47 protein-coding genes, 1 rRNA gene and 1 pseudogene (1 of these 49 running past the window's edge) are annotated in these 57671 nt (G+C 58.8%); 33 read left to right on the forward strand and 16 right to left on the reverse strand.

Annotation, left to right across the window (positions count from 1 at the left end):
• The 7 genes from rrf to KGA96_RS16850 form a co-directional block, all read left to right on the forward strand.
• A 5S ribosomal RNA gene (rrf, locus tag KGA96_RS16820) occupies nt 1–110 on the forward strand; the annotation flags it as partial.
• A gap of 156 nt (nt 111–266) precedes the next feature.
• On the forward strand, nt 267–3716 hold the full coding sequence (gene recC, locus KGA96_RS16825; protein ID WP_223513739.1) for an exodeoxyribonuclease V subunit gamma: 3450 nt from the start codon (nt 267–269) through the stop codon (nt 3714–3716).
• A complete protein-coding gene (gene recB / locus KGA96_RS16830) occupies nt 3716–7405 on the forward strand; it encodes an exodeoxyribonuclease V subunit beta (protein WP_223513741.1) in 3690 nt (1229 codons plus the stop codon). The genes recC and recB overlap by 1 nt, the downstream gene beginning before the upstream one ends.
• The gene (gene recD, locus KGA96_RS16835) at nt 7402–9504 is read left to right on the forward strand and encodes an exodeoxyribonuclease V subunit alpha (RefSeq protein WP_223513744.1); all 2103 of its coding nucleotides are present in this window, start codon (nt 7402–7404) and stop codon (nt 9502–9504) included. Before recB ends, recD begins: the two co-directional genes overlap by 4 nt.
• 119 nt (nt 9505–9623) lie before the next feature.
• A complete protein-coding gene (locus KGA96_RS16840) occupies nt 9624–10199 on the forward strand; it encodes a YfiR family protein (RefSeq protein WP_223513747.1) in 576 nt (191 codons plus the stop codon).
• A complete protein-coding gene (locus tag KGA96_RS16845) occupies nt 10196–11464 on the forward strand; it encodes a diguanylate cyclase domain-containing protein (RefSeq protein WP_223513763.1) in 1269 nt (422 codons plus the stop codon). The genes KGA96_RS16840 and KGA96_RS16845 overlap by 4 nt, the downstream gene beginning before the upstream one ends.
• Nucleotides 11465–11469: 5 nt before the next feature.
• Nucleotides 11470–11970 (forward strand): OmpA family protein, encoded by a 501-nt coding sequence (locus KGA96_RS16850; RefSeq protein WP_046038612.1) that lies wholly within the window; start codon nt 11470–11472, stop codon nt 11968–11970.
• Here the strand turns inward: KGA96_RS16850 and KGA96_RS16860 are convergent.
• Nucleotides 11967–12914, reverse strand: a complete 948-nt coding sequence (locus tag KGA96_RS16860; protein WP_263287007.1) for a LysR family transcriptional regulator — start codon at nt 12912–12914, stop codon at nt 11967–11969. The genes KGA96_RS16850 and KGA96_RS16860 overlap by 4 nt on opposite strands.
• Before the next feature lie 150 nt (nt 12915–13064).
• Here KGA96_RS16860 and KGA96_RS16865 point away from each other — a divergent pair, with 150 nt between their 5' ends.
• Both KGA96_RS16865 and mmsB read left to right on the forward strand, forming a co-directional pair.
• Nucleotides 13065–14591, forward strand: coding sequence for a CoA-acylating methylmalonate-semialdehyde dehydrogenase (locus tag KGA96_RS16865; protein ID WP_046038615.1), 1527 nt, complete (start codon nt 13065–13067; stop codon nt 14589–14591).
• A 10-nt stretch (nt 14592–14601) separates the two neighbouring features.
• Nucleotides 14602–15489: a 3-hydroxyisobutyrate dehydrogenase gene (mmsB, locus tag KGA96_RS16870; RefSeq protein ID WP_046038616.1), complete on the forward strand. Its 888-nt coding sequence runs from the start codon at nt 14602–14604 to the stop codon at nt 15487–15489.
• Between the two features lie 123 nt (nt 15490–15612).
• Here mmsB and KGA96_RS16875 read toward each other — a convergent pair whose 3' ends face one another.
• Together KGA96_RS16875 and KGA96_RS16880 are read right to left on the reverse strand one after the other, a co-directional pair.
• The gene (locus KGA96_RS16875; protein WP_046038617.1) at nt 15613–15957 is read right to left on the reverse strand and encodes a cupin domain-containing protein; all 345 of its coding nucleotides are present in this window, start codon (nt 15955–15957) and stop codon (nt 15613–15615) included.
• A 120-nt stretch (nt 15958–16077) separates the two neighbouring features.
• Complete coding sequence (locus KGA96_RS16880) at nt 16078–16956, reverse strand: LysR family transcriptional regulator (protein ID WP_046038618.1); 879 nt, start codon at nt 16954–16956, stop codon at nt 16078–16080.
• A 128-nt stretch (nt 16957–17084) separates the two neighbouring features.
• On the opposite strand from KGA96_RS16880, the gene KGA96_RS16885 reads away from it, so the two are divergent.
• Nucleotides 17085–17849, forward strand: a complete 765-nt coding sequence (locus KGA96_RS16885; RefSeq protein WP_223465716.1) for a sulfite exporter TauE/SafE family protein — start codon at nt 17085–17087, stop codon at nt 17847–17849.
• Here the strand turns inward: KGA96_RS16885 and KGA96_RS16890 are convergent.
• Nucleotides 17839–18153, reverse strand: a complete 315-nt coding sequence (locus KGA96_RS16890; RefSeq protein ID WP_223465714.1) for a putative quinol monooxygenase — start codon at nt 18151–18153, stop codon at nt 17839–17841. The genes KGA96_RS16885 and KGA96_RS16890 overlap by 11 nt on opposite strands.
• 162 nt (nt 18154–18315) lie before the next feature.
• Between KGA96_RS16890 and KGA96_RS16895 the strand changes: the two genes are divergently transcribed.
• The 8 genes from KGA96_RS16895 (at nt 18316) to KGA96_RS16930 (ending at nt 27046) form a co-directional block, all read left to right on the forward strand.
• The gene (locus KGA96_RS16895; protein WP_223465712.1) at nt 18316–18906 is read left to right on the forward strand and encodes an NAD(P)H-dependent oxidoreductase; all 591 of its coding nucleotides are present in this window, start codon (nt 18316–18318) and stop codon (nt 18904–18906) included.
• A gap of 228 nt (nt 18907–19134) precedes the next feature.
• On the forward strand, nt 19135–20046 hold the full coding sequence (locus KGA96_RS16900) for a LysR family transcriptional regulator (protein WP_223513766.1): 912 nt from the start codon (nt 19135–19137) through the stop codon (nt 20044–20046).
• A 103-nt stretch (nt 20047–20149) separates the two neighbouring features.
• Entirely contained in the window at nt 20150–21043 is an 894-nt protein-coding gene (locus KGA96_RS16905; RefSeq protein WP_223465710.1) for an NAD-dependent epimerase/dehydratase family protein, read from the forward strand.
• A gap of 201 nt (nt 21044–21244) precedes the next feature.
• Nucleotides 21245–22690: a SulP family inorganic anion transporter gene (locus KGA96_RS16910; RefSeq protein WP_223465709.1), complete on the forward strand. Its 1446-nt coding sequence runs from the start codon at nt 21245–21247 to the stop codon at nt 22688–22690.
• 185 nt (nt 22691–22875) lie between these two features.
• Nucleotides 22876–24225: a GntP family permease gene (locus KGA96_RS16915; protein WP_046038629.1), complete on the forward strand. Its 1350-nt coding sequence runs from the start codon at nt 22876–22878 to the stop codon at nt 24223–24225.
• Between the two features lie 14 nt (nt 24226–24239).
• Complete coding sequence (locus tag KGA96_RS16920) at nt 24240–25100, forward strand: MurR/RpiR family transcriptional regulator (protein WP_046038631.1); 861 nt, start codon at nt 24240–24242, stop codon at nt 25098–25100.
• A gap of 1 nt (nt 25101) precedes the next feature.
• Nucleotides 25102–26559, forward strand: coding sequence for an N-acyl-D-amino-acid deacylase family protein (locus KGA96_RS16925; protein ID WP_223513768.1), 1458 nt, complete (start codon nt 25102–25104; stop codon nt 26557–26559).
• A gap of 118 nt (nt 26560–26677) precedes the next feature.
• Nucleotides 26678–27046: a glyoxalase superfamily protein gene (locus KGA96_RS16930; protein WP_007994548.1), complete on the forward strand. Its 369-nt coding sequence runs from the start codon at nt 26678–26680 to the stop codon at nt 27044–27046.
• 26 nt (nt 27047–27072) lie between these two features.
• On the opposite strand, the gene KGA96_RS16935 is transcribed toward KGA96_RS16930, so the two are convergent.
• The gene (locus KGA96_RS16935; RefSeq protein ID WP_046038637.1) at nt 27073–28101 is read right to left on the reverse strand and encodes an AraC family transcriptional regulator; all 1029 of its coding nucleotides are present in this window, start codon (nt 28099–28101) and stop codon (nt 27073–27075) included.
• 210 nt (nt 28102–28311) lie between these two features.
• Between KGA96_RS16935 and KGA96_RS16940 the strand changes: the two genes are divergently transcribed.
• From KGA96_RS16940 to KGA96_RS16975, 8 genes are all read left to right on the forward strand, one after another.
• Nucleotides 28312–29907, forward strand: coding sequence for an FAD-binding oxidoreductase (locus tag KGA96_RS16940; protein WP_046038639.1), 1596 nt, complete (start codon nt 28312–28314; stop codon nt 29905–29907).
• A gap of 5 nt (nt 29908–29912) precedes the next feature.
• Nucleotides 29913–31508, forward strand: a complete 1596-nt coding sequence (locus tag KGA96_RS16945; protein WP_046038640.1) for a glycerol-3-phosphate dehydrogenase/oxidase — start codon at nt 29913–29915, stop codon at nt 31506–31508.
• Nucleotides 31509–31528: 20 nt separating this feature from the next.
• Nucleotides 31529–33097 (forward strand): FGGY-family carbohydrate kinase, encoded by a 1569-nt coding sequence (locus KGA96_RS16950; RefSeq protein WP_223513771.1) that lies wholly within the window; start codon nt 31529–31531, stop codon nt 33095–33097.
• Between the two features lie 239 nt (nt 33098–33336).
• Nucleotides 33337–34626: a phospholipase gene (locus KGA96_RS16955; protein ID WP_046038641.1), complete on the forward strand. Its 1290-nt coding sequence runs from the start codon at nt 33337–33339 to the stop codon at nt 34624–34626.
• A 60-nt stretch (nt 34627–34686) separates the two neighbouring features.
• A complete protein-coding gene (locus KGA96_RS16960) occupies nt 34687–36642 on the forward strand; it encodes a DUF1302 domain-containing protein (protein ID WP_185754753.1) in 1956 nt (651 codons plus the stop codon).
• 132 nt (nt 36643–36774) lie between these two features.
• Complete coding sequence (locus KGA96_RS16965) at nt 36775–38148, forward strand: DUF1329 domain-containing protein (RefSeq protein WP_046038643.1); 1374 nt, start codon at nt 36775–36777, stop codon at nt 38146–38148.
• Nucleotides 38149–38235: 87 nt separating this feature from the next.
• Nucleotides 38236–38481 carry a FitA-like ribbon-helix-helix domain-containing protein gene (locus tag KGA96_RS16970; protein WP_046038645.1) on the forward strand — a complete coding sequence of 82 codons (246 nt, stop codon included), beginning with the start codon at nt 38236–38238 and terminating at the stop codon, nt 38479–38481.
• Nucleotides 38478–38897, forward strand: coding sequence for a type II toxin-antitoxin system VapC family toxin (locus KGA96_RS16975; RefSeq protein ID WP_223513774.1), 420 nt, complete (start codon nt 38478–38480; stop codon nt 38895–38897). The genes KGA96_RS16970 and KGA96_RS16975 overlap by 4 nt, the downstream gene beginning before the upstream one ends.
• A 29-nt stretch (nt 38898–38926) precedes the next feature.
• Here the strand turns inward: KGA96_RS16975 and KGA96_RS29910 are convergent, their stop codons facing one another.
• Both KGA96_RS29910 and KGA96_RS29915 read right to left on the reverse strand, forming a co-directional pair.
• A complete protein-coding gene (locus tag KGA96_RS29910; protein ID WP_371318451.1) occupies nt 38927–39790 on the reverse strand; it encodes a methyl-accepting chemotaxis protein in 864 nt (287 codons plus the stop codon).
• Nucleotides 39791–39832: 42 nt separating this feature from the next.
• Nucleotides 39833–40846 (reverse strand): annotated as a pseudogene (locus tag KGA96_RS29915) (methyl-accepting chemotaxis protein); the annotation flags it as partial.
• 260 nt (nt 40847–41106) lie between these two features.
• Between KGA96_RS29915 and KGA96_RS16985 the strand changes: the two are divergent.
• The 3 genes from KGA96_RS16985 (at nt 41107) to KGA96_RS16995 (ending at nt 44043) form a co-directional block, all read left to right on the forward strand.
• Nucleotides 41107–41778: a histidine phosphatase family protein gene (locus KGA96_RS16985; protein ID WP_223513776.1), complete on the forward strand. Its 672-nt coding sequence runs from the start codon at nt 41107–41109 to the stop codon at nt 41776–41778.
• Between the two features lie 36 nt (nt 41779–41814).
• Nucleotides 41815–42648, forward strand: coding sequence for a phosphatase PAP2 family protein (locus KGA96_RS16990; protein WP_223513779.1), 834 nt, complete (start codon nt 41815–41817; stop codon nt 42646–42648).
• 342 nt (nt 42649–42990) lie between these two features.
• Nucleotides 42991–44043, forward strand: a complete 1053-nt coding sequence (locus KGA96_RS16995) for a metallophosphoesterase (RefSeq protein WP_223513781.1) — start codon at nt 42991–42993, stop codon at nt 44041–44043.
• A gap of 154 nt (nt 44044–44197) precedes the next feature.
• On the opposite strand, the gene KGA96_RS17000 is transcribed toward KGA96_RS16995, so the two are convergent.
• Entirely contained in the window at nt 44198–45604 is a 1407-nt protein-coding gene (locus KGA96_RS17000; RefSeq protein WP_223513783.1) for a DUF2252 domain-containing protein, read from the reverse strand.
• Between the two features lie 142 nt (nt 45605–45746).
• Between KGA96_RS17000 and KGA96_RS17005 the strand changes: the two genes are divergently transcribed.
• From KGA96_RS17005 to KGA96_RS17015, 3 genes are read left to right on the forward strand one after another with little or no spacing between them, the layout of a single operon-like run.
• Nucleotides 45747–46667: a YeeE/YedE thiosulfate transporter family protein gene (locus KGA96_RS17005; protein ID WP_223513785.1), complete on the forward strand. Its 921-nt coding sequence runs from the start codon at nt 45747–45749 to the stop codon at nt 46665–46667.
• Nucleotides 46668–46714: 47 nt separating this feature from the next.
• The gene (locus tag KGA96_RS17010; RefSeq protein WP_223513787.1) at nt 46715–46966 is read left to right on the forward strand and encodes a helix-turn-helix domain-containing protein; all 252 of its coding nucleotides are present in this window, start codon (nt 46715–46717) and stop codon (nt 46964–46966) included.
• Nucleotides 46963–48162, forward strand: coding sequence for a type II toxin-antitoxin system HipA family toxin (locus KGA96_RS17015; protein ID WP_223513789.1), 1200 nt, complete (start codon nt 46963–46965; stop codon nt 48160–48162). The genes KGA96_RS17010 and KGA96_RS17015 overlap by 4 nt, the downstream gene beginning before the upstream one ends.
• A 59-nt stretch (nt 48163–48221) precedes the next feature.
• On the opposite strand, the gene KGA96_RS17020 is transcribed toward KGA96_RS17015, so the two are convergent.
• The 3 genes from KGA96_RS17020 to KGA96_RS17030 all read right to left on the reverse strand — a co-directional run bounded on the left by KGA96_RS17020 (nt 48222) and on the right by KGA96_RS17030 (nt 49628).
• Nucleotides 48222–48470 carry a hypothetical protein gene (locus tag KGA96_RS17020; protein WP_056728170.1) on the reverse strand — a complete coding sequence of 83 codons (249 nt, stop codon included), beginning with the start codon at nt 48468–48470 and terminating at the stop codon, nt 48222–48224.
• Nucleotide 48471: 1 nt separating this feature from the next.
• Nucleotides 48472–48834, reverse strand: a complete 363-nt coding sequence (locus KGA96_RS17025; RefSeq protein WP_223513791.1) for a DUF6124 family protein — start codon at nt 48832–48834, stop codon at nt 48472–48474.
• Nucleotides 48835–49166: 332 nt separating this feature from the next.
• Nucleotides 49167–49628: an isochorismatase family protein gene (locus tag KGA96_RS17030; RefSeq protein WP_223513793.1), complete on the reverse strand. Its 462-nt coding sequence runs from the start codon at nt 49626–49628 to the stop codon at nt 49167–49169.
• Between the two features lie 282 nt (nt 49629–49910).
• Here KGA96_RS17030 and KGA96_RS17035 point away from each other — a divergent pair, with 282 nt between their 5' ends.
• The gene (locus tag KGA96_RS17035) at nt 49911–50174 is read left to right on the forward strand and encodes a hypothetical protein (RefSeq protein ID WP_223513795.1); all 264 of its coding nucleotides are present in this window, start codon (nt 49911–49913) and stop codon (nt 50172–50174) included.
• 376 nt (nt 50175–50550) lie between these two features.
• Here the strand turns inward: KGA96_RS17035 and KGA96_RS17040 are convergent, their stop codons facing one another.
• The 5 genes from KGA96_RS17040 to KGA96_RS17060 form a co-directional block, all read right to left on the reverse strand.
• Nucleotides 50551–52419 (reverse strand): DNA/RNA helicase domain-containing protein, encoded by a 1869-nt coding sequence (locus KGA96_RS17040; RefSeq protein ID WP_223513798.1) that lies wholly within the window; start codon nt 52417–52419, stop codon nt 50551–50553.
• 24 nt (nt 52420–52443) lie between these two features.
• On the reverse strand, nt 52444–52827 hold the full coding sequence (locus KGA96_RS17045; RefSeq protein WP_090204797.1) for a nucleotide pyrophosphohydrolase: 384 nt from the start codon (nt 52825–52827) through the stop codon (nt 52444–52446).
• A gap of 754 nt (nt 52828–53581) precedes the next feature.
• On the reverse strand, nt 53582–56050 hold the full coding sequence (locus tag KGA96_RS17050) for a DEAD/DEAH box helicase (RefSeq protein WP_223513801.1): 2469 nt from the start codon (nt 56048–56050) through the stop codon (nt 53582–53584).
• Nucleotide 56051: 1 nt separating this feature from the next.
• A complete protein-coding gene (locus KGA96_RS17055; RefSeq protein ID WP_090210929.1) occupies nt 56052–56810 on the reverse strand; it encodes a hypothetical protein in 759 nt (252 codons plus the stop codon).
• A gap of 461 nt (nt 56811–57271) precedes the next feature.
• On the reverse strand, nt 57272–57671 hold the 3' end of the coding sequence (locus tag KGA96_RS17060; RefSeq protein WP_223513804.1) for a reverse transcriptase domain-containing protein. The gene runs 1262 nt beyond the window's last position; 400 of the gene's 1662 nt are visible here — the last part of the coding sequence; the start codon falls outside the window, past its right edge; the stop codon is at nt 57272–57274.

A 57671-nucleotide genomic window follows, 5' to 3' on the forward strand; every position in this document is an offset into this window, starting at 1 on the left:
GACCATAGAGCGTTGGAACCACCTGATCCCATCCCGAACTCAGCAGTGAAACGATGCATCGCCGATGGTAGTGTGGGGTTTCCCCATGTGAGAGTAGGTCATCGTCAAGATTAAATTCCGAAACCCCTATCTGCGTATGCAGGTAGGGGTTTTGTTTTTGTCCGCAAGAAAGTTCGCACAGCAACAATGAGCAGGTTCACGCTGTCACCGTCTCCCGACAATGCTAAGGTTCGCCCCTGGCGTTTGTATTTTCCAAGGAAGCCTTTATGCCGGACGCGACGTCCCTCAGTGCTGGTTTTATGGTGGTTCACGGCAACCGCCTGGACGAGTTGCGCAGCCTGGTGGTCAGCTGGATGCGGCGCTACCCGCTGGCTCCCCTGGAGAATGAGATCGCGTTGGTGCAAAGCAATGGCATTGCCCAATGGCTGAAGCTGGCACTGGCGGAAGATTCTGAAGAAGACGACATGGGAGGCTGCGGCATCGCTGCCGCCATCGACGTGCAGTTGCCCGGCAGCTTCATGTGGCAGCTCTATCGCATGGTCCTTGGCCGCGACGAAATTCCGGTCAAGTCCCTGCTCGATAAAGCCCCGCTGACCTGGCGTCTGATGCGCCTGCTGCCGCAGTTGATCAACCAACCGCACTTCGAGCCGCTGCAGCGTTTCCTGACCCATGACACCGACCTGCGCAAACGCTATCAACTGGCTGAGCGCCTGGCGGATCTGTTCGACCAATACCAGGTGTACCGAGCTGACTGGCTCGAAGACTGGGCGGAAGGTCGACATCAAACAAGAAACGCCAGAGGCGAAGCCAAACACCTGACCCCGGCCAATTGCTGGCAGGCAGAGTTATGGCGCGCACTCTTGCTGGATGTGGGAGCAGAAGGCATGGCGCAAAGCCGTGCCGGCGTCCATCAGCGGTTTGTCGAACGCATCAACAATCTCGAAACAGCCCCCAAGGGATTACCCTCGCGAGTGATCGTTTTCGGGATTTCTTCCCTGCCTGCTCAGGCCCTGGAAGCACTGGCGGGACTGGCACGATTCAGCCAGGTCCTGCTGTGCGTACACAACCCATGTCGTCATCATTGGGCAGACATCGTCGCCGATAAAGACCTGTTGCGGCATCAATACAAGCGTCAGGCCCGCAAGAGCGGCATGCCGGTAGTGATCGATCCGCAAACCCTCCACCAGCATGCTCACCCGCTACTGGCCGCGTGGGGCAAGCAGGGGCGGGACTACATCAACCTGCTCGACAGTTATGACGATCCCAACAGCTATCGTTCGGCATTCCGTGACGGGCGCATCGACCTGTTCAGTGATGGTCAGCCGCTGAATGTGCTCAACCAGTTGCAGGACGACATCCTCGAACTGCGCCCCCTCAACGAGACTCGGGAGCGTTGGCCGGCTATCGATCTGCAGAAGGACGAGTCGATCCGTTTTCACATCGCCCATAGCGCCCAGCGAGAAGTCGAGATCCTCCACGATCAACTGCTCGCGCGCTTCAGCGCCGACCCGACACTGCGGCCCAGGGACATCATCGTGATGGTCCCGGACATCGACAGCTACGCACCGCATATTCGTGCCGTGTTTGGTCAGCTTGACCGCCAGGATCCACGCTTCATTCCGTTTACCCTGGCTGACCAGGGCCAGCGTGGTCGCGATCCTTTGCTGATTGCTGTGGAGCACCTGCTCAAGCTGCCCGACAGCCGATTCCCCGTCAGTGAGATTCTCGATCTGCTGGACGTCCCCGCGCTGCGCGCTCGTTTTGGCGTCGAGGAGCGTGACCTGCCGACGCTGCACCGCTGGATCGAAGGTGCCGGCATTCGCTGGGGGATGAATGCCGAGCAACGTGCCGGGCTTGGGCTGCCGCATGAACTGGAGCAAAACAGCTGGCGTTTCGGCTTGCGACGGATGTTGCTCGGTTATGCCGTTGGCAGCGCCGATGCTTATGAGGGTATCGAACCCTACGACGAGATCGGTGGTCTGGACGCTGCGCTCATCGGTCCGCTGGTTGCATTGCTGGACGCGCTGGAAGTGGCTCACCACGAACTCTCTCAGCCTGCATCGCCGGGGCAATGGGGCTTGCGCTTGCAGGCTTTGGTGCAGTTGTTCTTCCTTGCCGGTAACGAACACGATGACTACTTGCTGGCCCAGCTCGAAGAACTGCGCGAGACCTGGCTCGAGACCTGTGAATCTGTAGGGTTGCAGGACGAGTTGCCGCTGACCGTTGTCCGTGAAGCCTGGCTTGCAGGTCTGGATCAGGGCCGTTTGTCCCAGCGTTTTCTGGCCGGAGCGGTCAACTTCTGCACCTTGATGCCCATGCGCGCCATCCCGTTCAAACTGGTGTGCCTGCTGGGCATGAATGACGGCGATTATCCGCGCGCGCAACCGCCGCTGGATTTCGATCTGATGGGCAGTGATTACCGTCCGGGTGACCGCTCCCGGCGTGAAGACGACCGCTACCTGCTACTGGAAGCCTTGCTGTCGGCAAGGGACCAGCTCTACATCAGTTGGGTGGGCCGCAGCATCCGCGATAACAGCGAGCGACCTGCCTCGGTGCTGATTGGCCAGTTGCGTGACCACTTGGCCAGCGGTTGGCGATTGCTGCAAGGCGACGAGGATCTGCTGGAAACCATGACTCGCGAACACCCATTGCAACCCTTCAGTGCTCGCTACTTTCACGACGGGGATGAGTCGTTCAGCTACGCCAGTGAATGGCAGGTGCTTCATCAGGCGGCAGAGCATCAGGCAGGCGCCGAAGTGCTCGGGCCCCACGTCCAGGACGAACCACTGAGCCTCGGTCAGGTGCAGGATTTCCTGCGCAATCCGGTACGGCACTTTTTCAGCCAGCGACTGAAGGTCTTCTTCGAGGCGGCCGAAGTGCCGTTGGCCGATGAAGAGCCCTTTGTCCTGGATGCGTTGCAGCGTTACAGCCTCAGCGACCGTTTGCTCGAAGCCGCGCTGGCAGATCCTGGAAATTCCGGGCAGGCATTGGAGGATCAGGCGAAACGCTTGCAGAACAGCGGACTGCTGCCCATGGCCGGATTCGGTGAGTGCCTGCAACGCGAGTTGATCGAGCCATTGCCTGACTTGCTGCAACGCCACCAACAGCTCCTGGCGCTGTGGCCAACACCCCTCAGCAGCGCGTTGCCGGTCAGTCTTGAACTGCAAGGCCTGCACATCGAGGGCTGGCTCAGCGGCCTGCATCAGCGCGCCGATGGTGGATTGCTGTCTATCACTACGATTCCCAACAGCATCGGCTCGATCAAGTCGCGCAAATGGCATCGATTGACACGCCCGTGGGTCAATCATCTGATGGCTTGTGCCAGTGGCATGTCACTGACCACCGCATTGGTGGCCAGCGACGACAGCCTGTTGCTCGGTCCACTGGACCAGTCCACGGCGCAGACAATTCTCGGTGACCTGTTGATGGCCTGGCAGTCGGGTATGCGCCAGCCTCTGCCGATCGCGGTCAAGACAGCCTTCGCGTGGCTGGGGCAAACCGACCCGGTCAAAGCCGAGGCCGCTGCGCGCAAGGCCTATGAAGGGGATGGACAAACGACGGACGGAGAGCGTCGCGAAAGCCCGGCACTCGCCCGTCAATTCGCCGATTACGATGCCTTGGTCGCTGACGAGACGTTCTCCCAGTGGTGTGACGCGCTCTATCGCCCGCTTCTTGAAGCACCCTGGCGTTCACTGTCCAGCGAGGAGTCGCGCTGATGAGCACAAAGACACCTCTGGCCCTGGCATTCCCGTTGCGCGGCAGTCAACTGATCGAAGCCAGCGCCGGGACCGGCAAGACCTTCACCATTTCCGCGTTGTACCTGCGTCTGGTGCTTGGCAATGGCGGGGAGGACAGTGGTTTCGGACGTGAGCTGTTGCCACCGCAGATCCTCGTCGTGACCTTCACCGACGCCGCGACCAAAGAACTGCGCGAACGCATCCGCACGCGGCTCGCCGAGGCCGCACGCTATTTCCGCGATGAAACACCGGCCCCCGACAGCCTGATTGCCGAGTTGCGCGACCAGTACTTACCCGAGCAGTGGCCCGGCTGCGCAAACCGCCTGGATATCGCCGCCCAGTGGATGGACGAGGCGGCGGTGTCGACCATCCACAGTTGGTGCCAGCGCATGTTGCGCGAGCACGCATTCGACAGCGGCAGCCTGTTTACCCAGACCCTGGAAACCGACCACAGCGACTTGCTGGGGGAAGTCCTGCGCGATTACTGGCGGCTGTTCTGTTACCCGATGCAAGGTGATGCCTTGAATTGGGTGCGCAGCAATTGGGGCGGGCCGGCGGCGCTGCTGCCGCGGATTCGTGCGCTGTTCGCCAGCGAGCGGGATACCCTTGAAGGGAAAGAACCCGCCGAAGTGATTTCGCAATGCTTGCAAGAGCGAAGGGCTGCCCTGATCGAACTCAAGAAGCCTTGGTTGGAGTGGGCGGACGAATTACTTGCGATCTGTCACCAAGGCGTTGCCGGCAAGGCGGTCGATGGTCGCAAGATGCAGGCACGCTATTTCGAGCCCTGGTTTGAAAAAATCAAAGCCTGGGCCGAGGACGAATCCCTCGAGCAACTGGATATCGGCACTGGCTTCACTCGTCTGACCCCGGATGGCATGGCTGAAGCCTGGAAGGGTGAGGCGCCTCGACATCCGGGGCTCGATGCGATGGCCGGCCTCAAGGCCTGCCTCGATGGGTTGCCGACACCTGATGCCGCCGTACTGCAACATGCGGCCCGCTGGGTCGGGGCGCGATTCGAGGAAGAGAAACGCCGCCGCGCGGAAATGGGTTTCGACGACATGTTGCTGCGCCTTGATGCGGCCTTGCAGTCTGATGGCGGCGAACGCCTGGCAACCCTGATTCGTGAACAGTTTCCGGTCGCCCTGATCGATGAGTTCCAGGACACCGACCCGGTGCAGTACCGGATCTTTGAGAGCATCTACCGGATTGAAGAGAACAGCCCCGAGTGCGGTCTGTTCCTGATCGGCGACCCGAAACAGGCGATCTACGCTTTTCGCGGCGCCGACATCCATACCTACCTGCGCGCCCGGCAGGCCACCACTGGCCGCCTGCACACCCTGGGCACCAACTTCCGCTCAAGCCATGGCATGGTCAACGCGGTGAACCATGTGTTCGAGCGCGCCGAAGCCCGGGCGTCAGGCCGCGGCGCTTTCCTCTTTCGGCAGAAGAATGGCGACAACCCGGTTCCGTTCACGCCGGTTGCCTCCCAAGGTCGCAAAGAAGTCTTGCGCATCAATGACCAGGCAATCCCGGCCTTGAACATCTGGCACTTGCCGGCCGAACAACCGTTGTCCGGTGCGGTGTACCGGCAACAACTGGCGGCTGCGTGCGCCAGTGAAATCACGGCATTGCTCAATGGCGGGCAGCAGGGGCATGCGGGGTTCACCCAGGATGGCAAAGCCTTCAGGGGCCTGTTGCCGGCGGACATCGCCATCCTGGTCCGCGACGGCAAGGAGGCGCAGGCGGTTCGTGCGCAACTGGCCGCCCGTGGCGTGCGCAGTGTTTACCTGTCGGACAAGGACTCGGTGTTCGCCGCCCAGGAGGCGCATGACGTGCTGACCTGGCTCAAGGCCTGTGCCGAGCCGGATGTCGAGCGACCGCTGCGGGCCGCGTTGGCCAGCATCACGTTGAACCTATCGCTGACGGAACTGGAGCGGCTGAATCAGGACGAGTTGGCCTGGGAAGCCCGGGTCATGCAGTTCCGTGGTTATCGCGAAGTCTGGCGCAAGCAGGGCGTACTGCCGATGCTGCGACGCTTGCTGCACGACTTCCGTTTGCCCCAGGCGCTGATCGCCCGCAGTGACGGCGAGCGCGTGTTGACCAACCTTCTGCACCTTTTCGAACTGCTGCAACAAGCCGCCGCCGAACTCGATGGCGAGCAAGCCCTGATCCGGCATTTGTCCGAGCATCTGGCGTTGTCCGGGCAGGCTGGCGAAGAGCAGATCCTGCGTCTGGAAAGTGATGAACAATTGGTCAAGGTCGTGACCATTCACAAATCCAAGGGCCTTGAGTACCCCTTGGTGTTCCTGCCGTTCATTTGCTCTGCGAAACCGGTGGATGGCAGCCGCCTGCCGTTGCACTACCACGATGAATCCGGCAATGCCCAGGTCACGTTGGAACCGACGGCAGAATTGATTGCCCTGGCTGACGATGAGCGTCTGGCCGAGGATCTGCGCTTGCTCTATGTCGCCCTGACCCGGGCGCAACACGCCTGCTGGCTGGGGGTGGCCGACCTCAAGCGCGGCAACAACAATGGCTCGGTGCTGCATCTGTCGGCATTGGGTTATCTGCTGGGCGGCGGTGCGCCGTTGGCCGAGTCCCCGGCGTTGCAGCTTTGGTTGCGGGATCTGCAACAGGACTGCCCGGCGCTGGCGTATGCCGAGATGCCTGAAGCGACAACGGTGCATTACCAGCCACCGCAAAACGACGCGGCACTGCTGGTTCCGCTGGTTCCGAAACGCAAGGCCAGTGAGAACTGGTGGATCGCTTCCTACAGCGCGCTGCGCATTGGCGACACCCTGAGTGTCGGCACCGACGAAGCGCCGGAGAGCCCGCAGGCGCAAAAACTGTTCGATGACGAACGCCTCGACCCACAGGCGCCCAGGGAAGTGGTGGCCGGTGGCGGCGATATCCATCGCTTCCCGCGCGGCCCGAACCCCGGCACCTTCCTCCATGGCTTGCTCGAATGGGCGGGAGGCGAGAGTTTTGATGCGGCACCGCAAGAGGTGATCGACGCCATTGCCCGTCGCTGCAACCGTCGAGGCTGGGAGGGCTGGATCAGCACCTTGAGTGACTGGCTGCAGCATCTGCTCAAGTCGCCGTTGCAACTGGGCAGCGGCCAGGCACCGGTGGTATTCGGCCAGTTGACGCAGTATCAGGTCGAGATGGAGTTCTGGTTCGCCAGCCATAAGGTCGATGTGCTCAAGCTCGATGCGCTGGTGTGCCAATACACCCATAACGGCGTGGCCCGGGTCGCCGCGGAACCGGTGTTGCTCAACGGCATGTTCAAGGGCTTCATCGACCTGACGTTCGAACATGACGGCCGCTATTACGTGGCCGACTACAAATCCAACTGGCTCGGCGTCGATGATGCGGCCTACACCGCGCAGGCAATGGAACAGTCGATTCTCGACAACCGTTATGACCTGCAATACGTGTTGTACCTGTTGGCCCTGCACCGCCAGCTCAAGGCGCGGCTCGCCGATTACGACTACGACCGGCATGTCGGCGGTGCGTTGTACCTGTTTTTGCGCGGTACGCGCGCGGCCAGCCAGGGTGTGTTTTTCGCCCGGCCGCCAAGAGAGCTGATCGAACGTCTGGACAGGCTGTTCCAGGGCAAGCCAGAGCCCAAGGCCGAGCCCGTCTGGGAACAGGGAGTACTGATATGAGTCGCACATTCGCCGATTTGTTGCCTACATCGCTGGCAGCCGAAAGCCTGGCCGATCTGGCTCCGCTGAGTCGTGCCGACGACTTGCTGTTGTTGCTCACGCGTTGGGTCGAGCGCGGCTGGTTGCGCGCGCTGGACAAAGCCTTTGTGGCATTTCTGCATGAACTGGCCCCTGAAGATGATCCACTGGTGTTGCTGGCAGCCGCGCTGACCAGCCACCAGTTGGGCCACGGGCATGTCTGCCTCGACCTGTTCGAAACGCTGAAAGAGCCGGACTTCGCCCTGTCGTTACCACCCGAAGGTGACGTGCAAAGCGGCGCGATGCTGTTGCCCTCGCAATTGCTGGGATCGCTGGACGGTGCTCATTGGTGCAAGGTGCTGGCCGCCAGCAACCTGGTCGCGCTGGCCGCTGACAGTCGTGACAACGTGCGCGACCGGCCTCTGGTGTTATCGGGCAAACGCTTGTACCTGCGCCGCTATTGGGCCTACGAGCGGCGGATCGACCTTTCGTTGCGTGAGCGTTTGACGGAACACGAATCTACGCCGAGCGACTTGCTCCAGCGCCTCACCGGTTTGTTTGGTCCTGCCCGGCCGGGTGAGGTGATCGACTGGCAGAAGCTGGCTTGCGCCCTGGCGACCCGCAGTGCTTTCAGCATTGTCACGGGGGGACCGGGAACCGGCAAGACCACCACCGTCGTGCGCTTGCTGGCATTGCTCCAGGCGCCGGCGGTCGAGGCCGGCATGCCCCTGCGCATTCGCCTCGCTGCACCGACCGGCAAGGCCGCGGCGCGTCTGACAGAATCCATCAGCCAGCAAGTCCGGACCTTGAAGGTCACGGAGGACGTTCGGGAAAAGATCCCCTCCGACGTCACCACCGTTCACCGCCTGCTCGGCAGCCGGCCCGGGACTCGTCATTTCCGCCATCACGCGGGCAATCGCCTGCCGCTGGATGTGTTGGTGGTGGATGAGGCCTCGATGATCGACCTGGAAATGATGGCCAATCTGCTCGACGCCTTGCCGGCCCATGCGCGCCTCGTGCTGTTGGGTGACAAGGATCAATTGGCTTCGGTAGAGGCCGGTGCGGTATTGGGGGATCTTTGTCGCGACGCGGAGGCTGGCTGGTACAGCCCGCAGACGCGCCAGTGGCTGGAAACCGTCAGTGGCGAAAGCCTGCAGGCCAGTGGCTTGCAGGAGGACGTGCAGGGCACTCATCCATTGGCCCAACAGGTCGTGATGTTGCGCCATTCCCGGCGATTCGGTGAAGGCAGCGGCATTGGCCAACTGGCTCGCTGGGTCAACCAGCAGCAACCCGAAGAGGCCCGCAAGTTGTTGTCGGCGCGCAGCCATGACGATGTGTATTGCCTGGCCCTGAAGGGAGAGCAGGATCGGGCCCTGGAGCGCTTGCTTCTAGACGGCCACGGTGAGGGCCCGCAGGGTTATCGACATTACCTGAGCGTGCTGCGCAATCAGCGGCCGTCACTGGACAGTCCGCTGGAAGACTCGTGCTGGATTGATTGGGCTCGAAAAGTGCTGCAGGCCTTCGACGCATTCCAGTTGTTATGTGCCGTGCGCAAGGGGCCGTGGGGTATCGAGGGCTTGAACCAGCGGGTGACGGACGCATTGCTCAGGGCGCGCCTGATCGACAGCGACCAGCAGTGGTACGAAGGTCGCCCTGTCCTGATGACCCGCAACGATTACGGGCTGGGTTTGATGAACGGCGATATCGGCATTGCCCTCAAGCTCCCTGAACAGGAAGGCCACGGAAAACAGGTTTTGCGCGTGGCATTCCCACGCAATGATGGCCAGGGCGGTGTGCGATTTGTCCTGCCCAGCCGTCTGAATGATGTCGAAACCGTGTACGCCATGACCGTGCATAAATCCCAGGGCTCGGAGTTCGCACATACCGCGTTGATTCTTCCCGATGCCTTGAATCCGGTACTCACCAAGGAGCTGATCTACACCGGCATTACCCGGGCCAAGGACTGGTTCACCTTGATCGAGTCCCGTGCGGGCGTGTTTGAAGAGGCGGTGAAACGCCGGGTCAAACGCTTGAGCGGGCTGATGCTGGAGCTCAAGGGCGGCAGCGAGCCGACAGTCTGAAAGGTCAGTAACAGGCTGTAGGAAAATGTCCGAGGCTGCTTAGTACGTGGCCTCGCTGGCATTTCGTTGCTGTGCTATCGTTGCGGCATCATTTCGCTACGGTCGAAGAGTATCCCTGCATGAAGGTGGCTGTCAGGACGACAGAGCGCGTCGTTGGCTGTAGAAAAGCGCTGCTTGCCATTCTTCTTTGTCTGCTGGCCAGCGTCGTTTTCGCTCAATCGCAAGCCCCGGTGGGCAAGGCGGACCAACGCGCCAAAGCGGTTACCCAGGTGATCCTCGGAATCCTCAGCTATGCCCGCTGGCCCGTCGAGCCTTTACTGCTGCGCCTGTGCCTGGTCGGCCCTACCGAATACACCGACGATCTGGTCAAGGGCACGACCCAGGCGACGGGGCGACCTGTCACGGTGCAACGCTTGTTGGCCGACAACCCTTCGATTGTCAGTGACTGCGATGCGGTTTATATCGGCAAGCTGACGGGCGTCGAACGCAGTCGATTGTTTGCCGCATTGATCGGGCATCCGGTGTTGAGCATCAGTGAGAGCGATGAGCAATGCACCGTCGGCAGCCTGTTTTGCTTGCGGGTCGGCGACGAGCAGGTGTCGTTCGAGGTTAATCTCGACTCTGTCGCCCGTAGCGGCGTACGCATTCATCCGAGTGTGTTGCAACTCTCCCGCCGCAAGCCGGCGGCGCCATGAAGTTAATGAGACCGGGCAGCCGCCCGACTTTGCATTCGGTCATCGGTCGCGGCAACCTGCTCGTTGCGCTGGTGGGCGTTGTCATGGCCAGTGTTTCACTGACGTTGCTTGGCGTGCTGGCCTTGCGCGTATACGCCGATCACAACCTGCACCTGATCGCCCGTTCGATCAGCTACACCGTGGAAGCCGCGGTGGTGTTCAACGACAAACCCGCCGCAACCGAAGCGCTGGCGTTGATTGCCTCCACCGAGGAAGTGGCCGACGCCGAGGTGTTCGATCAACAGGGCCAGTTGCTGGCCCGCTGGCAACGACCGGAAACCGGTTGGGTGTCCGATCTCGAAATGCACATCGCCAAAGCGTTTCTGGAAGAACCCATGAGCATGCCGATCCTCCATCAAGGGCGGGAAGTCGGCAGCATCAGGCTCACCGGTCATGGCGCCAGCCTGATGCGGTTTTTGCTCAGCGGTCTGATGGGCATCGTAGTGTGCACGGCCATCAGTGCCTGGGTTGCACTCTTCTTGGCGCGCCGACAACTGCGCGGGATCACCAAGCCGCTGCGCAACCTGGCCGCTGTTGCCCACGCCGCGCGCAGTAAACGGGCCTTCGACAAGCGCGTGCCGCCTGCCGACATTGTTGAACTCGATGATTTCGGCAACGACTTCAATGCCCTGCTCGATGAACTCGAGGCCTGGCAGTCGCACCTGCAAAGCGAAAACGAATCCCTGGCTCACCAGGCCAGCCACGACAGCCTTACCGGATTGCCCAATCGGGCGTTTTTCGAAGGTCGCCTGATGCGCGCGTTGCGCAGCGCCAACAAGCTCGGCGAGCGAGTGGCGGTGCTGTTTCTCGACAGCGATCGCTTCAAGGAGATCAACGACAGTTTCGGCCATGCGGCGGGTGATGCGGTGTTGGTGGCCGTGGCCAACCGGGTTCGGGCGCAACTGCGGGAAGGGGACCTGGTGGCGCGCTTGGGTGGCGATGAGTTTGCCGTGCTGCTGACGCCGCTGCACAAAACCGAAGACGCCGAACGGATTGCCGACAAGATTCTGGCCAGCATGGACATGCCGATTCCATTGCCGGGCAGCACCCAGGTATTGACCTCTCTCAGTATCGGCGTCGCGGTGTACCCGGATCATGGCGCAACGCCGGGTGCCCTGCTCAACGCCGCCGATGGCGCGATGTACCAGGCCAAGCGCCTCTCCCGAGGCGCACAGTACACGGCAGGGTCGGAGCACCCCGCCGCCGATGTTCAAAACAGGAGCTGATTTCCGTGTTCACATTCAACCCGCGTTCCCTGCGTTTTTTCACCCTGACACTGCTCGTGGCCTTATTGAGCCTGACCGGTTGCCAGACCACCCCCAAAGGCCTGACCCCGGCGCAAATCGCCGTGCTGAAACAGCAGGGGTTCGAGCTGACAGACGATGGCTGGGCTTTCGGCTTGTCCGGCAAGGTCCTGTTTGGCAGTGACGACGACAGCCTGAACAAGCAGAGCACCGACATTGTCGAGCGCATCGGCAAGGCGCTGCTGGGGGTAGGTATCGAGCGGGTACGGGTCGATGGTCACACAGACGCCTCGGGCAAAGAGGCCTACAACGAGCAACTGTCCGTGCGCCGGGCGAAAAGCGTGGCCAAGGTGCTCAACACCGTCGGCATGAAACAGGAAAACATCCAGCTGCGTGGCTTGGGCAGCAGCGTGCCGGTGGCCACCAACAACACCTCCAGTGGCCGCACCGAAAATCGCCGGGTGGCGATTGTGGTCAGCTCCGACTAATCGGCAAACAACATCTCCCGGCTTTCACCCATCAACAGGCCGTGATTCTGCTCGGTGACCTGGCGGATGTAATCCCACAACAGGGTGATCCGCTTGAGCTTCCTGAGATCCTCGCGGCAGTACATCCAGAACTGTCGGGTGATATTGATTTCCTGCGGCAACACCGGCAGCAGGCGCGGGTCCTGGGTGGCGAGGAAGCACGGCAGGATCGCCAGTGAGCGTCCTTGCTGCGCGGCCACGAACTGCGCGATCACGCTGGTGCTGCGCAGGTTGGCGCTGGCGCCGGGCAGTACGTTGGCCAGGTACAGCAGCTCCGAGCTGAACGCCAGGTCGTCGACGTAACTGATAAACGAATGTTTGGCCAAGTCTGCCGGGCGGCGGATAGGCGGGTGGTTGTCCAGATAATCCTGGGTCGCGTACAGCTGCAATCGGTAGTCGCACAGTTTGCAGCAGACGTACGGGCCATGCTCCGGACGCTCCAGGGCGATGACGATGTCGGCTTCGCGCTTGGACAGGCTGATGAAGTGCGGCAGCGGCAGGATATCCACAGAAATGGCCGGATAGGTGTCGACGAAGTGGCTCAGCTGCGGCGTGATGAAAAAACTGCCGAAGCCTTCGGTGCAGCCCATGCGCACATGACCGGACAGCGCCACGCCGGACCCGGAAACCTGCTCGCACGCCATGTGCAAGGTGCTTTCGATTGACTCGGCATACCCCATCAACCGCTGGCCTTCGGCGGTCAGGACAAAGCCGTTGGTCCGGGATTTTTCGAACAGCAAAGTGCCCAGCGCCGTTTCCAGGGAGCTGATGCGCCGCGACACCGTGGTGTAGTCCACCGCCAGGCGCTTGGCCGCAGTGCTGGCCTTGCGGGTGCGGGCGACTTCGAGGAAAAACTTGAGGTCATCCCAGTTCAACGAGCCGAGGGAGGTGATGTTTTTTTGCATGTTGGACCGGTTTTTATGTGCGTTCTTATTAGAAGTTTGCACATCTATACTCCAAAAACAGTCCGTTAACCAATTCGCGGCACACGCCTCATCTCAAGGCGACTTTCTCGCCTTGGCTCCCAAGATAAAAACAAAGATCTGGAGACCCACATGAACGCATCGCTCACGCCCAACGAAACCACCGTGCAAAAGGTCAAGCTGTTGATCGACGGCCAGTGGGTCGAATCCAAGACCACCGAATGGCACGACATCATCAACCCGGCGACCCAGCAGGTGCTGGCCAAGGTGCCGTTTGCCACCGCCGAAGAAGTCGATGCGGCCATCAGCGCCGCCCATCGCGCCTTCCAGACCTGGAAGCTGACCCCGATCGGCGCCCGCATGCGCATCATGCTCAAGCTCCAGGCGCTGATTCGCGAACACTCCAAGCGCATCGCCGCTGTCCTCAGCGCCGAGCAGGGCAAGACCATTGCCGACGCCGAAGGCGATATTTTCCGTGGCCTGGAAGTGGTCGAACACGCTTGCTCCATCGGCAGCCTGCAAATGGGCGAGTTCGCTGAGAACGTCGCCGGTGGCGTCGACACCTACACCCTGCGCCAGCCAATCGGCGTGTGCGCCGGCATTACCCCGTTCAACTTCCCTGCGATGATTCCGCTGTGGATGTTCCCGATGGCCATCGCCTGCGGCAACACCTTCGTGCTCAAGCCGTCCGAACAGGACCCGATGTCGACCATGCTGCTGGTGGAGCTGGCCATCGAGGCGGGCATTCCGGCCGGCGTGCTCAACGTCGTGCATGGCGGCAAGGACGTGGTGGACGGGCTCTGCACCCACAAGGACATCAAGGCGGTTTCCTTCGTCGGTTCAACCGCCGTCGGTACCCATGTCTACGATCTGGCGGGTAAACACGGCAAACGCGTGCAATCGATGATGGGCGCCAAGAACCACGCCGTGGTGCTGCCGGACGCCAATCGCGAACAAGCGCTGAATGCGCTGGTGGGTGCCGGTTTCGGTGCTGCCGGTCAACGCTGCATGGCCACCTCGGTGGTGGTGCTGGTGGGCGCGGCCAAGCAGTGGCTGCCTGATCTCAAGGCGCTGGCGCAGAAGCTCAAGGTCAATGCCGGCAGCGAGCCGGGCACCGATGTCGGCCCGGTGATCTCGAAAAAGGCCAAGGCGCGGATTCTCGACCTGATCGAGAGCGGCATCAAGGAAGGCGCGAAACTGGAGCTGGACGGTCGCGAGATCTCGGTCCCGGGTTACGAGAAGGGCAACTTTGTCGGCCCGACCCTGTTCTCCGGCGTGACCACCGACATGCAGATCTACACCCAGGAAATTTTCGGCCCGGTGCTGGTGGTGCTGGAGGTTAATACGCTTGATGAGGCCATCGCTCTGGTCAACGCCAACCCGTTCGGCAACGGCACGGGCTTGTTCACCCAGAGCGGCGCGGCGGCACGTAAATTCCAGAACGAAATCGACGTCGGCCAGGTCGGCATCAACATCCCGATTCCGGTGCCGGTCCCGTTCTTCAGCTTCACCGGTTCGCGCGGTTCCAAGCTCGGCGACCTCGGCCCATACGGCAAGCAAGTGGTGCAGTTCTACACTCAGACCAAGACCGTCACCAGTCGCTGGTTCGATGACGACAGCGTCAACGACGGTGTGAACACCACCATCAACCTGCGATAAGGAGCCGGACATGAAAATCGCTTTTATCGGTCTGGGCAATATGGGCGCGCCGATGGCGCGCAACCTGATCAAGGCCGGCCATGCTCTGCGCCTGGTGGACCTGAACAAAGCTGTGCTGGCGGAACTGGAACAGCTGGGCGGCAGTATCAGCCCAACGGCCCGCGAAGCTTCAGAAGGCGCCGAGCTGGTCATCACCATGCTGCCTGCCGCGGTGCATGTACGCAGTGTGTGGCTGGGTGAAGACGGCGTGCTCGCCGGTATCGGCAAAGGTGTTCCGGCCGTGGATTGCAGCACCATCGATCCGCAGACCGCGCGGGACGTAGCCACCGCCGCTGCCAAACAGGGCGTGGCCATGGCCGATGCACCGGTCTCTGGCGGTACCGGTGGTGCAGCCGCCGGGACGCTGACCTTCATGGTCGGCGCCACGCCTGAGCTGTTCGCCACCCTGCAACCGGTACTGGCGCAAATGGGCCGCAACATCGTCCATTGTGGTGAGGTCGGCACCGGGCAAATCGCTAAAATCTGCAACAACCTGCTGCTGGGGATTTCCATGGTCGGCGTCAGCGAAGCCATGGCGCTTGGCGATGCATTGGGCATCGACACCAAGGTGCTGGCGGGCATCATCAACAGTTCCACGGGGCGTTGCTGGAGTTCGGAGATGTACAACCCGTGGCCGGGCATCGTTGAAACGGCGCCGGCGTCGCGTGGTTACACCGGTGGTTTCGGTGCCGAACTGATGCTCAAGGATCTGGGGCTGGCGACCGAAGCGGCACGTCAGGCGCACCAGCCGGTGGTACTCGGCGCGGTGGCCCAGCAGTTGTATCAGGCGATGAGTTTGCGTGGGGAGGGTGGTCAGGACTTCTCGGCGATCATCAACGGCTATCGCAAGCCGCAATAACGGTTGGTGACAAGCGGATTTTGTGGCGAGGGAGCAAGCTCCCTCGCCACAGGGTTGGAACGACTGGGTCTGAAAGCATATTTACCGGGAGATCACGTCGGGTGATCCCCCGGTTTTTTTGTATCAGGCAAACACGAAATATTTGCGCACGGTTTCCACGACTTCCCAAGTGCCTTTCATCCCCGGCTCAACGACGAAAATGTCGCCGGCGCGCAGGTGGATCGGCGCCATGCCTTCCGGGGTGATGATGCAGTAGCCTTCCTGGAAGTGGCAGTACTCCCACTTCACGTATTCCACGTACCACTTGCCTGGCGTGCAGATCCAGGTGCCCATGATCTTGCTGCCGTCTTCGCTGGTGTAGGCATTGAGGTTGACGGTGTGCGGGTCGCCTTCGAGTTTTTCCCATTTACAGGCGTCGAGCACGGGCAGCGGGTGAGTGTCGCGAAGAACGGTAATCGGTGCGGTCATGATGACTCCGGGCAGTGGGCTCAAGAACTGAAGTCGCACCCTATAGCGCCTGTCCCGCGATCAGTTGTCTGTGGTCGACACTGAGGTGTCCAGAAACGCGCTCCCTGCTCAATCTTCTGGCTAGGCCAACGCTTGCAGCAACGCCTTGGCGTAGCCGGGCAGCGCGGCGAAATCGCGGGCGCAGATCAAGAGCCTGCGCTGTGCCCAGGGCTCTTGCAGGCAGAGGCTCTTGAAAGACGGTTCGTTGGACCACCGATCGACCGCCGCCAGGGGCACGATCGCCAGTCCCGCCCCTCGGGCGACCATGCGCATCACGCCATCGAAGCCATCGGCACGGATGCGGATCTGCATGCGCAGGCCGGCGTGCAGTGCCTGCTCTTCCAGGTACACCGCCAAGGCGCTGTTGGCATTCAGGCTGACGTAGTCGTGATGCAGCGTGTCGGTGAAGCTCACTGAGGTCGCCTGTGCCAAGGGATGTTCCCGGGGCATGATCAGCACCAGCGGATCATCGCGGAACGCTCGGGTCTGCAAGTCATCGGTGTCCACCGCGTCGGAAACGATGCCGAGGTCTGCCGCCCCTTGGCGCAAGGCGTGGGTGATGCGGGTGCTGGGCAGTTCCTGCAAGTCGATGTCGAGGTTGGGGTGGCTATGCAGGAAATCCGCGAGCAACTCTGGCAGGTACTCGGTGATTGCCGTGGTGTTGCACAGCAGCCGCACCTGGCCTTTGACGCCCTGGGCGTATTCGGCCAGTTCCTGTTGCAGGCGTTCGGCCTGTTGCAGCAGGATCCGGGCGTGTCGGGCCAGGGCATTGCCGGCCGGTGTCGGGCTGACCCCGCGACGATTGCGCTGAAGAAACTCGACGCCCAGCGACGCCTCCATGGCGCGAATTCGCGCACTGGCCGCTGCCAGGGACAAATGACTGCGTGCGGCGCCGGCGGTGATGTTGCCGGTGTCGAGGATGTTCAGGTACAGGCGCAGGTCGGTCAGGTCGAAGTGCATTACAACAATCCCAAGTTGTGTGTTGTCTGGAAGGACGCCATCGCGATTATTTAGCCTCTTGTGTGGAGAGAGGCTGCCTCAGTATATGGCAGATTTTCAATCGATCCCCGCGGGCTCACCATGGCCCCATGAATACACTCTCGGCGTTTTATCAGAATCTCGGGTTAGCCCTTTCGCTACTGGTTATCGGCACCTTTGTGCTGGCCGGCATGATCAAGGGCGTGATCGGTCTCGGCCTGCCGACCGTTGCCATGGGGTTGCTCGGTCTGGCTATGGCGCCGACGCAGGCTGCGGCGCTGTTGATCATTCCGGCGACCCTGACCAACGTCTGGCAACTGGCATTCGGCGGGCATCTGTCGGGGCTGGTCAAACGGTTGTGGCCGATGCTGCTGTCGATTTTCATCGGCACCGGGGCAGGCACACTGTGGATCGGCATGAGCGGTGGCCATTGGGTGGTGCGGGGGTTGGGGGCTGCATTGTTGCTGTATGCGCTGAGCGGGTTGTTCCTGCCGACTGTGCACGTGGGGCGGCGCAATGAACGCTGGCTCGGTCCATTGTGTGGCGTGCTGACCGGCGTCATCACTTCGGCCACCGGCGTGTTCGTGATTCCGGCGGTGCCCTATCTGCAAGCGCTGGGTTTGAGCAAGGACGAGCTGGTGCAGGCGCTGGGCCTGTCGTTCACCGTCTCGACCCTCGCGCTGGCCGGTGGCTTGCTATGGCGTGGCGCGCTTGGTGGGGGCGAGTTGAGCGCATCGCTGTTGGCGCTGATTCCGGCCATGCTCGGCATGTGGCTGGGACAATCGCTGCGCCAGCGGATCAGCACCCTGTGGTTCAAGCGCGTGTTCTTCGTTGGCCTGGGTGTGCTCGGCGGCCATTTGCTGATCAGCGGTTAGCGGACGACGGGCTGATCATCTCGATGGCGCGGATCTCGAAGTCCCGTTCCAGGTATTCATCACGCTGCGCGAGGAACTGCTTCATGTGCGGCAGATTCGAGTGCACGTCGAGGTGGGCCCGGGATTGCCAGATCTCGTAGAAGATGAACAGGGTCGGGTCCTGTTGGTCGCGCAACATGTGGTATTCGATGCAACCGGGTTCGGCTCGGCTCGCTTGCACGTAGCCGCTGAAAAAGGCTTCGAAGGCGTCGGATTTTTCCGGGCGGGTCTTGGCGTGCAGGATGAAGCCCTGGATTTCACTCATCTACATCTCTCCTCAAATCAGAATTGGCGCCAGTCTAAGGCAACAATCACCTGTTGATTCGTGCTTGTAGGTCAAATGAATTTTGCCAAATCGACGCTTACTCCGCGCGAGGTCGATCGGTACTCTGCCGCCATCCGATTCCCGACCTTCCCGAGACCTCTCATGAAAAAAGTCCTGTTGCTCAATGGCGGCAAAAAATTTGCGCACTCCGACGGCCGCTACAACGCCACCCTGCATGAAGCCGCGTTGAGCGTGCTGGATCGCGGTGGCATGGATGTCAAAACCACCTTCATCGACGAGGGCTACGACGTCGCCGAAGAAGTGGCCAAGTTCCTCTGGGCCGACGTGATCATCTACCAGATGCCCGGTTGGTGGATGGGCGCACCGTGGACCGTGAAAAAGTACATCGATGAAGTCTTCACCGAGGGCCATGGCAGCCTCTATGCCAGCGACGGTCGCACCCGTTCGGACGCATCGCAGAAGTACGGCAGCGGCGGTCTGATTCACGGCAAGCAGTACATGCTGTCGCTGACCTGGAACGCCCCGCAGCAAGCCTTCGACGACCCAAGCGATTTCTTCGAGGCCAAAGGCGTGGACGCGGTGTACTTCCCGTTCCACAAGGCCAACGAGTTCCTGGGCATGACCGGTTTGCCGACGTTCCTGTGCGTGGACGTGATGAAGCGCCCGAACATCGAAGGCGACGTGGCGCGCTATGAGCAGCATTTGGCTGAGGTGTTTGGTCTCAAGGCGTAACTGTCAGCTACTATCGAAAGCCTGAGTCTGTGTTCGGGCTTTTGTGGCGAGGGAGCTTGCTCCCGCTGGTGCGCGAAGCGGACCCAAAACCAGCCTGCTCGGTGGTTCAAGTTGTCTGCGTCAAACCATTTACGACGGCTTCGCCGCCGAGCGGGAGCAAGCTCCCTCGCCACAAGGGTTCTTCTCAGCTTGGAAGAACCGGCGCAGGACTATCGATAAGGGACACACGTGAAAGCCAGATCCGATGAATTGCAGGTTTTCGTCTGCGTGATTGAATGCGGGTCGATTTCCGCGGCGGCCGAGCAGGTGGGGCAAACGCCTTCGGCGGTCAGCCGTACGCTCTCGCGGCTGGAGGCCAAGCTCGACACCACCTTGATCAATCGCACCACGCGGCGCATGGACCTGACCGAAGAGGGCAAGTACTTCTTCGAGCACGCCAAGCGCATTCTCGATCAGATGGATGAGCTCGAAGAGCGCCTGTCCTCGCGCCAGCAAACACCGTCCGGGCGGCTGCGGATCAATGCGGCGTCACCGTTCATGCTGCACGCCATCGTGCCCTACATCGAAGAGTTCCGCAGGCTCTACCCCGACATCCAGCTCGAACTCAACAGCAACGATTTGATCATCGACCTGCTGGAGCAGAGCACCGACATCGCCATCCGCATCGGCACCCTGACCGACTCGACGCTGCATGCCCGCTCCCTGGGTTGCAGCCCGCTGCACATCGTCGCCAGCCCGGCGTATCTGGAAAAGCACGGCGCACCGCAAGCCGTGGCTGACCTGGCTAACCATACGCTACTGGGGTTCACCCAGAACGAAGGCCTCAACCAATGGCCGCTGCGTTACGTGCATGGCGATCGCTGGCCGATCCAGGCATCGATCAGCGCCTCCAGCGGCGAAACCATCCGCCATCTCGCACTGGACGGCCAGGGCATCGCCAGCCTGTCGCATTTCATGACCATCGAAGACATTCGTGCCGGACGCTTGAAAGTGTTGCTGGCCGAGTTCAACAGCGGTTATCGCCAGCCGATCAACGCGGTGTACTACCGCAACTCGCAACTGGCCCTGCGGATACAGTGCTTCCTGGACTTTATCCAGGGCAAGCTGGCCGATTATGCGAGCGCAGATTTCAAGGGCTGATTCGTGATTCCTGCGCAAAAGTGAATTGGGTCAGAGGGCATTTTTCGGCAGTGATCGCTCCTTGATACTCCTTGCATCACTTATCCACGCAGGGAGTTGCTCCATGAACGTATTCGTTACCGGTGCCGCCGGTTTTATCGGCGGTTCCATCGCCACGGGCCTGGTCCAGGCCGGCCACAACGTCACTGGTCTGGTGCGCAGCGCCGAACAAGCCGATGAACTGCGTGCACTGGGCATCACCCCGGTAATCGGTACGCTGGACGACTGCGCCCTGTTGGCCGATCAGGCGCTTGCTGCGGACGCTGTGATCAACGCCGCCAGCAGCGATCATCGTGGCGCGGTGGAAGCCTTGCTCGATGCCTTGCGCGGTGCTGGCAAAGTGTTCCTGCACACCAGCGGTTCGAGCATCGTCGGTGATGCCCCGGGCGGTAAATCCAGTGATGTCATCTACTTCGAAGACAACCTGCCGAAACCGACAGTCGACAAGGCGGCGCGCGTGGCCATCGACAACCTGATCCTGGCGGCGGCCATGGACGGGGTGAACTCGGCAGTGATCTGTAACACGCTGATCTACGGCCACAGCCTGGGCGTCCATCGTGACAGCGTGCAGCTACCGCGCCTGCTCAAACAGGCGCGCAAAAGCGGTGTGGTGCGCCATGTCGGCCCGGGCCAGAACATCTGGTCCAATGTGCACATCGAGGACGTGGTGGCGCTGTATCTGCTGGCGCTGACTGAAAACGTACCGGGCACCTTCTACTTCGTCGAAAGCGGTGAAGCGTCGTTCATCGACATGACCACGGCCATGGCCCAGGCGCTGAACCTGGGCGAGCCGCAGGACTGGGCGCTCAAGGATGCGGAAACCGAGTGGGGCTATGAAATGGCCAACTATGGTTTGGGCTCCAACAGTCGGGTGCGCGGCAAGCATGCGCGGGAATTGCTGGGTTGGGTGCCGAAGCGCACGTCGGTAGTGGAGTGGATTCACGACGAGATGGTTTGAGTTCGCGATAGACCGCGTCATCGTTCATCGCGGGCAGGCTCACTCCTACATTTGATTGCATTCCTTCTGATGGAACGCGGTTAAATGTAGGAGTGAGCCTGCTCGCGATTGCGTTTCCACTGGCCCATCTGCTGGCCGCGCTGCCCCCGATTCCGTAACATCCGCACACTCTTTTTCGTCTCTCCCTGTGTGCGATCCCCCATGAAAGCAAAACGTCTACGCGCCGATGTCCTGGCCGGGCTTACCACGTCCTTCGCCCTGTTGCCCGAGTGCATCGCTTTCGCGCTGGTGGCTCATCTCAATCCGCTGATGGGGCTCTATGGCGCGTTCATCATCTGCACCCTGACCGCGCTGTTCGGCGGACGACCGGGCATGGTGTCCGGTGCGGCCGGCTCGATGGCCGTGGTGATCGTCGCGCTGGTGGTGCAACACGGCGTGCAGTATCTACTGGCCACGGTGTTGATGGGCGGGTTGATCATGATGGCGTTCGGGCTGCTCAAGCTCGGCAAACTGGTGCGCATGGTCCCGCACCCGGTGATGCTCGGCTTCGTCAACGGCCTGGCGATCATCATTGCCCTGGCGCAACTGGAACACTTCAAGAGCGGTGAAGCCTGGTTGAGCGGTACGCCGCTGTACATGATGATCGGGCTGGTTGCGGTAACCATGACGGTTGTCTACGTGCTGCCGCGCCTGACCCGCACGGTGCCGCCGGCGCTGGTGGCGATTCTCGGCGTGGGCCTGGCGGTGTATTCGCTGGGCCTGCCGACCCGCACCCTGGGCGACATGGCGCACATCGCCGGTGGCTTGCCGACGCTGGCGCTGCCGGACATTGCGTGGAACCTGGACACCCTGCGCATCATCGCGCCCTATGCGATCCTGATGGCTATGGTCGGCTTGCTGGAAACCCTGCTGACCCTGAATCTCACCGATGAAATCACCGAGAGCCGTGGCTATCCGGATCGCGAGTGCGTGGCGCTGGGGGCGGCGAACATCGTGTCCGGTGCGTTCGGCGGCATGGGCGGTTGCGCGATGATCGGCCAGACCGTGATCAACCTCAGTTCCGGCGGGCGCGGGCGTTTGTCCGGGGTGGTGGCCGGGGTGTCGATCCTGTTGTTCATCCTGTTTCTGTCGCCGCTGATCGAGCGCATTCCACTGGCCGCGCTGGTGGGGGTGATGTTCGTGGTGTCGCAACAGACCTTCGCCTGGGCCTCGTTGCGGGTGCTGAACAAGGTGCCGTTGAACGACGTGCTGGTGATCATCGCGGTGACCGTGATTACCGTGCTCACCGACCTGGCAATGGCAGTGCTCTGCGGAATCATCATTGCGGCGCTCAATTTCGCCTGGCAGCAGGCTCGGCAGTTGTACGCCGACAGTCATCTGGAGACTGACGGCAGCAAGCTGTACCGGGTGCATGGCACGCTGTTCTTCGCCTCGACCACACCCTTTCTCAATCAGTTCGATCCGGCCAATGACCCGGCGCAAGTGACACTTGATTGCCAGCACCTGAGTTTTGTCGACTACTCGGCCATCGCCGCGCTGGGCACCTTGCGCGAGCGCTACACCAAGGCTGGCAAGCACTTGCGGGTGCTGCATTTGTCCGAGCGTTGCAAGAAATTGCTCAAGCGCGCCCGGATGCAGCACGACTGAAATCAAACAGGCAGGCGCGATGAAAATCCGCCTGCCATATTTTCATTATTTGCGACAACTCATACCTCTGCACGACACCCCTTACCTCTGCACGAAAATTACTTTCACCTCGTTTGAAAATCACCTGCCGAAATGTTTTAAGAGTTTCACAAATATTTCGACGTGACCCTCTCGAGGAGTACCGCATGACCCTGTCCTTCGGCTATTGGCTGCTGGTGTATGCCGCTGTTGCCATCATCGCGCTGATCGTTCTGATCGCCCGTTACCGGCTCAACCCGTTCATTGTCATCACCCTGATTTCCATCGGCCTGGCGCTGGTGGCGGGCATGCCGCCGTCCGGTGTGGTGGGGGCGTACGAAGCGGGTGTCGGCAAGACCCTGGGGCATATCGCACTGGTGGTGGCGCTGGGCACCATGCTCGGCAAGATGATGGCCGAGTCCGGTGGCGCCGAGCAGGTGGCGCGGACCTTGATCGACCGTTTCGGCGAGAAGAACGCGCATTGGGCGATGGTGTGCATCGCGTTTCTGGTGGGGCTGCCGCTGTTCTTCGAAGTCGGTTTCGTCTTGCTGGTGCCGATTGCCTTTACCGTGGCGCGGCGCGTGGGCGTATCGATCCTGATGGTCGGCTTGCCGATGGTCGCCGGGCTTTCGGTGGTGCATGCGCTGGTACCGCCGCACCCGGCGGCGATGCTGGCGGTGCAGGTGTATCAGGCGTCGGTGGGGCAGACCTTGATGTACGCGATCCTGATCGGCATTCCGACCGCGATCATCGCAGGTCCCCTGTACGCCAAATTCATTGTGCCGCGCATTCAGCTGCCGGCGGAAAACCCGCTGGAACGACAGTTTCTTGAGCGTGAACCGCGCGACAGCCTGCCGGGTTTCGGTATCACCATGGCGACCATCCTGTTGCCGGTGGTGCTGATGCTGATCGGCGGCTGGGCCAACCTGATTTCAACACCGGGCACAGGTTTCAACCAGTTCCTGCTGTTCATCGGTAACTCAGTGATCGCGCTGTTGCTGGCCACATTGTTGAGTTTCTGGACCCTCGGCCTGGCCCAGGGCTTCAACCGCGAATCGATCCTCAAGTTCACCAACGAATGCCTGGCGCCGACCGCGAGCATCACACTGCTGGTGGGCGCCGGTGGTGGCTTGAACCGGATTCTGGTGGACGCCGGCGTCACCGACCAGATCGTCGGCCTGGCCCACGAGTTTCATTTGTCGCCGCTGTTGATGGGCTGGCTGTTTGCCGCGTTGATGCGCATTGCCACCGGTTCTGCCACTGTGGCCATGACCACCGCTTCAGGCGTGGTCGCGCCAGTGGCCATTGGTCTGGGTTATCCCCATCCGGAGCTGCTGGTGCTGGCGACTGGCGCCGGGTCGGTTATCTTTTCCCACGTTAACGACGGCGGTTTCTGGTTGATCAAGGAATACTTCAACATGACCGTTACCCAAACCTTCAAGACCTGGACCGTGCTCGAGACGTTGATCTCGGTCATTGCCTTCGGCCTTACCGTTGGCCTTTCTTACCTGATTTAGCCGGAGCCACTTGCATGGACATCCTCTACCAGATCCGCGCCCGTCAGGACTCCTTCAGCGCCGGTGAAGGACGCATCGCCCGCCTGATGCTCGACGACGTAGGATTTGCCGCCTCCGCCAGCCTCGATGAGCTGGCGCTGCGGGCGGAGGTCAGCAGCGCCACGCTGTCGCGCTTCGCCCGCACGGTCGGCTGTAAGGACCTGCGTGACCTGCGCCTGCAACTGGCCCAGGCCAGCGGCGTCGGCAGCCGGTTTCTCGACCCGGCGGGCACGCCCGAGCAGTCGGCGTTCTACGGGCAGATCGTGGGCGATATCGAGTCGACCTTGCGCCAGCACCTGGCAGCGTTCGATGAGTCGCGTTTCGCCGATGCGGTGAAACTGCTGGGCAAGGCGCGGATGATTCACGCTTTCGGCATGGGCGGCTGCTCGACCCTGTGCAGCGATGAACTGCAAGTGCGCCTAGTGCGCCTCGGCTATCCGATTGCGGTATGCCACGATGCGGTGATGATGCGCGTCACAGCCGCCAGCCTCAGCGCCGAACACGTGGTAATTGTCTGCTCGCTGACCGGGATCACCCCGGAGCTGATTGAAACGGTGGAACTGGCGCGCAACTACGGCGCACGCATTCTGGCCATCACCCGGGCCGATTCTCCGCTGGCGCAACTGGCCGACATCGTCCTGCCCCTGCAAAGCGCCGAAACCTCGTTCATCTACAAACCCACGGCAGCGCGCTACGGCATGCTGCTGGCCATCGACGTGCTCGCCACCGAGCTGGCCCTGGCCAATCCTGAAGACAATCAAGAACGTCTGCGGCGGATCAAACTCGCCCTCGACGAATACCGCGGCGGCGACGATCACTTGCCGCTGGGAGACTGACATGCAGTACGACACGCTGATTCGCAACGCCCTGATCATCGACGGCAGCAACAGCCCCGGTTACCCCGCCGACGTGGCCATTCTCAACGGGCGCATCGAGCGTATCGGCGACTTGCGCGATGCCCGTGCCAGCGAAGAAGTCGACGCGCAGGGCCATGTGCTGGCGCCGGGTTTCATCGACGTGCACACCCATGACGACACCGTGGTGATCCGTCAGCCGCAGATGCTGCCCAAGCTCAGCCAGGGCGTGACCACGGTCATCGTCGGCAACTGCGGGATCAGCGCGTCACCAGTGAGTTTGCGCGGCGATCCGCCGGACCCGATGAACCTGTTGGGCACGGCCGCTGCGTTCGTTTATCCGACCTTCCGCGACTACCGTGCGGCGGTCGAAGCGGCGAACACCACGCTGAACGTCGCGGCATTGGTCGGCCATACGGCGTTGCGCAGCAATCATCTGGACGACCTGTTTCGCACCGCCACGGCGGAAGAAATCAGTGCGATGCGCGAGCAATTGCGCGAGAGCCTGGAGGCCGGCGCCTTGGGCCTGTCCACCGGCCTTGCCTATGCCAGTGCCTTCTCGGCATCCACCGATGAAGTGATGCAACTGACCGAAGAGTTGACCGCGTTCGGAGCGGTCTACACCACCCATTTGCGCAGCGAATTCGAACCGGTGCTGGAGGCCATGGACGAGGCGTTCCAGATCGGTCGCCATGCGCAAAGCCCGGTGATCATTTCCCACCTCAAATGTGCCGGCGCCGGTAACTGGGGGCGTAGTCCGCAACTGCTGGCATCCCTCGAAGAAGCGGCGAAAACCCACCCGGTCGGTTGCGATTGTTATCCGTATGCAGCGAGTTCTTCGACGCTGGATTTGAAGCAGGTGACCGATGCCCACCGCATCACCATCACCTGGTCGACCCCGCACCCGGAAATGGGCGGCCGCGACCTGATGGACATCGCCGCTGAATGGAATGTGCCGTTGCTGGAGGCCGCTCGCCAACTGCAACCGGCCGGTGCGGTGTACTACGGAATGGATGAGGCGGATGTTCGCAGAATCCTCGCGCACCCGCTGTCAATGGTCGGCTCCGACGGCTTGCCGGAAGACCCGTTCCCGCACCCACGCTTGTGGGGCGCATTCCCTCGGGTGCTCGGACATTTCAGCCGTGATGTAGGACTGTTCCCGCTGCACACCGCCGTGCACAAAATGACCGGGCTGTCGGCGGCACGTTTCGGTTTGAAGGAGCGCGGTGAGATCCGCGAAGGCCATTGGGCCGACCTGGTGTTGTTCGATCCGGCGACCATCCGGGATGTCGCCGATTTCAACGATCCGCAGCGGGCGGCACAAGGCATCGAGGGGGTATGGGTCAACGGTGTGTTGAGCTACCGCGATGGCCAGGCCAACGGGCGCAGGGAAGGGCGGTTCCTGGCCCGGGAAGGGGATTTGCGCACGGGTTTTCAGTGAGTTTCGAGGACTGCGTCACAGTGGTGGCATTTTGAGACTAAAGATTGGCATTTCCGCGCCGAATTGCTGACATCAGGCCCGGCTACACCACGGGCTTTCACCGTCTGGGAGCAACTCGATGAGCTTCGGCAAAACCACTCCGATCCTGCGTATTTTCGACGAAGCCAAGGCAGTGGAGTTCTACGTCGACTTCCTCGGTTTCAAGATCGACTGGCAACATCGATTCGAAGCGAATTTCCCGCTGTACCTGCAAATCTCCCGTGGCGAATGCGTGCTGCACCTGTCCGAACACCATGGCGACAGCACACCGGGTTCTGCCCTGCGGATCGAGACGGATGAGCTAGAGAAGTTTCAGCAGCAACTGTTGGCCAAGGAATACAGGTTTTCCCATCCGCAGATTCAGGCCATGCCCTGGGGCAGCCAGGACATGACCATCGCCGACCCGTTCGGCAATCGCTTGGTGTTCACTAACGCGATCAGCCTCTGAGCCTTCAGCCCCTCAGGCTTAAGTCTTTACCCTTCGTTCGGCACCCGGTGGGTTTGGCGAAACTCACCCGGCGGCATCCCGCGCCGGCTTTTGAACGTGCGGTGAAACGAGCGGGGTTCGGTGAAACCCAGGTACTGGGCGATGTCCTGAATCGGCAGGGTGCTGTTGAGCAGGTAATGCTCGGCCAGTTCCTGGCGCAGGTCATCGAGGATCTGCTGGTACGACGTACCGGCCAGATGCAGCTGGCGTTGCAGCGTGCGCACTGACACCGCGAGATGCTCTGCCACCTGCTCCTTGCGTGGCAGACCTTCCTTGAGCAACTTTCGCAGGATGCTTTTGACCCGCTGTTCCAGCGACGCGTCCTCCAGTGTGGCCATCAATCCCTGGGCATGTTCTTCCAGCGTGCGCAGCAATTGCGCATCGGCCTGGCGCAATGGCAACTGCAAATACGGCAACGGGACAATCAGCGCCGAATAAGGCTGATTGAACAGTACCGGGCAGTCGAAGAACTGCTCGTACTCTGCCAGCGTCGTGTCGGCCGGACGGGCATGTTCCAGCCAGACGGCGGCCGGCGACATTTGCGTGTCGGCGATCCAGCGCGCGTATTGCAGCCAGGAACCGAGCACGTTTTCCACCAGGTGTCGGCGAATTCGCGGGCGCTGATGGCGGCATGTCCAGATCAGGTGCACCTCGCTGCCTTGCACCTCGGCGCGGCTGACGCCCATGTCTCCCACCAGCTTCTCGAACGGCATGATGCGGCTCATGGCGTCGCCCAGTGTCGCGCAGTTCATGGTGATGTAACCGAGCACGCTCCAGGAGTTGGGCAACACAAAACGCGCGGCGTTGAGACCGAACAACGCATCGCCCGAGTGTTCGCAGAAATAGTCGAGCAGCCGTTCATGGGCTTCACCCGGCAACCGTAGGCTGTTGTCACTCAACTGCTGTGCCTGCAACCCGGCAGCCGCCAACGCAGGCTCGATGGCCATGCCCAGTTGTTCGGCATGACGCAGGTATTTGAGCAGTGGCGGAACTGAAGTGAAGCCCAGGGATTGCATGATCGTATTCCTTTGATCAAGGCCCGCGTGCGCGGATGAATGCCTTGAAAGGTAATTTGAAACCACGACTAAAGTAAATGGCTGACGCCTGCGCGACGTTTGACTCAATTGGCTACTCGAACTGGCCGGATGCGACCGTGACACTTTCGGACGGCTGACTAGTATGGGGGCCTGAAATATCACTGATCAGAACCGCAAAAGGACACACGCATGCGACGCTGGAACGGCTGGGGAGATGCAACCACGGTGGTCGAACTGCCGGCCCAGGGCGCGAGTTTTCTCGCCCGGCGGGTGGGGGACGGCCGAGCGCTGCCCGACGCGACGCTTGAGACGGCTTTGGCCCGTGTGCCCCCGTCGCGGTTGCAGCAACACTATTTGTACAGCGTGGATGCCCATGATCGTTTGCTGCATGCGCGGGGCCAGAGCCTGCCGGACTGGCTGGCGTTGCGTGAAGGCGCGTTGGGGAATTATCCCGACGCCGTGGCCTATCCCGAGACCGCTGAGCAGATTCGCAAGTTACTGCTGCTCGCCCATGAACAGGACCTGTGCCTGATTCCTTATGGCGGCGGCACCTCGGTGGCTGGTCACATCAACCCGCCGAGTTCCGCGCGGCCGGTGGTGACGGTTTCCCTGGCCCGCATGAATCGCCTGCTGGACCTCGACGAAGAGAGCCTGCTGGCGACCTTCGGCCCCGGCACCAGTGGACCGCAAGTGGAAAGTCAGTTGCGCGCCCGTGGTTACACCCTGGGGCATTTCCCGCAGTCGTGGGAGCTGTCGACCCTGGGCGGTTGGGTCGCCAGCCGCTCCAGTGGCCAACAGTCGCTGCGCTATGGGCGGATCGAGCAACTGTTCGCCGGCGGGACCCTGGAAACCTTTGCCGGGCCTTTGGAAATTCCATCCTTTCCGGCCTCGGCGGCCGGGCCCGATCTGCGGGAAGTGGTGTTGGGCTGTGAGGGGCGTTTCGGGATCATTTCCGAGGTGAAGGTGCGGGTCAGCGCACTGCCTGCCGATGAACGTTTCTATGGGGTGTTTCTGCCCGATTGGCCCAAGGCGCTGCAAGCCATCCGCCAGTTGGCCCAGGCGCGCGTGCCGCTGTCGATGCTGCGCCTGTCCAACGCGGTGGAAACCGAAACGCAGCTGGCGTTGGCCGGTCACCCGCAGCAGATCGCCTGGCTGGAAAAGTATCTGGCCCTGCGCGGCGCCGGTGCGGGCAAATGCCTGCTGACGTTCGGCGTGACCGGCAATCGTCGGCAAAATGCGCTGTCTCTGCGTCAGGCCCGGCAGCACCTCAAGGCGTTCGGCGGGGTGTTTACCGGCACCTTGCTCGGCAAAAAGTGGGCGCAGAACCGTTTTCGTTTTCCCTACCTGCGCGAAAACCTGTGGAACGCCGGTTACGTGGTGGACACCCTGGAAACGGCCACTGACTGGAGCAACGTCGACAACCTGCTCACGCTGATCGAAAACAGCCTGCGCGACGCCCTGGCTGCCGAAGGCGAGCGGGTGCATGTCTTCACCCACCTTTCCCATGTCTACGGTGAAGGATCGAGCATCTACACCACCTATGTGTTTCGCCCGGCGGCGGACTACCCCGCCACCCTGGCGCGCTGGCAGGCACTCAAGCAGGCGGCCAGCCAGACCATCGTCGACAACCATGGCACCATCAGTCACCAGCATGGCGTGGGCAAGGATCACGCGCCGTACCTGCGGCGTGAGAAGGGCGCGCTGGCGATGGACACCCTGCAGGCACTGAGTCGGCATTTTGATCCGGCCGGGCGACTGAACCCTGGCACGCTGTTGCAGGAGTGACGGCCATGAGCCTGGACTGGAACGCGGCGTGGCGACAGCAGGTGCTGCCGACGCTGGCGGATGAAACCTGGGACCTGATCGTCATCGGCGGCGGCATCAGCGGTGCCGGTATCCTGCGCGAAGCCGCGCGCCGTGGCTGGCGCTGCCTGCTGCTGGAGCAGCGCGATTTCGCCTGGGGCACTTCCAGTCGCTCCTCGAAAATGGTCCATGGCGGCTTGCGTTACATCGCCAAGGGCCAGTGGCGCCTGACCCGCGACTCGGTGCGCGAACGCCAGCGCCTGCTTGACGAAGCGCCGGGGCTGGTGGAGCCGATGAGTTTCATGATGCCGCATTACCGTGGCGGTTTTCCCGGGCCACGGGTGCTGGGTGGTTTGCTGTCCATCTATGACGCCTTGGCCGGACGGCGCAGCCATCGCTTCCATGACGCGCAACAACTGCGTTATCTGGCACCTGGGGTGAAGGAAGATGACCTGCTGGGCGGCACCTGTTTTGTCGATGCGCTGACGGATGATGCCCGTCTGGTGATGCGCGTATTGGGCGAGGCCCGTGCCGACGGCGCCGTGGTGCTCAACGGCGTGCGCGTGCAGCAATTGCTGCGTGAAGAGGGGCGCGTTTGTGGGGTTCAGGTCGAAGACTGCGAGGGCGGCGGATCACTGACATTGCGTTGCGGAGTGCTGGCCGTGGCCACCGGCGCGTGGGCCGAGCGCTTGCGCCTGCCCGACGCTCCTCGCCAGTTGCGCCCGTTGCGTGGCAGTCATCTGTTGTTGCCGGGCTGGCGCCTGCCAGTGGCGCAAGCCTTCACCTTCCTGCACGAGCGTGACCGTCGACCGGTGTTCGTTTTCCCTTGGGAGGGCGCCACGGTAGTCGGCACCACGGACCTCGATCATCACGGCGATCTGGACCAGAGCGCGAGCATCAGCGTTGATGAACTCGACTATCTGCTGGCGGCCTGCAGCCAACAGTTTCCCCAGGCCGAGGTGGTCGCTGCCGATGTGCTGTCGACCTGGTCGGGAGTACGCCCGGTGGTGGGCGGTGCGGCGGGTGAGCGACAAGACAAACCGTCGAATGAAACCCGTGAGCATGTGCTGTGGCAGGAGCCTGGTTGCGTGACCCTGGCCGGCGGTAAGCTGACCACCTTTCGCCCGCAGGCCATCGAAGTGCTCAAGGCCTGCGCGAGCATGCTCGACCGTCCATTCGTTGATGACGCCGCGCCGGTGTTTGCCGTCGTGCCGCCGCAGGCGATCCCTGGGCTCAGCGTCAGCCGGTGGCGACGCCTGGCCGGGCGGCATGGCCGTGACCTGCCGAGGCTGGCGCAACTGATCACCGAACTGGGCCACGACACCGTCGGCGGCACAGACACCTTGTGGGCGGAGCTGGCCGTTGCCTGCGATGGGGAAATGGTCCTGCACCTGGATGACCTACTGCTGCGCCGAACCCGTCTGGGCCTGTTGCTGCCGCGCGGTGGTGAGGATTATTTCGCTGCCATTCGCCAACTCTGCCAACCGCGACTGGGCTGGGACGATGAGCATTGGCAGCAGGAATTACAGCGTTATCGGGCGTTGTGGCAACGCCATCATGGTTTGCCGGATGCCGCGCATTGATGCCCATTGAAGAGAGCTCCATGGATAACCACCCGAACAAGCGTTACCTGTTGGCCATCGACAACGGCACCCAGAGCGTGCGCGCGCTGCTCTTCGACCTGCAGGGCAATCTGCTGGGCAAAGGCAAGGTCGAGTTGCAGGCCTATTACTCGACTCAACCTGGCTGGGCCGAGCAGGACCCGGAGTATTACTGGGCAAAACTGGGTGAGGCCTGCCAGCAGTTGTGGCAACAAACCGGCATCGATCGTTCACAGATTGCCGGTGTATCCCTGACCACCCAGCGCGGCACCGTGATCAACGTCGATGCCCAGGGCAAGGCACTGCGCCCGGCGATCCTGTGGCTCGATCAACGCCAGGCCGAAGTCAAAGGCGGCATCAAGGGACCGTGGGGCTGGCTGTTCAAACTGGTCGGCGCGCAAGCCACGGTGGACTACTTTCGCGCCCAGGCCGAGGCCAACTGGATCGCCCGCAATCAGCCTGACGTCTGGGCGGCGACCGACAAATTTCTGCTGCTCTCGGGGTTTCTCACCCATCGTCTTTGCGGGCGCTTTGTCGATTCGGTGGGCTGTTGCGTCGGTTACCTGCCGTTCGACTTCAAACGCCTGAAATGGGCCGCCCCCACCGATTGGAAATGGCAGGCGCTGGCGGTGCGTCCAGAGCAACTGCCGAACCTTCACAAGCCCGGTGAAACCCTGGGCTACATCAGCGCCGAGGCCAGCCGCCACACCGGCATTCCCGAGGGGCTGCCGCTGATCGCCGCAGGTGCCGACAAGGCCTGCGAAGTCGTGGGCTCCGGCGTCGTCGACCCAGGCACCGTGTGCCTTTCCTACGGCACCACGGCGACGATCACCAGCACCCGGTCGCGCTACCTGGAAATCGTCCCGTTGATTCCACCTTACCCGTCCGCGGTGCCGGATCAATTCAACTGCGAGGTGATGATTTATCGCGGCTACTGGATGGTCAGCTGGTTCAAGAACGAGTTCGGCCTGCGGGAAATGCAGCAGGCCAAAGCCCAGGGCGTGGAGCCCGAGCAACTCTTCGATGCGCTGGTCGACGCGGTGCCGCCGGGTTCCATGGGGTTGATGCTGCAACCCTACTGGTCGCCCGGCATCCGCGAGCCGGGTGTGGAAGCCAAGGGCGCGATGATCGGCTTCGGCGACGTGCATACCCGCGCGCATATTTACCGGGCGATCCTCGAAGGTCTGGCGTATGCCCTGCGTCAGGGCATGGAGAAGATCGAGAAACGTTCGAGGGTCTCCATCACGCGCTTGCGCGTCGCCGGTGGCGGCTCCCAGAGTGATGCCGCGATGCAACTCACGGCGAACATTTTCGGCCTGCCGGCCGAGCGCCCGCATGTCTACGAAGCGTCCGGCCTGGGCGCGGCCATTTGCTGCGCGGTGGGGTTGGGGCTGCACGCGGATTTCCCCACGGCGATGGCCTCCATGACGCGGGTCGGTGCGGTATTCATGCCGCAACCCGAAGCGCAGCAGATCTATGAGCGACTGTACAAAGAGGTCTACCTGCGCATGTATCGACAGCTCAAGCCGTTGTACCAGAGCATCCGCAAAATCACTGGTTACCCCGCCTGAAATAACACCGTAGATCCCTGTAGGAGCGAGCCTGCTCGCGATGGCGGTGTGTCAGTCAAAGTAACTGTTGGCTGACACACCGCCATCGCGAGCAGGCTCACTCCTACAATGTCCGGTGGTGTTTTCACGCCACCTCATGTGGCGCTATCGGAGAACTTTTCTGGTGAGATTGGACAGTGTCAGGGGCAGGGTCGGTTGTTAGGCTCAACCCCCACAGCACATCCAATAAGAACCAGGCAATGAAGCTGACATTCCTCCTGTTGCTGCTTTGTGCAACGGCCCCGACAGCCTGGGGCTGGTCGAACCATACGGTGGGCAGCTACCTGGCGTTGCAGGATTTGCCGGCGTTGCGTGATGCACCGCAGGTCGAAGTCGAGCCGCTGGAACAGTTTCTTTCGCAGCAATACCAGGCCGTGAGTGCGCTGCTGGATGAGCAGGAGCTTTTCGCCCGCGAGCACTTCGCCCAATACCCGCCGCGCCCCGACAACCTGCGATTGCCAGCCGTGCCCGGGGACAATCTGCGCCACGACTTCCTCACCGCACTGCGCATCAATCCCTGGATTCATCTGGCGATGGTCATCCAGCCGGTGCCGGGCAAGGATCTGCCCGAGCGTGAACACCTCAAGGCCGAACAAGTCATGGTGGAGCAGACGCTCTCACCGTGGAATCGCCAGCGCTTCATTCTTGTGGCTGACCATGAACAAGTCGCGCCTCTGGCCGTGTTGGCCAGCGCCGCCGACGAGCCGGATTACGGCCACGACATCAACCTGTTCAGCGACAACCCGGGCGAAGTGGGCGCGTTGTACGACTTCGGCCCGCAGCCTTTCGGTGACGCCCGGTTTCAGTACAGCTCCCAGGCGCCGTTCCATATGGGGTTTTTCCATGAAAGCCCGGTGGTGTATGCCGCCGCCGGATTTCTTCAGCGCAGCTGGCCGGACTGGCGCGCCTACCAGTACATGGGGTTGGCGCGACTGGCGTTTGCCACTGGCCATCCTTACTGGGGTTATCGATTTCTCGGTTGGGGCCTGCACCACGTTCAGGACCTGACCCAGCCGTATCACGCCAAGCCGCTGCCCGGTGTGGAACTGGCGAGCCTGCTGGTGCTGGAAGGCAAGGCCCTGGCCGGCTTCGATGCGGACAAACATGCGGCCATCGAACGGGTCGCCACCCGGCACATGGAAGTGGAGAAATATCAGTCGACCTGGCTTCGTCGCCTGCTGCGCGCCGGCCAGGCACACCCGATGCTCGACGCTTATGCCGACTCTGCACAGGACGCCCGCTATCCGCCGTACTCGGTGGACTACCTGCGCGAAGTAGTGAGTGCCGAGTCCGTCGACGAATCGGCGGCATTTGATGAAGCCATCGGCCAGTGGCTGGACACGGCACCGATCACCAGCGATTTCAGCAACGGTAATCAGCTGCAGCGCGAAGACTTCGATCATCCGGCACTTAACCGGCAGCTGTTCAAACTGCTGGGGCATTTCGGCGCCCACAGCCGGATTTACGCCCGTGCGGGATTGGCGCCATAGCCATCGCAGCAACAGTGTCAGAACACAAAAACAATAAAACCAGGGAAAGGGGAACAGATCATGAACACTCGATTTCGCCTGTCTGGCGCGGCGCTTCCCGGCGTGGGCCTGGCAGGGCTGCTGCAACTGTGCGCGGTCGACGGCGTGCAGGCCAAGGAGTTCAGCGTGCTGGACAACCAGGTCACCGGTTCATTCGACAGTACCCTGTCCTATGGGCGCTTGTGGCGGGTCCAGGGCCGGGACAAGAACAACGATGACGTCAACACCAACGACGGCAATCGCAACTTCGATACCGGGTTGGTTTCCGAGGTGTACAAGATCACCTCGGAGCTCGAGGCCAACTATCAGAACTACGGGATGTTCGTGCGCGGTACCGCGTTCTATGACACGCAACTGATGGACAAGCGCAACGATTACTACCGCAACAACAACCCGTCGCAACCCAGCCAGAGTTTCCCGCAGGACGACCACTTCACGGACCAGACCCGCGATATCGCCGGCAGCCGGGTGGAGATGCTCGACGCCTACCTCTATGGCAACTGGGACGTCGCGCAGATGCCGCTCACGGCACGCATAGGGCGCCAGGTGTTCAACTGGGGCGAGGGGATTTTCTACCGAGGCGGGATCAACACCACCAACCCGGTGGATGCGGCCAAGTACCGTTTGCCCGGTGCCGAAGTCAAGGAAGTGCTGGTACCGGTGGAAGCGCTGAGCTTCAACATCGGCCTGACCGACAGCCTGACCATGGAAAGCTTTTACCAGACGAACTGGAAGGAAACCCGCATCGACCCGGTCGGCACGTTCTACTCGCAGACGGACCTGTTCGCCGACGGCGGCAACACCGCCTACAACAACTTTACCGGTACCGCCCTGGACACCCCGGTGCCTGGCTTCGGCAATGTGATCGGTCTGTACAGTGCACTGGGCAACAACCCGTTGCTCAACCAGGCCCTGAGCACCACCGGCCTGTACGCCAACGGGGTCACCCCGGCCTTTGGCAACACCGTCAAAGTGGCCTCGGTCGGCAAGGATGACAACGCGCGCAACGACGGCCAGTTCGGTTTCGCTTTTCGCTACATCGTAGAAGAGCTCAACAGCACCGAGTTCGGGTTGTACATGGTCAACTACCACGCCAAGGAACCAACCATTTCCGCCGATCTGGGCGGGTACAAGGGCATCGACATGAATGCCCTGACCAACCTGTTGGCCGGTGTCGCCGGCAGTCAGGCGGGGCAACTCGCCAATGGCCTGGCGACCGTGGATGTGCTGGGCAATATCCAGGCACATCGACGCTACGCCGAAGACATCCGCATGTACGGCTTCAGTTTCAATACCACCCTGGGCCAGGCGTCGGTGTTCGGTGAAGTGGCCTATCGGCCGAACCTGCCCATCGGGGTCGCCGCCACCAACGACCTGATCGGCGACCTGGCCAACGGCGCCGCCGCAGCGGCAGGCGGCCAGACCATCAACATCGGCGGGCAGCAGGTCACGCTCGACAGCCAGATCAATAACGCCGAGCGGGTGGAAGCGTTCAACACGTCCCTGGGCACGATCTACAACTTTGGCCCGAGCCTGTCATTCGACTCGATGTTCGGCGTATTCGAACTGGCGTCCGAGCACCTGCGGGGCAGCAGCCTGCAATACACCGCGTATGACGGCAGTACCCGTTACTTCGCTGGCACCGGTAACTTTTCCTATGTGTCCGGCGGCGAGCGCAGCGACCAGGTCAACCGCAACTCCTACAGCTACACCGCGATGCTCAACGGCACCTGGAACGACGTGTATGCCGGGGTCAACGTCTCGCCTTATGTCGTCTACAAGGATGACTTCGAGGGCAACAGCTATCAGGCGGGCAACATCATCGAGGGCCGAAAGGCCTACACCCTGGGGATCAAGGCCAACTACCAGAACAAGCTGGAGGCCGAGCTGCAATACACCGAGTTCTACGGCGGCGGGCAGGACAACGGCCTGCGTGATCGCGACAACGTTGGCTTCAACCTCAAGTACTTCTTGTGAGTTCCAACTCATCCCCCTGTAGGAGTGAGCTTGCTCGCAATGACGGACTTTCAGTCGAAGTTGATGTTGGCTGACACACCGCTATCGCGAGCAGGCTCGCTCCTACAGGTTTTTGTATTTCGGAGAACGATCATGTTTCACACTTCACGACTGACCAAGACCACGCTGGCGCTGTTCCTGAGCCTGGCCGCCGGCAGCGCGCTGGCCGCGGTCACGCCCCAGCAGGCCGAGCAATTGAAGACCACGCTGACGCCGCTGGGGGCCGAGCGTGCCGGCAACGCGGCCGGGACCATTCCGGCCTGGAGCGGCGGCATCACCCAGGCGCCGGCGGGCTACAAGCCAGGCCAGCATCACCTTGATCCCTATGCGGCGGACAAGCCGCTCTTCACCATCACCAAGGCCAACCTTGAACAGTACAAGGCCCACCTCAGCCCGGGTCAGATCGCACTGTTCAACAGCTACCCCGACACCTTCCAGATGCCGGTCTATCCCTCTCGCCGCTCGAGCTCGGCGCCGCAGTGGCTGTACGACAACACCTTGAAAAATGCGACCTCGGCCAAGCTGCTCGATGGCGGGACCGGTTTTGCCGATGCCTATGGCGGTGTGCCGTTCCCGGTGCCCAAGGATGGCATCGAGGTGCTGTGGAACCACATCACCCGTTATCGCGGCATCTATGTGGTCCGTCGTGCCTCCGAAGCGCCGGTACAACGCAACGGCAGCTTCGCGCTGGTGACCTCGCAGCAGGAGGGACTCTTCAATTATTACCGCTCGGGCGGGCAGTTTGCCGACCTGAAAAATATCCTGTTCTACTACCTGGCGTTCGTGAAGAGCCCGGCCCGGCTGGCGGGCGGTGCGGCATTGGTTCACGAGACCCTGGACCAGCTCAAGGACCCGCGTCAGGCCTGGGTCTACGACGCCGGCCAGCGCCGTGTGCGCCGGGCGCCGAACCTCGCGTATGACACCCCGATCGCCTCATCCGACGGCCTGCGCACGGCGGACGATACGGACCTGTTCAACGGCTCGCCAGACCGCTACGACTGGAAGCTCAAGGGCAAGCAAGAGGTCTACATTCCCTATAACAATTACAAAGTCGGCAGCCCTGAGGTGAAGTACGAGCAGTTGCTCACACCGGGCCACCTCAACCCGCAATTCACCCGTTATGAGCTGCATCGGGTCTGGGTGGTCGAAGGCACGCTCAAGCCAGGCGCGCGGCATATCTATTCCAAGCGCGTGCTGTTTCTGGACGAAGACAGTTGGGGCGCCGCATTGGTGGATCAATACGACGGGCGAGGGGAGTTGTGGCGGGTGTCGATGGCCTACCTGAAAAACTTCTACGACCTGCCCACCACCTGGAGTGCGCTGGACGTATTCCATGACTTGCAGGCGCGTCGTTACTACGTGCAGAACCTGGATAACGAAGAGCCGGGCACAGTGGACTTCGCCCAACCGGTACCGGAAGACGCTTACTTCATGCCGTCGGCATTGCGCCAGCGCGGGACGCGGTGATATTGGCCATTCGGAAGATTGCCGGGTTTTGGTTTGCCAGGATGTGCTAGTCTGCAATCAATGATTTCATTGATTGCAGGAGGCATCATGGCCAGCATCACAATTAGAAACCTTGATGAGAAGCTCAAGGAGCAACTGCGCATCACAGCGGCTCATAACGGACATTCCATGGAAGAAGAGGCTCGCCTGATTCTGGGCAGGGCCTTGGCGACAGTTGATCGCGCCGGTGGACTTGGAAGCAGGATCCGCAACAGATTCAGCGCTCTCGGTGGAGTCGAGCTTGATCTGCCAGAGCGTTCAGAGAAAGCAACGGCGGTGGATTTTTCTGAATGATAGTGCTCGATACCAACGTTCTTTCAGAGTTTATGCGAGTCGAGCCTGAAGCCAGGGTGCTTGCCTGGGTTGATGCGCAGCCGGCGATGGATCTGGCAGTCAGTACGGTAACGGTGGCGGAAATACTCCACGGCATCGCACGCCTGCCTTCGGGCAAGTGCAAACAAAAACTTGAAGCCCATGCCATGGCCATGTTCGAAGAGGACTTTACCGGACGCATTTTGCCGTTCGATGCCCATGCCGCTGTTGAGTACGCAACGCTGACGGCAGGTGCTGAGGCAAATGGGCGTGCGGTTTCAATGGCAGATGCGCAAATTGCCGCCATTTGCCGAAGTCATGGGGCGGCAATAGCCACCCGCAATGTTCGAGATTTCGAGTTCAGCGGTGTTGAAGTGATAGATCCCTTGATGAGCTGAGTTCCCCTGTAGGAGCGAGCCTGAAGTCATCACACGCGGAAGTGGCTCACCATCTGCTGTAATTGACCACCCAGCCGCGCCAGTTCAACGCTGGACTTGGCGGTCTCATCGCTCGCCGCGGCGGTCTGTTCGGACACATCGCGCACGTTGATGATGCTGCGGCTGATCTCCTCGGCCACGGCGCTTTGCTGTTCGGCAGCGGCGGCGATCTGCTGGTTCATCGACTGGATATTGGACACTGTGCGGGTGATGTTCTCCAGTGACTCGCCGGCCTTGCGGGTCAGGGCCACGCTGCTGTCGGTGAGGACGCGGCTGTTGTTCATCACGGCGGACACTTGTTGCGTGCCGTTCTGCAGGCCGGCCACCAGGCCTTCGATTTCCTCGGTGGATTTCTGCGTACGCTGGGCCAGGCCGCGGACCTCGTCGGCCACCACGGCAAAACCACGACCGGCTTCACCGGCACGGGCCGCTTCGATGGCGGCATTGAGCGCCAGCAGGTTGGTCTGTTCGGCGACGGCCTTGATCACGTCCATGACGCTGCCGATCTTGTCGCTTTCCTGTTGCAGCACGCTCATGGCCTCGGTGGAGCGCACCACTTCGCTGGCCAGGCGCTCGATCTGGGCGATGGCTTCGTTGACCACTTTGTCACCCTCACGGGCTTCGCCGTCCGCCGCCGCAGCGGCTTGCGAGGCTTCTTCGGCGTTGCGCGCGACTTCCTGCACGGTGGCGGTCATCTCGTGCATGGCGGTGGCGACCTGATCGGTCTCGACTTTCTGGCTGTTGACCCCGGCACTGGTCTGCTCGGTCACGGCCGACAGTTCTTCGGCGGCGCTGGCGATCTGGGTCACGCCGTCGCGGATGCCGCTGATCAAGTCGCGCAGGGTTACGCCCATACGTGCGATGCCTTGCTGCAACACGCCGAGTTCGTCGCGACGGGTGACCAGCACGTTGTGGGACAGGTCACCGCTGGCGATGCGATCGACCACCGCCAGGGTTTCGCGCAATGGGCGGGTGATCTGGCGAGTGATGACCACGGCGGCAATGATGCCCACCAGCAACGCCAGCAACGTGCTGATCAGTTGCAGGGTACGGGCCTGGGCGCTTTCGGCGTCGCGACGGTCGAGCTGGATCTGATACAGCTGATCGCTCTGGGACACGATGGCGGCGCCCTGGTCGGTCATTTCCTTGCGCGCTTGCACCGCGTCATTGCTGGCGGCCTTGTAGGCCTGCAAGGCGTTGCGGTAGTTGCTCAACGCGGTTTCCAATTGACGCAGGGCGTCTTGCTGGGAATCGGCGAAGTGCGCGTTCAGCGGTTTCAGGCTGGCGATGGCGGCGTCCAGTTGGCCGACAGCTTTTTGCTCGGTCTCGGCATTGGTACTGGCGGTGTAGCCGCGCACTTCGTAGCGGGCCAGCAGGAACGCTTCCTTGGCCGCGGTGATGGCCTGGAACTGTTCGAAGCGCTGGTCGCTCAACGGCATTTGCTGCACGCGGGTATTGATGTCATTGATCAGCGTGTTGGCGGTTTCGGCGTTGGCACTCATGGCGTCACGGGCGCTGTTGCCGGCGCGATAGGCACTGCGCATCTTGCCCAGGGACGTCCTGTAGGTGTCGATGACGGCGCCTTGCTCTCGCAGCAGCTTGAGGTTTTCCGGGCTCTTGAACTTCGCCAGCAGGGCTTGCTGCTGGGCCGAGAAGGCGTCGAGGGTGGTCTGCACGCTCTGTGCGGCGGTTTCGTCGCCGTTGGTCAGCATGTATTGCAGGCGGACCACGCGCAGCTTGGTCAGGCCGGCGTTGAGTTGGGTGATGTCGCTCATCCAGTTGCTGCGGTCGATCAACCCGCCCAGGCTGGTCCAGCCGGTCAGGGCCAGGACGCAGGTCAGTGCCAGGACCAGGCCAAACCCCAGGCCCAGCTTCAGGTTCACGCTGATGTTACCGAACCAGCTATTCATCACATTCCTCCAGGAACTTGGTACTTCTTTATCGTCGGTTGGCTGGAAGATTGTTTTTTTTGGAAGCCGCCAAGCTGTGTAAGCAGGATGTATCGGCAGCAATCCCGGGAGCTGAAAGGATTTTTCCGCAGGGTTTCTGTAACAAGATTTTTACAGCGCTTTTGAGCTTTTTTTCACATACGTTTCACCAGTCACCGACGCGCCTTTCTTTAACCTGCCGGGATCTAATGGGGTAGTGTTTGCTGGCGAGGCGGCGTGATGTGGAATTAAGACTGAGTCTTTTCGGAAAAAAACGCTCGATCGATCTGAACCGCTTCGCCCGCTATCGCAACGCTGCGGTGGTGTTGGCCTCGGCGCTGCTGGTCATTCCGCTGACCTTGTTTTTGTTGCGTCCCGCCACCGCACCGGACCTGGCTCACGGCAATGTGGCCGGTGTACAGGCTTTGATGACGGGATGGGCCAAGGGCGACATCATCGTGCTGGTGCGTCACGTCGAGCGCTGCGATCACTCCTCGGCGCCTTGCCTGATCGGCAACGATGGCATTACCGAGCGCTCTCGCAGTGTTGCCGAGAGCCTTGGGGCACAGTTCAAGCACCTTGGCTTGGGCAAGGCCGATATCTACAACAGCCCGATCCTGCGCACAGCACAGACTGCCAACTTCATGTTCAACAAGGTTGGCGCGGGGGAAGACTGGCTGATCAGTTGCAAGGGCACCATGCTGCGCGATGCGCTTGCGCATAAAGTGGCCGGACGCAACCTGATTCTGGTGACCCACAGCGAGTGCATGGAGCAACTGGAAAAAGACCTCGAGTTACCGCTTTCGACCCTGGGTTATGGCGCTTCACTGTTTATTTCCGCCGAAACCCCGCAGACTCCGCGCATGCTTGGCTTCATCGACGCTTCCGACTGGAGCTCGGTGAGCACTCATTGAGTTTTTTTCCCTCTTCTTTCTGAATCAGGATTCACAATGCTGACCGCCTCTCGCTACCGCTTTTACTGGGTGAATTTTGGTATTCCGCTGGCCTGCGCGGTCGCGGTGTTCCTGATGTTCGACATGACCAGCATCGACATCGCCTTCAACAATTACTTTTTCGATCCGGTGACGCAGACGTACCCGTTGGACCAGGTCCATCTGTTCGAAAAAATCACCCACAAATGGGCGCGGATCATTCCGAACTGGACCGGCGAAATTGCGATTATCGGTGCCTTGCTGTCGTTTCTCTGGCCGCGCCTGAAGGCCGAAAAACACTCGAAAATCATCGCTTTCCTGGAAAAAATCAAAGTCGCACCGGTACTGCGCTTTGCCACCCGCCATCGACGCGACTTTCTCTACGTGGTGTTCGCGTTCTCCATCAGCACCGGGGTCATTCACTACCTCAAGGGCCACACCAGCGTGTATTGCCCGATCGAGACGACCCAGTACGGCGGCAAAATGGAGCACGTCGAGTGGTATGAGAATTTCGACCTGCTGAAAGTCGCCGGTGAGGGGCGCTGCTGGCCGGGCGGACATGCGTCGGGCGGTTTCACCATGCTGGCGTTGTACTTCGTGGCTCGCCGTTATCGGTGGCGCTATTCGAAAGCGATCATGTACGGCTCGCTGACCCTCGGTTTCATCTATGGCACCACACGGGTATTGCAAGGGTGGCACTACATGTCCCACACCTTCTGGGCCGGGATCTTCGTGTGGCTGGCGTGTTTGCTGACGGCGCTGGCGTTCTACGGGCGAGCGAGGCTGGAACAGCCCGTGCTCTCCAAAGCGCAACAACCGGTGCCGATGGCTCAGACTCAGCCTGTGAATTGAGTTGGCGTTGAACTGAAAAACCCGCAACCCGAAAGGGTTGCGGGTTTTTTTTGCCCGAGGAAACCGTCAGAAAGCTCAGGGTTCGTGTGCGACTGCGATCAACGGTACAGCAGACTCAGAGGCGGTTTTTCCAGAAACGGTTCGCTGAAAAGTCGCAGGCAACACAGTGCACGACATGACTTCTGGCTACCGGAAAAGGAAGGCCGAAAAAAACAGGCTGGAAAAAAGTGTACGGAACGATTTCTTAACAAATCGTGAACAAATGCTGTGATCTATTGGGGGGGGTAGATCGATCTTTATTTCGTCACCCTGTCTGGCTTTCCAAGCCCAGTGAGTCCCTGAGTGAAACGCACAAATTCCACCTCGATTTCTGCAAAACGTTTGGTGCTCCGAAGGATTGTGCTTGGCTCCGGCATTGCCTTCGCTCTTTTGTTGGCGACCGTTGGTTACTGGCTGTTTACGCCACCATCGCCGTACGTTCCGTTGAGCCGTCTGGACCCTGCATCGGTGTCGATGATCGCGGTGGGCGATCAGGGTAGCGGTGACTTGCAACAGTGGCGGGTGGGGCAAGCCATGGAGTGGGTTGCGTCCAGGGAGGGGCGCCTGGACATGGTTGTTTTCCTCGGCGACAACTTCTATGGCAAGCCATTGACCAGCACCCACGATCTCTACTGGGAAACCCGATTCGAGCGTGTCTATTGGGGCCATTGGCTCAGCCATGTACCGTTCTACGCGGTGCTGGGCAACCATGATTACCCGGTGTCGAAAAAATACGAGATCGAGTACGGTCAACAGCACAAGGGATCGGGCCGTTGGCAGTTGCCGGCGAATTTCTACGTCAAGGATTTCGGTGACGTCGACGGGCGGCCATTGGTGCGGATGGTGTTCCTCGACACCTCGGCGCCACGTGAGAGTTTGCAGCAGCAAATCGATTTGATCGATCAGGCGTACCAGGCACCCGGACCGGCACCGGTATGGCGAATAGCCGCGTCCCATCACCCGGTGCGCAATCAAGGCAAGCATGACGAGGAGTCGAATCTGCTCACATGGCTCTTGCCAGTGTTGCAACGCAACCACGTCGATCTGCTTTTGTCGGGTCATGATCACAACCAGCAATTGCTGTTGCGTGCAGGCGAACCCGCTTGGGTGATTTCCGGGGCCGGTGGCAAGAGGCTGTCTGCCTTGCAAACGCCAACACCGGATAGCACCTTTACTGACTCGCGGGCTGGTTTTGCCAAACTCGACCTGAGCGCCACTCAACTCAGGCTGGGGTATTACAACGACCGCGGCGATCTGGAGTCCGGCTTTCGCTGGGCCAGAGATTGCCTGTGGATGGCCAAAGGCTGTTTGCTGCCCGAGCAATCGCAAGGGAGCGTCGCGCAGGTGGCACAGTGATTGGCGCAAACCCGCAGGCAAAAAAAAGCCCGCGGGAGGGCGGGCAAACCGTAGTTTCTTGAATGAGCGAGTGCAATGTACAGGCAGTAACGGAACCGTGGGGTGAAGAAAAGTTCATCTGGATCAACGCCCCGTACCAGAGCTTGCGACACCGCTACGGCAAATGATCCGCAGCAAAGTCGGCTTCCGACCGGGCACGCAAACGGCCCTTGCGGCAGGCTTGCTGGAACCGCTCGAAATCACGTTCGTTCTGCTCGGTATAGCCTTTAGCATATTTATAGAGCGCGTCGGCCAGTGCGTCGCTCTTGCCGATGTAGCCGCTGATCACTGCCGCTTGCCCGGAAGACTTGGCATGGGCGCGAGCCAGGGCCCGGCCGCAGAGCCGGCCATAGGCGGCGAATGCGTCGCCATCGAAGGTCTCGAGTTCGGCAGAAATCTTCATGTCGCGCAATTGCCGCACATAGAAATGCCGCCCACTGGGGCCGGTGGTCCAGCCGAGGAACAAGTCGCTGGCCGATTGCATCAACCGCTGGCCGTCGACCACCCGTTGCCCCTCATGCCGTATTCGCGACCTGGTCTTCACGTAGCCGGCGAGCACCGAGCGTCGCGCTTCCTTGAATTGCAGGAACAGCGGGAACTCCTGATCGTCGGTCAGCAGCGCCACGAGGCAACGGGTGCCGACACTGCCGACGCCCACCACTTTGAACGCCATGTCCTGAACGTGAAAACGCGACACCAGATCACGGCGGTCCGCTTGCAGGGTGCCGCGGTAGTCGCGCATGAAGGTGTCGTAGAGCGGACGCCAGTCCGAGAGGCGCAACCAGTCATCATCGGCGTCCAGCAGTGTGGTGTTTTTGTGCAGGTGGAAAATTTCCGGCAGGTCATCGCGAATGATCAGACGGCCATGGGCGTCGCGTTCGCTGATTTTCGGCAGCAGTTCGGCGTGGGTGCGCCGTTCGGCTTTGGCGATGGCGCGTTCCACATGCTCCAGGGTGCTCTTGTTGGCCTGCGCCAGCAGGTCGTCATAGCTGATGGATTCGTACCAGGTTTCCAGCGCACTCTGTTCGGCGCACTCCAGCATGGTCTGCTGATAGGCGTGCACCACTTCGTGGCAGATCGTTTCCTCAACGGATTCCCCATGGCGCAAGTCGCGGGCGGCCACCAGGAAGCTCGCCACCAGGCGTTTCAAGTCCCACTCCCACGGCCCGGGATGGGCTTCGTCGAAGTCGTTGACGCTGAACAGCAGGTTGCGCTCAGGCGTTGCGAAACCGCCGAAGTTCATCAAGTGGCTATCGCCACAAATCGGCGAAACCAGCCCCATGTTCGAGGTGCCCGCCAGGTCGTGGGCCTGCAGCAACGCGTTGCCGCGATAGAACGTGAACGGTGAAACCAGCATCCGTCCGTAGCGCAACTCCACCAGCGATTTGATGCGTCCTTCACTCGACGCCTTGATCAGCGGTATGGGGTCGCGGTCGACATTGCCCAAGGCTGCTTGCGAACTGCGGGAGCACTTCTTGCGCGCATTCTTGCCTTGCTTCAAACGGTCGGTGAGGGTGGTCATGGAGGCCTATTCGACAGGGGTTGTGGGGCAATTGCGGATTGAGTGTAGAAGGGCTTTGCGGGTTCGTCCGAAGTGTTTGCGCAACGACTAATCTGTCTGTCAGGCATCGACTTGATGCCATCACCCGGAAACAAGGAGGCCCGTGTTTTCATTGCCGGTTTCACTGCTGCTGGCGTTCCTCATCGGCTGGGTCTCTCAGCGCATGGGTATGTGCCTGGTCAATGCCATGGGGCTGCTGCTCAAGCGTCGGCCGACCCTGTTCGTGTCGCTGGTCAGTTGTGGTCTGTTCGGTCTGTTGCTCGCACCGCTCTACGCCTTGTCTGGCGTCAGTCAGCCGCTGTTCATCCCTGAAGTTGGCTATCTGTCACTGGTCGGTGGCGGTTTGTTGTTCGGCCTCGCCTCGGTACTCAACGACGGATGCAGTGTCGGCACCCTCACCAAGCTCGCCAGCGGTAATCTCAACAAGGTCTTCACCATCCTCGGCTGGGTGCTGGGCATCGTACTGTGGCATCACCTGAACATGCTGCCCGAACACCGGGCGCTGCAAATGCCGATGATCACCAGCCGTCATTACTGGCTGGTCATTGGCATCGTGCTGCTGATTTTGCTGTTCCTGATCCGGATTCACGGCGACAGACACCTGGTGCTGTCGAGCCTGCTCCTGGGGGCGTTGACCAGTGCTCTCTACGCCTTTGAACCGTTGTGGACGCCCAGCGTGTTTTTCTACGATCTCTCGCAATCGTTCTGGGTCTCGAGCGACACATCATTGACTACCCCGCGTGTGGCGGTGTTCGCCATGCTGATGCTGGGCATGCTCTGTTACACCTTGCATCGCCGCACGTTCAACTTTCAGCGGTTTGCAGCGATGACAGCGGGCAGGCATTTGCTCGCAGGCGTGTTGATGGGGACCGGTGCGTCGATGATGCTGGGCGGCAATGACTCGCAGATTTTATTGGTGTTTCCGACGCTGACTTGGGTGGGAGCGGTGCCGTTGGTGTCGATTGTGTTGGGGATATTGGTGGGGGTTGGGGTGAGGCGGGTGAGTAAGGCAAACTCGCAATAATGTTCTGTATACGATACATTTAAATATAAATGTCATGGTAACTGAACATGGAATACGCCCTGCTGATCTCTCGACTCGGTGGCCAAATACGTGAAATGCGTATTCGGCGCGGTCTGACACAAGCTCGACTTGCTGAGCTCGCCGGTTTGACGCGGCAGAAAGTCATTGCTGTCGAGAAGGGTGCCGATACTGTTGCCATGAACGCTTACGCAAGAGTCTTGAGCGCTTTGGACTGCGAGCTCACCGTTATACCGGCAGCCATGCCGACCCTTGAAGAGCTTGGGGAGTTGTTCGAATGAAAATGACCTCCCTCAAAGTCAGTACGCCAGAGGGCCATAGCGGCCGAATCCTCACCAGCGGCGATGATTATATTTTCCGCTATCAAGAAGACGCTTTGCCCAACACGGCCATCAGTCTGTCGATGCCCGTGCGGGCTGACGAGTTTCGTCGGCGGGATCTGCATCCCGTATTCCAGATGAACCTTCCTGAAGGCTATATGTTGGAGCAGTTGCGCAATCGCCTGGCGAAAACCGTAAACGTCGATCCAATGTTGTTGCTTGCTCTTTCTGGCAGCAGTTCGCCAATAGGCAGGATTCAGGTGCATTCCGAAACCGTTGATGCCCTGCTTGGTGAACAGCAGTTCCCTGGAGAAAAACTCGAAGAAATTCTCACGTGGGATGGAGCCGAAGATATCTTCGCCGACCTTCTTGACCGCTACATTTTACGGGCAGGTATATCGGGTGTTCAGCCGAAGGTTTTGGTGCCTGAGCAGCAAGATTTCGAATTGCGACGAGCCACCTCGAAAACCTCTGACTTGATAATCAAGAGTGGCCGGGATGAGTTTCCAGGACTGGCCATCAATGAGTTCCTTTGCATGTCCATTGCCAAGGAGGCGGGCATTCTGGTCCCGCAGTTTTACCTGTCCGACAATGCAAAGCTGTTTGTCATGCGTCGCTTTGATCGGGACGAGCAGCTTAACCCGATTGGATTCGAGGACATGGCCGCACTGATGGGGCTCTCGGCCGATCAAAAGTACAGCAAAAGTTATGCAGCCATTGCCAAAGCGATTCGGCTGTTTTGCCCGGCAAACAATCAACGAACCTCGCTTGATCAACTTTTCGATTACGTAGCGCTGAGCTGTATCGTTGGGAACGGCGATGCTCATTTGAAGAACTTCGGCTTGCTCTATTCGGAGCCGACCCAGCGTGACGCCCGCCTCGCGCCGGCATACGACATCGTTAATACGACGGCCTATATCCCTGAAGATGTTTTGGCGCTGGACCTTGTGGGTAACAAGTCGTTGTTTGCTTCCCGTCAGGGGTTGTTGGAATTTGCGCTGACGTGTGAGGTGGAACATCCTGAGTTGCGTATTCATCGATTGCTTGCGGCAGTTGAGTTGGTGCTGAAGCGCTACCCTGAGTTTCGGGAGCAGGCGCCTCATGTGGTGAAGGCAATACAGCACGCGGCAGCGCCTTTCGCCCTGACGTTTGGGTAGTTTGAACATCAATGAAAATGGGCGACTTCAGGGAAGTCGCCCATTTTGTTTTTCCGAGATCAAACCTGCATCCGCAACCGCCGCCCAACCACATCCAGCAAATCGCATCCATCGCGCAGGGACGTGACCAGCACCCGCGCCAGTTCGCTGTAAACACCCTCGTCAGCCGCGAAGCTCTCCAGCAATTGCGTCGCGGTTCGAATGCGATAGGCGGCTGTTTCATGCAGCACATCCAGCGGTGCTTCGGTATCGATCAGCAGCGATGCGATGGTGCAGTCGATGCCGGTCATCGGCATGTATCGATCCATCTCAAGCCTCCACTTCGTCGAGAGGCGCGATGTTGTCCAGTGCCCGGTTCACCAGCAATTGCGCCAGCACGGCCAACTGCTGGATCGCCAGGGCGATGTTGCGAGGCGAACTCTCAAGCTCGCAGGCAAGGTCGGTGCTCATGACGTTGAGCGAGGCGAGGGTTTCGCTGGCGTGGGTGAGCAGGGACGGTGTGTCGATGTTGGGGCGGAGGGTGAAGACGTGGCTGATGGGGTCGAGGTGATTGGGGTTGCGGAGGCGGGCGCTGATGGCGGGTTCGGTGGTTTTTGAGAGTTGGGATAAGTCGATTTTGTCTTCAGCTAAATTAGCTGGGGTTCCCGGGGGATTGGGGCTGTTCTTTTTCAAGATGGCATTCCTCACACTGTTTAGAGAAGCTGCCATCCCCTGCTGTCAAACAGGATTGGGTGGCAGCTATACGCGGGTTGACAGACCGGAAGTGTGAGAACCCGGTGCACCCGAAGGTGCCCCGCGCACAGCCGCCATAATCGTGACTACATGCGCGAATGCATGCTGTCTGATTTGGGAGGTGTGAAGATTACACTTTCAGCCTGTCAAAGCCGATCGCTGATTTGCAGCGACCCCTGAAGGCTATCGTCGAGAAGTTGCGTCCGCCAGTTCATGAAAGGCGATGCGTTTTGCGGGAAATGTCCTAGGACGCGGTGAAGTCGTTGCATCGATCACAGGTCACTTGATCTCACCGTGTGCTTGAAATGATGCTCCCAAAGCCTGACCCCCAACCCGCCCGTCCGGTCCAGCGATGACCCCACCGTCAAATCCGTAATCAACGTCGGTTGCAAACCCGCATCAAACAGCGCAAATCCCGCCGCCAGGCAGCAGGTCTCGGTCTGCAGGCCGCACACCAGCACGCGTTCGACGTTGAGGCTTCTCAGATAGTCGATGGTTTCCGCTGTGGGCGCGTAGCCGTGCTTGATAAAGATGCGGTCGGCCGGGATCAGGCTGTCATCGTCCGGCGCGGGGTGCCAGCCGAGCTGTTTTTCGAAGGGGGTTATGGACTCGTCGTGGCGCTCGACTGTGGCGACACTGGGCAGGGTGCCGATGAGCGCCTGGATACCGTCGATCAGCCACTGCGGTGGGGCGAAGCCGGGTTGTACGTCGATGATCAGGAGGGCTTGGCGCATGGGCTTCTCCGAGGGGATGGCAGTGATAGGGGCGACTGTGGATGCAAAATGTTCTGGATGGTCTCGTTGGCAGGCCAGCTGCGAAGTTCAGCCGTTACCAATGCCCATATTGCAACCATGCACATAGCGGCATTGCGCGACTGTCCATGTGACCCTATCGTCAGATTTTACCTGCCACAAAGTGCTTTTGTGAGTTGTGGGCGTACGATGTAACTCACGTTTTCGCTGAATTCCTGGGGGAGCGAACGAAGTGACCGGGCGATGTTGAATTGGAGAAAAGTCATGATTCGCAAGCACTACTTGAAAGCCCTGGCGACGCTGCTCATCGCCTCTGGCGTGCAGTGGGTGACGCTACCCGTCTACGCGACCGAGCAGGGTGAACAGCGACGTGAAGCTCGCGATACCAGGCAGGAAGGGCGCTCCACTGCCCGGCAAACCAAGGATGTATGCAGGAAGGGCAGTGACAAGAGCAACGTGGAATGTCGCCAGGACAAGCGCAGCACCAAGCAGGATACCCGGCGCACAGCCCGGGACATCAAGTACTGATCGTTGGTGTGGGTTCTGCATCAGACTGTTGCAGGGCTTGCGATGCAGCCAGAAACAACAAAGCCCGCACAGGGCGGGCTTCGTTGGTGTCTCAGTTGGGCCGGGGTAATTTGAAACAAGTCGGTATCTATCGGTTTTTTCTGGTTAATAATTTATTGGTCAACTTGCTTGGAATACCAGTTGGAACGCTGCGTGGTCTGGATTCCGATGGACGGTGCTTTTTAAGCTCCACGCCATTAATGAGTAGGCATCGAATCTATCAAGCAAATGGCCGTGTAAACATTAGCTATGGCTGGTGACCAACTGCTGATGATCATGGCCCCTGCGCGTACGATGCTCCACTCGTAGGTACAGAGGCTCCTAGCAAACGATTCCGTCAGTGACTGCTGTGTTGACTAAGTCGGCTCTTGAAGAATTGCGCAGTCTCTTTATCGGTGCAGTACAGGTAGCAACCCTTCATCCCGCGAGTCATCAAGGTTCGGTACGTATTTTTGATGATCAGGTCAGTTTCTTTTTTCGCCAGAGCAGGTTGCTCCTTCATCATTTTTTTCCAGCCGCGAATCGATTTATCGTGTTTGTCGCGCTCATTCGGGGATGTCACAACGTTGCCATCACGTACGACCAGGTCTGGCCCGATAATGACTCCGATATAGTCGACTTCCAGACCTTGGCAGGTATGAATGCAGCCAACCTGCTCGATGGAGTTCTCAGCGATGATCCAAAGGCTGCCATCCTGATCCAGGTTCCATTGTCGCGTGTAGTCACCGATGACGATATCGGCAGCGTTGGGGGCTTTCTTGCTCAACCAAGGCCAACAGTAGCCCGCGACTACGCGAGCCTTGTTTCCATGGTTTTTCTCGTCGATGGCGTCATGCAGCGCCTGAGGCGAGTCGAACACCTTGAACTCGTACTCCGAGGTGTCGAGCGTCGGATTTGCTGTCGAGCGAATGCCAAGGACGTCATCCAGCCATGCCATGTAACCGTCAGAACCACTGCAGCGAAACTGTGAAGACAGCACATATTCCTCGACCACAGCCCCCTTGGCTTTGGCAAAGGCGCGTATCGCCTGCTTGCTGCCTATGTCGCTCAGGGTCACACGTTGGTCTTCATCGATGAAGAAAATTGAGCATTTCGCTGATTCAATCAGCTCCTTGATCTGGTTTTCGCCAAGGTTCCCATAAAGCCCGCTTTTCTCATTCAGCCGGTGAGCTTCGTCCACGATAAGCGCATCGAATGTGTTGGGCTCAGTGTCGATGAACGCCCCAGAGCCTGAAAAGAAATTCGAGAAATGGCTGCGTTTGATGGTGCCAACCAGTTTGCTTTCGTAGACCTTGCGTGGGGCGGCATTCTTCGAGACATATTTGCTTAACAGCCTCAATTCTGTGAGCCTCACCAGCAAATTGATAGCCAGAACAGTTTTCCCGGTGCCCGGCCCCCCTTCAATGATCAGCACCTTTGGTGCCTGGTCCGAGGCTTCGCTTGCTGCCGCAAGCGCCGACTCAAAAATTGCTTTCTGATCGTCAATCAATACGAACTCTGGCTTGCCTGTCATCAGCCCTTCAAGGGCTTCGGCTAGCGCTTTGGACGGGCGGATTTTCCCATCGGACAGTTCGTAGAGAACCTCTTTGTTGTCGCCGTGAGCAATATGCTTTTTCAGGAAGCTTCTGAGTTTGGTGAGCTCGTCCGGCCCTTTCAGGAACAGTGGGGCTTTGCTGATGTGGGGCTCGTAGTGAGCTGAGTCGATGATGCCGTCGCTGACGTAGTTATGAAGGTAGGCACACGGACGGATCTCGATGCTTTTGTCATACACCGCCTCGTTGAAGCCCTCCAGCAGCGCGGCGTATGACCATACCTGATAGGACGGGTGAATGGTCTCAACGAGGCCGCCACCCAATGCCGTTTTGACGATGGCATCCTTGGTGGTGGCGTTGGCCTTGCTCCATTGCTTCAATTCGATCAAGACGGCTTTTTTTGCCTGATTTTCGTCGCGACCGGTGAGCAGAAAATCGATTCGCTTCGACGACTGCGGAATGTGTAACTCAATGGCCAGGCCCGCGTCGCTCGGCAGGCCTTCATCCCTAAGGACCTTGGCCATGTACGTTAGCGATCCTTGCCACGACCTGATTTCCGACCTGCCAACGGTCTTGCCGGTGGCCTCCTTGTAATGCCTGAGGATCACGTCCTCGATGTCATCGTTATCGTTGTCTTTTAGAAATTGCTGTTTGGTCGCAGCGTAAACGATCACGGGTTGTCCTTAGATTCGGGTTGATCAGAGTCGGTCGTACTTTTTGCTGCTGCTTTTGGCTTTATCCACGGGGTATTTCTGGCCGTTCGAGGCGAGTTTCCGTGTCACCGCTTCGTTGAGATCAACGCCGAGTACGCTGCTCAGGCGAACCAGGTACATTAGTACGTCCGCCAATTCGTCCTTGACGGCTTGGCCCATTTCGGGGCTTTTTGCGGCGGAGAGCGAATCGGCATCGCTCATCCATTGGAAAATCTCGCACAGCTCTCCTACCTCGCCAGTGAGAGCCAGGATGAGATTTTTGGGGGAGTGGAACTGTTGCCAGTCGCGATCATCTGCGAAACGCTGAAGGGATGCGGCAAGCTTCACTACGTCAACCAGTGTCGCGGATGAGCTGTCTGAGTCACTCACGGGGCTATCTCTTGGATATCAGTGGGGGGCAAGAAATGTGTAGGAAATCCGGCCTTGGATTGTAAGGGTTTTCGCTGTTTGCGCAGGTTTTTTGTGTGTTTCTCTCACGCGCTGTCTGCCGGCCGAATTCCTTGCCAGCGTTCGCTATTTGCTTTGAGCGTGGCGAAGTGTGCCGTCAACAAACAGATCTTCCAGTGCCTGTCGGCGGGCGTAGCTCAGTTGGCCGCGACGACGATCATGCCCACCGACCAGCGTCCTTTTCTTCACCCAGTTCGTTTGTTTGCAGATAGAGCAGCAGCGCTTTCCAATGGGGACTGACGCTGTCCAACTGCTGCCAGATTGCTGGGCGGAATCGAATCGGAGGCGCGTACGGTGGCACAGAGTTGTGCCCTTTGGTTTCTCGAGCGGGGGCGATGTCCACCTGGTAAGGGTGCAAGTTTTAGTTTGCGGATGTCTGATGTCGCCCAAGATAAGCGTCTGGCGGAGAGCGATGTAGAATCAAGAGTATCAGTGCTAGCGACTCGCCGTTCTCAAGTGGAGAACGTGGGATTTACAAAGACGTTAGTGCTCAGTTAAGCGTAGTGACATATCGACTGGGCGAAGACGCGATTATCGTCGCATATAGTCAACCGTATGGGCGCTTTCATAATTTACGTATCTTAGAGTGTGTTCTAGTCGCCCCTTAGTCATAGATCTAGGATCTAGTGAAAAAATGGGGCGACATCATTGGGTTATTGCCGTCACAAAAAATACCCTATTGAATGTCTATGTACTTCCTTATTTCAAACTGAACAAGATCATCTTGCGACTTTACATAGTTAGAAAATTCGCTATTGTATTTAACCTCGCCCAATTCACTTATTGAAATATTCCCCGTCTGCTTGTCACGTTCCAGTTTGTTAACCAAAGATCCGCTAATGCCCATTTTGACAAATTCGGCATTCATTTTTTTTGTGGTCCCGTAAATATGCAGGTTGTAGTCATTTTCAGTAAGTAGGCGTAAGTCATACAGGGCTTTCACGTATTCATTTAAACTATAAGAAACAAAGTCACTTTCTATCTTGATTTTCACAAGTGCCAAGTTTACCAGTTCTTTGTCTGTTTTTTTTGATAGATCTATATATACATTGTTTCCGTGCACGCCATCGACCCTATTTTTGGCTATCTCTCCATAGGAACTTCCAATGAAAAACTCTTTTCCACTATCAGTAAATTTAATGCTCTGAAAATACCCCACCGTTTCTGACAAGTGGTCCTTAAGGTTCAAACGGTGTAGATTTCTCGTGAATAATTTGTAGAAGTCCCTGGCTTTTGGGTGCTGAAGGCGAAGAAACGCAGCGTCTGAAATCTGATTCTCAAGAGTCTTGATAAAAAACAAATGCACCTTATCGATTACGTCAGATGTGACCCACTCCTCGCTTGAAAAAATTGTGTCGAGACGCCCTTCAAGTAATCCAAAGACTGACTCAGGATTATAATATACGGATGAAATTCCTGACTCCATCAGAGTATGCTTTACCTTGCTAGACTCGACTCCATCACTGTATATCAGGAAATCCTCTTTGCTCCGAAGATATTCCAGTTTGCTAATTTTTTGCTCTAGATCATCTAAGCTTTCTTGATCGGTGCTCTCGCGTGCTATCTCCAAATCCTTAGTTATGCGTTCTAGGTCGAAATTCAGCAGTAGCGGGTTTTCTATCTTGTCTTTAAATGTACCGTTTTTCAGAAGTCTTATTTTGTTTTCCATTTTTCCACCTTTCCGGTTAAACTCGTCTGAGTTTACAAAGTGTATAGGTGGAAGAAGCCTTTCAAGAGATTTTCTGCTGTCGTCGAAAACTTCGTTAAGCCTATTTACCCTGCCAATCAGGTTGGTTAGTGATTTTCCATCTAGGTCGTAAGTATTAAGAATGTAAAGGTTGTCGATCGGTAGGTTGACTCCCTCAAGAATCACTGAGTTCGCGACCATGTACTTAAGTTCTTTGGTTTGCGAAAATTTGTGCTCCAAGTATTCTTTTATTAAGTCCGGGAGCTTTCCATGCAAATAGATCAATCCCTTTTTTATGTGGTCCACACAATAGAAATCGGTGTGAACGTTGTTCGAAATTGTTTGAGATAGGTCGTTGAGCGCTATTGATTCCATATAAGCCAGCTTCTGGCTTACAAGCATGGAAAGCTCTTCAACTTTTTTGGGTGCTCTGAGGTATAGGAAGTTTTTTTCTTTTTTATTCTTGATTATGTAATTAACGAAATTCGACTCGTTTTCTAAGTGATAAAATTCGTTCATGAATCTGTTGTAAGCGTGTTGCTCTCCATTTGTTTTTAATTCATATATGTCCGGTTCTTTGATATTGCTTGCAATGCGCCTCTCGAAAATTTTCTGGCTTTCATACGTTTTGAGGTTTTCAGTTTCAGAGATCAGTGGCGACAGGTAGTAGTTTATCGATTCCGGGTTTCGGAGCCTATTCCTACGTATTAGCCTTGTCAGCAGAATGCTTCTTGCGTCCATTTCGAAGAGGTTGTGGGCCTCATCAATCACCAGCAGGTCAAAAGATATACTGGTATTTTTTAAAAGTCTAAGGGCGCGTTCTTGAGTAAATATGGAAATAAAATCCCCTGCGCCATCATACATTTCATCATGGAATATAATGTGGCGAAGCGGGAAATTTGCTTTGATTAGTTTGTAAGTTTGAATTAGAAGTGACTTTGTTGGGACGATGATTGCGGTTGTCTTGGGATTCCTTGATTTTATTATGTCAACAATTAATGTGCTTTTCCCAAATGAGGTTGGTGCAATGTAACAGTTTTCCTTGCTATTGCTGTCAATTATGTGCTCCCGATATTTTTTCTGCTCGTAGGTTTCGGTTATATCATTGTTCAGGAATTTCTCTAGCTGGTACTCTAAGGTGAAATTTGTGCTGGTTAAGTTTTCCGTTAATTTGTTTTTTGATATGTATTGCGCTATCGGATAGATCCCGAAGTTCGAGCTTGCGTCTAATAGTGGCTGATAATAATTGTTGTTTATTGCGCACTTCAAGGTTATGTAGTATGCAATTTCAAAGTAGGTTGATTTTCTTTTGTCGCCACTGTATTCGTTAAAAAATATAATTGCACAGCTTAGGATAAACTCGAGCTCTCTATCATCAAGCTGAATATTTAGAGATGTCTTTTTCATGACTTCTGAGAATAATTTGTTGTTCTTGAGCCAAGTCAGGCTAATTGCCATTTTACTTCTCCAGGTATTTGATAAAGCTATCTAAGCTCGATTTTGTCAAGCACATAGCTTTGATCGTTTTTCCGTTAAATCCCAGTACGAAGCTATTATCAGTTAAAATTTCAGAGCTCGCTGTTGAATCCCATGACCCATTTAAAAAAATAGTTGAGTAAGTAATAATGTTGAATTCTGTTATCTTACTAAAGGTGCCTTTGTCGAACATGTCCTGAAGAAGTTTTATTTTCTTTCTAATTGATTTTTCCGTCCCTACATCTATGTGGGAAGCATGATTGTAGGCATTCTTCCATGGATTATTTTTACCTTTCTCGCTTTTCCCGGAAACGTACTTTTCTAAATCGGAATAGGCATGTTTTAGCTTGTCTTTGTGACTGATTTTTTTACTAGAAATGGAACCGGATTTGCTTTCGAGTAGATAGGTTTCCGCGTCCTTAGAGAAAAAGCCATCAAACCCTTTTTTTATTGAGCCTTCTTCTAGATTGAAGAATAGAAATTCCTGTTTGTATCCGGCTGTTCTTAAATATAAGTGCGCAAAAAGCTCTGCGGCTGCTCCCATACGAGTTTTTTCATCTTTATCTTCAAGAAATTTCCTAAGTCTTAGTTTAACTAAATCTAATTCACTATCGGAGCTTCCTTCACATATTGATACCAAGAAATCATCAAGGCATTTGGTTATCTTGGTGTCTAAGGACTCTATGTTAAAGACATGTAGTTCGTGCGTTGGGGATATTAGCTTTATTTCAACTGGAAGCATTTTTTTAGCCCAGGTTTGCTAGCTATGTAATAAAGGTAACGCTGCCATGCCCCAGATCTCTCCACTAAATTGGTGGATTTGCTTGGTGCTGCCAGACGTATCGATAGTGAGGTAGTGCAGGTAGCGATAGGTGCGCCGGACCAGCTTTCGGGCGAGCCGCCGCGTCGAATATTTGTCGTGATAGTCTTGGGCTAGCGGATTGAGCCGGGCAACCGGCAACGTCCGGCTTGGCTTACCCACTGTTTGGGGGATGATAGGGGGCAAGTCCATTTTTCAACCTTTTAGAAATCCTTATCCACCCACAATCTACCGAAATTTCAACTGATGGTACGATAGAGTTGCGTAGTGCTGAGACGTCGCTGCGGCCTCGTTGAGATTTAACTCGGGCGCTCATGCTGTACCAATGGTTGCAACAGCGTAAAACTATCTCTTCTATAGATATTCTAAACTATAGAGTAAATTTAATAATTATACATGTTTGACTTTGGATTCATGACGCCTTCAACGCCCATATCAGATAACCCTTTTTTCAATGCTTGATATATGAAAAAGAAGCTTGGAAGTTGTAGTTTTTTCTTTCCGTCTACTTTCTGTTTGCGCAATGTGGACGCGATATCTTTTTTGCGTATGTTGAACGGGCTTGAATGGCTTCTATTATAACCGTGTTTAGAAAGAAGGCTTTTGCGGAGCTTAATAGATTTGAAAACTGCTAATACCAGCCATGTATCGAGCTGGCGTAGTTGTGATTCGTCATTGAGGAGCGGATAGAAGCTCATTGTACCTTTAAAGAAAATTCGATTGCTGGCGCCATTGATATAGTTAGATATCATTTCATCAGTCAAATCTCCGTAAAGAAATCTT

Origin of the sequence: Pseudomonas sp. GL-R-26 (genome assembly GCF_019947365.1) — a bacterium.
Classification (GTDB): domain Bacteria; phylum Pseudomonadota; class Gammaproteobacteria; order Pseudomonadales; family Pseudomonadaceae; genus Aquipseudomonas.

Coding starts and splice junctions, on each gene's coding strand:
- recC (WP_223513739.1), top strand. CDS start 267: ATGCCGGACGCGACGTCCCTCAGTGCTGGTTTTATGGTGGTTCACGGC.
- recB (WP_223513741.1), top strand. CDS start 3,716: ATGAGCACAAAGACACCTCTGGCCCTGGCATTCCCGTTGCGCGGCAGT.
- recD (WP_223513744.1), top strand. CDS start 7,402: ATGAGTCGCACATTCGCCGATTTGTTGCCTACATCGCTGGCAGCCGAA.
- KGA96_RS16840 (WP_223513747.1), top strand. CDS start 9,624: ATGAAGGTGGCTGTCAGGACGACAGAGCGCGTCGTTGGCTGTAGAAAA.
- KGA96_RS16845 (WP_223513763.1), top strand. CDS start 10,196: ATGAAGTTAATGAGACCGGGCAGCCGCCCGACTTTGCATTCGGTCATC.
- KGA96_RS16860 (WP_263287007.1), bottom strand. CDS start 12,914: ATGCAAAAAAACATCACCTCCCTCGGCTCGTTGAACTGGGATGACCTC.
- KGA96_RS16865 (WP_046038615.1), top strand. CDS start 13,065: ATGAACGCATCGCTCACGCCCAACGAAACCACCGTGCAAAAGGTCAAG.
- mmsB (WP_046038616.1), top strand. CDS start 14,602: ATGAAAATCGCTTTTATCGGTCTGGGCAATATGGGCGCGCCGATGGCG.
- KGA96_RS16875 (WP_046038617.1), bottom strand. CDS start 15,957: ATGACCGCACCGATTACCGTTCTTCGCGACACTCACCCGCTGCCCGTG.
- KGA96_RS16880 (WP_046038618.1), bottom strand. CDS start 16,956: ATGCACTTCGACCTGACCGACCTGCGCCTGTACCTGAACATCCTCGAC.
- KGA96_RS16885 (WP_223465716.1), top strand. CDS start 17,085: ATGAATACACTCTCGGCGTTTTATCAGAATCTCGGGTTAGCCCTTTCG.
- KGA96_RS16890 (WP_223465714.1), bottom strand. CDS start 18,153: ATGAGTGAAATCCAGGGCTTCATCCTGCACGCCAAGACCCGCCCGGAA.
- KGA96_RS16895 (WP_223465712.1), top strand. CDS start 18,316: ATGAAAAAAGTCCTGTTGCTCAATGGCGGCAAAAAATTTGCGCACTCC.
- KGA96_RS16905 (WP_223465710.1), top strand. CDS start 20,150: ATGAACGTATTCGTTACCGGTGCCGCCGGTTTTATCGGCGGTTCCATC.
- KGA96_RS16910 (WP_223465709.1), top strand. CDS start 21,245: ATGAAAGCAAAACGTCTACGCGCCGATGTCCTGGCCGGGCTTACCACG.
- KGA96_RS16915 (WP_046038629.1), top strand. CDS start 22,876: ATGACCCTGTCCTTCGGCTATTGGCTGCTGGTGTATGCCGCTGTTGCC.
- KGA96_RS16920 (WP_046038631.1), top strand. CDS start 24,240: ATGGACATCCTCTACCAGATCCGCGCCCGTCAGGACTCCTTCAGCGCC.
- KGA96_RS16925 (WP_223513768.1), top strand. CDS start 25,102: ATGCAGTACGACACGCTGATTCGCAACGCCCTGATCATCGACGGCAGC.
- KGA96_RS16930 (WP_007994548.1), top strand. CDS start 26,678: ATGAGCTTCGGCAAAACCACTCCGATCCTGCGTATTTTCGACGAAGCC.
- KGA96_RS16935 (WP_046038637.1), bottom strand. CDS start 28,101: ATGCAATCCCTGGGCTTCACTTCAGTTCCGCCACTGCTCAAATACCTG.
- KGA96_RS16940 (WP_046038639.1), top strand. CDS start 28,312: ATGCGACGCTGGAACGGCTGGGGAGATGCAACCACGGTGGTCGAACTG.
- KGA96_RS16945 (WP_046038640.1), top strand. CDS start 29,913: ATGAGCCTGGACTGGAACGCGGCGTGGCGACAGCAGGTGCTGCCGACG.
- KGA96_RS16950 (WP_223513771.1), top strand. CDS start 31,529: ATGGATAACCACCCGAACAAGCGTTACCTGTTGGCCATCGACAACGGC.
- KGA96_RS16955 (WP_046038641.1), top strand. CDS start 33,337: ATGAAGCTGACATTCCTCCTGTTGCTGCTTTGTGCAACGGCCCCGACA.
- KGA96_RS16960 (WP_185754753.1), top strand. CDS start 34,687: ATGAACACTCGATTTCGCCTGTCTGGCGCGGCGCTTCCCGGCGTGGGC.
- KGA96_RS16965 (WP_046038643.1), top strand. CDS start 36,775: ATGTTTCACACTTCACGACTGACCAAGACCACGCTGGCGCTGTTCCTG.
- KGA96_RS16970 (WP_046038645.1), top strand. CDS start 38,236: ATGGCCAGCATCACAATTAGAAACCTTGATGAGAAGCTCAAGGAGCAA.
- KGA96_RS16975 (WP_223513774.1), top strand. CDS start 38,478: ATGATAGTGCTCGATACCAACGTTCTTTCAGAGTTTATGCGAGTCGAG.
- KGA96_RS29910 (WP_371318451.1), bottom strand. CDS start 39,790: ATGGGCGTAACCCTGCGCGACTTGATCAGCGGCATCCGCGACGGCGTG.
- KGA96_RS16990 (WP_223513779.1), top strand. CDS start 41,815: ATGCTGACCGCCTCTCGCTACCGCTTTTACTGGGTGAATTTTGGTATT.
- KGA96_RS17000 (WP_223513783.1), bottom strand. CDS start 45,604: ATGACCACCCTCACCGACCGTTTGAAGCAAGGCAAGAATGCGCGCAAG.
- KGA96_RS17010 (WP_223513787.1), top strand. CDS start 46,715: ATGGAATACGCCCTGCTGATCTCTCGACTCGGTGGCCAAATACGTGAA.
- KGA96_RS17015 (WP_223513789.1), top strand. CDS start 46,963: ATGAAAATGACCTCCCTCAAAGTCAGTACGCCAGAGGGCCATAGCGGC.
- KGA96_RS17020 (WP_056728170.1), bottom strand. CDS start 48,470: ATGGATCGATACATGCCGATGACCGGCATCGACTGCACCATCGCATCG.
- KGA96_RS17030 (WP_223513793.1), bottom strand. CDS start 49,628: ATGCGCCAAGCCCTCCTGATCATCGACGTACAACCCGGCTTCGCCCCA.
- KGA96_RS17035 (WP_223513795.1), top strand. CDS start 49,911: ATGATTCGCAAGCACTACTTGAAAGCCCTGGCGACGCTGCTCATCGCC.
- KGA96_RS17050 (WP_223513801.1), bottom strand. CDS start 56,050: ATGGCAATTAGCCTGACTTGGCTCAAGAACAACAAATTATTCTCAGAA.
- KGA96_RS17055 (WP_090210929.1), bottom strand. CDS start 56,810: ATGCTTCCAGTTGAAATAAAGCTAATATCCCCAACGCACGAACTACAT.